This is a genomic window from Thalassotalea sp. PP2-459 (assembly GCF_001913705.1).
GTDB lineage: Bacteria > Pseudomonadota > Gammaproteobacteria > Enterobacterales > Alteromonadaceae > Thalassotalea_C > Thalassotalea_C hakodatensis.
Genome location: NZ_MKQD01000038.1, coordinates 1 through 57,671, shown reverse-complemented (window position 1 = coordinate 57,671; position 57,671 = coordinate 1). Strand labels below are relative to the sequence as shown.

Genomic DNA, 57,671 nt, shown 5'->3' with positions numbered 1-57,671 from the left:
TCACTATGGGGACGCGTGGTGAACTTTCAGATACGTTATCTTATGATATTAGTGGTTCAGTAGGGCGTAACGAATCAAGTTATGTTATTTATAACACGGTAAATGCATCATTAGGCCCAGATACACCGCGTGACTTTTCACCAGGTAAACACATTCAACTTGAAAAATTCTTTAACGTAGATTTAGTCAAAGAACTTGATGTAGGTTTATATTCACCACTTATTATTGCAGGTGGTTATGAATATCATCAAGAAACTTTTGAAGTAATTGCTGGTGATTTAGAGTCTTTTACGGCAGGTCCGTTAACGAGTCAAGGCTTTGGTATTGGTTCAAATGGTTTCCCTGGGTTTAAACCTTCAGCCGCCGGTGAATTTTCTCGTCAAAACTATGCGTTATATGTTGATGTTGAAGCACAATATACAGACAGTTTTTTAATGGGCTATGCATTACGCTATGAAGATTATAGTACGTTTGGAGACACCACAAACTATAAAGTCACCGCGCAATATGATATCTCTGACGATTTTTCATTACGTGGCTCTATCAGCTCAGGCTTTCGTGCGCCTACTGTAGGACAAGCTAATTATGCAAACGTACAAACGAACTTAGATGGCGGTGTATTGGTTGATTCTGCGTTATTGCCACCTTCTAACCCAGTTGCAACCCAATTAGGGGCTACTGAGCTCACACCTGAAGAGTCTCAAAGTATGGCATTTGGTGCGGTTTGGACAATTGATGAATTTCATTTCACGCTTGATTATTACAACATTGAGGTAACAGATCGTGTATCTCAATCCGCTAAATATAATTTAAGTGATAGTGACAAAGCCAAGTTAAAAGCTGATGGTGTGCCAAACGTAGATTCAATTCAGCAAGTAAGTTTCTTTACCAATGATTTTGATACCACAACAGAGGGTATTGATTTTATTGCGAATTATACAACTGATTTACTAGACGGTAGCTCAGTGTTTAGTCTTGCTTATAACTGGAATGAAACGACGGTAGACAAATACACAGCTGTCACCGGTGAAGGTAAAGTTTCTCGTTTAGAAAATGACCTACCAAATCATCGTGCTACTTTTACCTGGGGTCAAAGTTGGGATGATATCAATATGTTTACGCGTGTAAATTATTTTGGTGAATTCCAAGGTGTTCATGTTGATTGGATCGGAACTCCGGATGCACCCGGAACCGAAATTAATGCTGATGCTGAAGTGACTGTAGATGTAGAAGTGACATATCATGCGACAGAATCGTTCAGTGTGAGTATTGGAGCGCAAAATATCTTTGACGTTTACCCAAGCGAACTAGATTTTGAAAAGCAAACGGGGTCGCCAAATAATAGTTGGGGCGGTAAGTATTATGAAACGTCACCATTTGGTTTTAATGGTGGGTTCTACTACGCAAAAGCAACGTATAAGTTCTAATCGTCATGTATTAGTTCTATATCGATAAAAATCTCAGCGTTTGCTGAGATTTTTTTTGCAAAGTAAAAAGTACAGACCGATAAAATCAACCTGTTCTCGACTATGGTCGAAAGTCTAATGTAGTGCTAATATGATTAACCAAGGTTCAAGGTAAAGTTTGCAATTTAGTGAAATTAGTAAAAAGTTAGTTTCTTCATGGTGCTAAATAAAACAATAAAACAGGGCACTAGCCTTTATTTTCCCAAAAACGTTAACCTTAATATGGTTGTTTAATTGCGTGAGTACTGTTCAATGCAGCTAAATAAAACACGTTATGTGGGCAATAATCGACATCGAGTTGGCGTATAAGTGATTAGTTGTCGTTTAAATCATCACAAGCGAATACGCTTTTCGTTGTATTTTTTGGTGGCACTATTTTTAAATGTAGCGGGGATCAAAAGCGTTCAAGCTACTGATAAAAAATATCAATTTAACATTCCTGCTATGCAAGCATCAGAAGCGTTAGATAAGCTAGCAGAAGTCTCAGGGTATTCACTTCTTTATCCCTTTAGTGATTCCGTTGTTATTATGACTAACCCATTGATAGGTAGTTATTCCATCAAAGAAGCGTTAGTGACATTATTGCTTAATACGCCGTTAAATGCTGTTGTCACCGATAAACAAGTTATTGCGGTATCAGCTAGCTTAGATTATCGCAAAACAAACACTACGCAAACTTCGTCAATAGATGCTTTAGCAAATATTCATTCTAAAGACTCCAAACAAAACAAAACCACAAAAAAAACCAAAGCAGAGCGTATTCAAATTATCGGCTCTCGGCGTAATAATCGCTCTCCTGGCGGAGCTCTTGCGCCACTTGATGTAATTTCTAACCAAGCACTCGCAACAAAAGGTAGTAATGATATTATTACGACGCTATCAAATATAATTCCTTCCTATAATGCGAGACAAGAAGCGATTAGCGATGCTGGTACTATGGTTAGGCCTGCGAACCTAAGAGGACTTCCTACTGATAGCATGTTAGTGCTGGTAAACGGTAAACGACGTCATCGTAGCGGTGTGATTTATGAGTTCATTTCAGGGTTAAATGTAGGTGCGCATGGCGTTGATTTAGAACCAATTCCTAGTATTGCCCTTCGAAGTGTTGAAATATTAAGAGATGGTGCAACGGCGCAATACGGCTCTGATGCAATTGCTGGCGTGATAAATTTTCGTTTAGAAGATAGTGCAACGATACGAAAAATTGAAATGCGAACAGGTCAATATTATGCAGGCGACGGTGTTAAAGTTGAATTAGCTGGTATTTTAGGCACAAGCATTGGTGATGAGGGGAGCGCCAATTTCTCATTTGAGCTTTCTGACAGTGAAGCAACTTCACGTGGCATTCAGGACCCTGCCGTTCAACAGTTAATTGAGAGTGGTGTTAACCCTGATGACATTCGAAACCCTGTTGTTGACTGGGGAGCTCCTGAAATAATGGATAATATAAAATTATTTACCAATATGGCCTTTGATGTAAGCGAAAGTGAAAATTACAAACAACTTTATATCTTTGGTAATTGGGCACAACGCGATATCGATGGTAGTTTTTTTTACCGAAATCCTAACACTCGAGCGAATGTTTACACTAACCCCCAAAGTGGAGCTCGCTTGTTTTATGATATGACAGATAACAATACTGGTAATTGTCCAACGCCGACAATTCCAGGGGCGGCAGGAGATGCAGAGGCTTTAACTGCTGTTGCTGAAAATAATAACTGTTTCGCGTTTAACGAATTGTTTCCGGGCGGCTTTACCCCAAGGTTTGGTGGTAGAGTAACAGATGCGAGCTTAGCTGCTGGTATTCGTGGAGCAGAAGTTATCAATGACGTTGAATTGACCTATGACATGAGTATGGTGTTAGGAAAAAATGAAATTAACTACCAGCTGCGAAATAGTGTTAATGCATCATTAGGAGAGCTTTCTCCTACATCATTTGAATTAGGCTCGCAAATTCAAACAGAAGCAGTGTTAAATGCAGATTTCACTTACCCTATTGATTTAGGTTTTGAATCTGAACTAAATGTTGCATTTGGTTATCAGCATCATTTGGAGCAATTTGAAGTGGTTGCCGGTGATCGTGCTTCATATCAAACGGGCCCATTTACTAGTGAAGGAGAGGCGATTGGTGCAAATGGCTTTCCCGGCTTTTCCCCTGAGACTGCTGAAATAAACGATAGAAACTCGAATGCATTTTATTTAGATGTGGAAGGGGATATCACCGAAGCATTGTCAATTTCGCTAGCGATGAGATATGAAGATATTGGCGAAATAGGCGATACCCTTGATGGCAAATTGTCGGCACGGTTACAAATTGACGATAGCATAGCATTGCGCTCAACTATCAGTAATGGTTTTAGAGCGCCTACGGTAGGACAATCAACACTGCAACGTATATCAACATCAAATTCAATTATTAATGATGTGGTTGTTCAACAACGCTCTCAACTTGTGAGTGCGTTGAGTCCAATTGCTTCAGCTCGCTCTGGCGGAGAACTTGAACCAGAGAAAGCCACTAGTTTCGGTGTCGGTCTATTATCTGAGATAAGCGGCATCAATATTACTATTGACTACTTTTATATAGATATTGATGATCGAATTTCACTTTTTACTAGTAAAATAGTCGCTGCAGATGCACCTTTGTTAGTCGCTTCAGAAGTACAACCTAACGTCACTAATATTCAGTATTATGCAAATGACTTTAACTCAATTACTCAAGGAGTTGATTTGGTTGCAAGCCTGCCTTTTGAATTTGAACACGCCCAACACCTACTGTCGCTTGCCTATAACTATACTGATACTCAACTAGAAGTGACGAACTCAAAAAGCCCAATTGCTAACGGAAATGTACGTAAAGAACGTGAACATGGTGTACCAAAAACTCGCGGTATTTTCACCTATTCTGTATCAAAGGGCGGCATAAAAGCCATGGCGCGTATTAACTATTATGGTAGCTTTTATAATGCGCAATTTAACGATGTGACTCTGCTTGAAAAAGTTGACGCAAGCGTGATCACTGACGTTGAAGTCTCTTATAACATTTCTGATAATCTTAATATTGCGATAGGCGCTAAAAATATTTTTGACGTGTACCCTGAAGAATACAGTGAGGGTCGTAAAGCTGGCTTCCTAGGCGCAATTTATCCGGTAAACTCTCCTGCAGGTTTTAATGGTGGTCAATATTACTTGCATGTTGGTTGGAAGTTTTAATTTCCTGTTAGCAGTTAAAACATCCAGAGTACCAGTTACAATGACTGGCACTTGAGAAATTAGAAGACGGTTCATGTTGTTTATGATGTTGGCATTAATCGGTATAAAACGTATGTTTAAATGACAGTTGTTGCTGTTCTTTGCCGTTATCAATAGTTAGATTGAAACGTATCGTCTCTTCATTACGGTGCATAACTTGTGCTAAGTAATAAACTGCATCACCTTCAACAACTTCTACAAAGCTAAGATCTTTATCTTGCCCAAGTAAGTTAACCGCTTTACCTGTTATTTTTACTTTTTGTGCAGGGTTGCCTTTAATCGTGTTATCCATCACAGCAATATTGATCAAACCGTTGTAATTACTACGTTCAATACCATAAGCTTTTGCTACTTCAGGCGTTAGAAATGTTGCACTAATAGCCATGTAGTGTACATTCATGTAACCGAGTTTCTTCATGTTTTCAGCGTTAGCATTAGTTAAAAGTAAGAAGGCAAAGGGTAAAGCGAATGATAAATGACGAAAGAATTTTTTTAGCGAAAGTTGCATTGTAAACTCCTTGGTAAAAGTGATTATGCGCTAAGTATAGCCATAACCACTTATAAACCAATATTGTTTTGTTATTAAAGCATTGCCCAATAAGGGATAGCTCCAGAAAGCACTATATTAATCACGTTTAACAGTAAAAAGGCGGCTAAAACCGATAAATCTAAACCACCAATAGCGGGGATCACTTTTCTTATTGGTCTTAAAAAAGGATCAGTTAATTGATGTAATATCACATGGGTAGGGTTGTAACCTTGCACCACCCAACTCATTACGGCCATAACTAACATTAGCACGAATAGCAAAAAGCCGGTTTGTTTAATCAGGTACAAAACGCCGATAAACAAGGCAGTTATTAAATCAAAAGGGCCACCGTTTAGTAACGGTATGATAATGAATTTCAACACGGCAACTAAGTATGCGATCACAAGTGTTGCCATATCGATACCACCTACGCTTGGAATGATACGGCGAAATGGAATAACCAGTGGGTTTGTTACTTTCACTACAAATTGACTTAACGGGTTGTAAAAATCAGCCCTGACAAGTTGTAACCACACCCTAATTACCAATAACATTAACAAGGCGTCGAAAAAGAAGCCAAGTAAGTAATTAATTGCTGCCATTAATAGTTCTCCAAAACCTTATTAACATTAAAGATGGTAACAAACCAAAAGAATTTCAATGTTTAAAGGGTTAATTAATATGTATTGTCGTTAGGTTAAGCGTTGTTTTCTGCCATTTCTTTGGCTCTGACTTTTGCCGATTGCATTGCATTACTGACCAGTTTATCTAGGCCACCATCAATTAATGTGGTTAATGCTGCTTGTGTTGTGCCACCTTTTGACGTGACGTTCTCACGTAATGTACTAATAGCTTCTTCGTTCTGTACAACCATTTCAGCAGCACCTAAGGCTGTTTGTTGAATGAGCTGTCGGCTATCTTGCGCTGAAAAACCTAAACGTATTGCTTCTTTTTCCATTGCTTCCATAAACAAGAAAAAATAGGCAGGAGCAGAGCCTGAAACGGCAATAATGTTGTCAATTTCACTCTCATCTGTTAGCCATTTAGTGATACCAACAGATTTCATTAATGAATCAGCTTGTTCTTTTTGTTGCTTGGATACTTGTGGTGAAGGAAACAACCCCGTAACGCCTAAGCCTAATTGTGAAGGGGTATTAGGCATGGTACGAATAATAGGGCAAGGCTTACCTAATGCTTGCTCCATAGTCGACATAGTGCAACCAGCGGCAACTGAGATAAAACACTTTTCTTCAACATTGACCGCCGCACTAATTTGCTGACAAACATCGGCAATAAAATAAGGTTTTACACCTAATACAATAAAGTCAGCAAAGGTAGCCGCTTCAATATTGTCACTGGTGTGTAAGATATTATAATTATTGGCTAATTTTTCACGTTTGTCAGCCGAAGGGTTTGAAACAATAACATCGCTTGGTGTAAAACCATTGCTAATAAGGCCTGTGATAATGGCGCTATTCATGTTGCCCGCGCCAATAAAAGCTATTTTACTCATTTAAATTTCCTAATTTTTTGGACCAATTCTTATTGGTGTTATGCTCTAGCGCCAAAGATGGCAGTGCCAATTCTGACCATAGTTGAGCCATTAGATATCGCCTCACTTAAATCGCCAGACATACCCATTGATAATGTATCAACGGTATTAAACCGTTGTTGAAGGGATTGAAACAGCGCAGACATTTTAGCAAAACTTTCTGCAGCGTTGTGTTTTTCGGGAATCGCCATTAAACCGCGTAATGTTAAGTTATCTGCTGAGTCAACCATTTGTGCTAGCTCATCTAACTCATTGACTTCAATGCCAGATTTAGAAGCCTCACCACTAATATTTACTTGTAAACAGACATTGAGCGGAGTATCTTGACTACAACGCTGTTCGTTTAATCGTGTGATAATTTTTTTGCGATCAACACTTTGTACCCAAGAAAAGTGTTCAGCGATTAAGCGAGTTTTATTTGACTGAATAGGGCCAATAAAGTGCCAGCAAATACGCTCAAGATCAGAAAGCTGCTGTATTTTTTCAACGGCTTCTTGCAAATAGTTTTCACCAAAAGCTATTTGACCAGCATCGTAAGTTTCTTGCACCTGAGCGGCCGGCTTGGTTTTACTCACTGCCAACAGTTGAATATCATTTCTGTGTCGTTTCGCTTGCTGACAAGCTGCTGTAATTTGCAGTTCTACTTGAGCAAGTTTATCTTTAATATGACTCATTACTTAAATTTTTTGCCATCTATGTGTTGCCACATAAATGCCGTTGTTAACTATAAAAGAGGTTTTCATGGATATTACCGAATTACTCGCATTTAGCGTAGAAAATAATGCTTCGGATCTACATCTTTCTACGGGTGTTCCACCTTTAATTCGCGTGGATGGCGATGTACGTAAACTTAACATACCTGCCTTTGAAGCCAAAGACGTAAATGCTCTTGTTTATGACATTATGAACGATCGTCAACGAAAAGAATACGAAGAAAACATGGAAGTGGATTTTTCTTTTGAAGTTCCTAACTTAGCACGTTTTAGGGTTAATGCCTTTAATCAAAACAGAGGTCCCGCAGCAGTATTCCGTACTATTCCTAGTAAAGTATTGTCGTTGGATGATTTAGGATGTCCTGATATTTTCCGTACCATTTCAGAAAACCCGCGCGGCTTAGTGTTAGTGACAGGGCCAACGGGGTCGGGTAAGTCAACCACGTTAGCGGCGATGATCGACTACATTAATAACATGAAACATGATCATATTCTTACCATTGAAGATCCAATCGAATTTGTTCATGAGAACAAAATGTGTTTGATCAACCAACGTGAAGTACATCGCGATACCTTAAGTTTTAACAATGCGTTGCGTTCAGCACTTCGTGAAGATCCTGATGTGATTTTGGTTGGTGAGATGCGTGATTTAGAAACCATACGTTTAGCAATGACCGCTGCAGAAACGGGTCATTTAGTATTTGGTACCTTACATACCACCTCAGCACCTAAAACGATTGACCGTATTATTGATGTATTCCCTGCAGAAGAAAAATCAATGGTGCGTTCAATGCTTTCAGAGTCGTTGCGTGCGGTTATTTCTCAAACGCTAGTGAAGAAAGTTGGTGGCGGTCGTGTTGCTTCACATGAGATTATGATCGGCGTACCGGCGATACGTAACCTTATTCGTGAAGATAAAGTGGCGCAAATGTACTCTGCTATTCAAACGGGGATGCAGCATGGTATGCAAACCATGGATCAATGCTTACAGAACTTAGTAAATCGCGGCTTGATCACTAGACAAGATGCGATGGAAAAAGCGTCAGATAAAAATCAATTTCAAGGGTATTAGGAGTTAACCATGTTGAGATTTCATCAATACCTCGAAAAAATGGTGCAGCATGATGCATCCGATATGTTTGTTACTGCGAAATTGCCGGTCAGCGCAAAGATCAATGGTGAATTAACGCCTATTGATGAAACCGCGTTAAGCCCAGAAGCGGCGTTAGAACTTGTTCATAATGCTATGAATGAAAAGCAAAAAGAGCAATTTGACCAAGAAAAGGAATGTAACTTTGCTATTTCAATCGATGATATAGGCCGATTTCGTGTTTCAGCATTTTGGCAACGTGATATGGCCGGTATGGTAATACGTCGTATTGTGACTGAAATACCAGATTCTGATGACTTAGGTTTACCGTCGGTGTTAAAAGATGTCGTGATGTCTAAACGTGGGTTAGTGTTATTTGTTGGTGGTACAGGTACGGGTAAGTCAACCTCAATGGCTGCCTTGATTGGTTATCGAAACCGTAACTCTCGTGGCCATATACTGACCATTGAAGATCCGGTGGAATTTGTCCACGAACACGGAAAATCGATGGTTACACAGCGTGAAGTAGGTTTAGACACGGAAAGCTTTGATGCGGCATTAAAAAGCTCTTTACGCCAAGCACCTGATGTTATTCTAATTGGTGAGATCAGAAGCCAAGAAATCATGGAACATGCGCTGGCGTTCGCGGAGACAGGGCACTTATGTATTGCAACTCTTCATGCGAATAATGCGAACCAAGCAATTGACCGTATCATGCATTTAGTGCCTGCGGATCAACATGGTAAATTACTGTTTGATTTGGCGTTAAATCTTCGCGGCATCATTGCTCAGCAATTAATTCCTACTCGAGATGGCAATGGCCGAGTTGCTGCAATCGAAATATTGCTTAACTCTCCTTATATCGCTGAATTAATAAAAAAAGGTGAAGTTGGCGATATTAAAGAAGTGATGGAAAAATCTACCGAGCAAGGTATGCAAACCTTTGATCAAGCACTGTTTAATTTGTATCAACGTGGCTTAATTAATTACGCGGATGCGATACACCATGCTGATTCACCAAATGACCTACGCTTAATGATTAAACTACGCAGCAATGATCAAGGTGGCAGTGGTTCATTGTCGGGCGTGACAATCGACGGTTTAGATCCAAAAGATTAGCTTAAAAAATAAAAGTGCTGTTAAGTGAGGTATCAGCGCTTTACTTTCTATTTGAATAGTTCATCTAAGGTGTATATTTCAAACGGCTCTTTTTGGGCTTTACTAACGTTTAGCATTTTTGTCGCGACTTGAGCACCCTCAATAGGGCGGTAACGTTTTAAACCTGGCAGCTTACATATAATGGGTAATAGATAACTGCTAAGCTCCTCGCCAAGCCTAAAATGATCCCGTTCACCGAGCAATAATGAAGGTTGTAAAATACTTATCCGCTGAAAACTTAACGGCTTAACTTTATCTTCTAGTTCACCTTTCATTTTGAAGTAAGCGCTGTTGGCGTTTTTATTTGCACCACTTGAAGAGACTAATACATAGTGTGCTACGCCATTTTCTGCGGCCATTTTTGCAGCTTGATACTGATAGTCGACATCAACCATTCGCTGGTTTTCTATTGAGCCTGCTTGTTTTTTCGTAGTACCTAAGCAAGAGAACAGTATGTCGCCAATAAAGTAGTCTTGGTATTTGTTTAGGTTATTAAAATCGATGACGTGATTGACGAGCTTTTCATGGTTGTATTCGATTGGCTTGCGTGTGAGTGCGACTATTTTGCTATAGGTAGAATCAGCTAATAGTTGAGTGAGTAAATGATGACCGATTAACCCTGTTGCGCCAATAACAATTGCTGTTTTCATGGTTATTCGCCGTAGGTACTTTCAAAGTAGCTTTCAACAATTAAACGGGCAGATTCGGCATCAATGTTATCTTTCGATAAATTACGGTAACCACCGTGCTCAAATAAGTGCTGTTTAGCATCAGCGGTGGTTAACCGTTCATCAACAAATTTAATCGGTGTTTTATAGTCGTGCGCTAAGCGATTACCAAATTTTTTTGCGTCAAAGGTAACCTGTTGAGGGGTACCATCCATATTAAGCGGCAAACCTACCACAATTAAATCTGGCTGCCATTCATCGAAATAGCTTTTCAGTTGTTGTTGATTTGGAATACCGTCTTTGGCTTTCACTGAGCCTAAAGGGGTAGCAGTGCCGGTAATTGCTTGACCAACGGCAACGCCAATGTATTTCTTGCCAAAATCAAAGCCAAGAATGGTTTTATATGTGTTTTCGACCACTATGCATGGCCTATATCGGTTGAAAGGTGAGCGATATCAATACCAAGTTTTTCAGTGGCTTTTTGCCAACGTTGCTCTATCGGGGTATCAAAGAGTATTTGACTGTCTGCTGGGGTAATTAACCAAGAATTTGCTTTGATTTCTTGCTCTAGCTGGCCAGGGCCCCAGCCAGCGTAACCTAATGTCACCATAAATTTATCAGGCGCATCATCGCTGCCAAGTGCTTGTAATATATCTTTAGAGGTAGTGATCATTACATCATCACTTAACGCTAAGGAACTACTCCACCCCGATTGAGGACTATGTAGAACAAAACCTCTATCACGAGATACTGGCCCGCCGGTTAATACTTGTTGCGCAAGCTCGGGTAGCTTTTCATCGCCGTCTTCTTCAATTTGTGCCAGTAATTCATTTAACGTGATGTTAATGGGTAAGTTGATAATAATACCCATTGCACCGTCATCGTTATGTTCGCATATGTAAGTCACCGTTTTATTAAAATACGGATCATCTAAGCTTGGCATAGCAATTAATAAATGATTCTCTAAACTGTCCACTGGCCTACCTTCTTATTTAACGCTGTTCTATTAATGATTCAATGGCATCCATTAATTTACCACTGATATTAATAGGATATGCGGCTTCAATTTCACGAATACAAGTTGGACTGGTAACATTTATTTCAGTGACTTTGTCACCAATAACGTCTAATCCTACAAAGTATAGACCACGTTTTTTAAGTTCAGGTGCAATTGTTTCTGCAATAAGTTTATCACTGGCTGATAATGGCCTTGCTTCACCTGTACCACCAGCCGCTAAATTACCACGAGTTTCACCTTTTGCAGGAATGCGTGCAAGACAATAAGGCATTGGCTCGCCATTAACAATTAGAATACGTTTATCACCGTCTTTAATTTCCGGCATGTATTCTTGCACCATAGTATATTGCTCACCGTGGTTTGTCAGCGTTTCAATGATCACGCCCACATTTGCCTCATGTTCTTTCATACGAAAGATAGAAGAGCCACCCATACCGTCGAGGGGTTTGATGATCACGTCTTTTTCTTGTTGATGAAAGACACGAATCTGTTGGCTATTGCGTGTCACCAGTGTTTTAGCGGTTAACTCAGGAAACCACGCAGTAAATAGCTTTTCATTGCAATCACGTAGGCTTTGAGGTTTGTTAATGATTAACGTACCTTGTTGTTCAGCGCGTTCAAGCATGTAGGTCGCGTAAATATATTCGGTATCAAAAGGGGGATCTTTACGCATGATAACCGCATCTAGCTCTGTCAAAGCAATATCTTGAGATTCGGCTAAGTCATACCAGTGTTCGGCGTTATCATACACAGTAACTTTACGGGCAAAGGCACGGCTTTCACCTTGCAGCATGTAAAGATCATTCATTTCAATATAAAAAAGTTCATACCCTCTAGCTTGCGCTTCAAACATCATTGCCATTGATGAGTCTTTATGCACTTTAACTTGAGAAATAGGGTCCATAACGACGCCTAGTTTAATAGCCATGATGTATTCCTGTTTAATTATTTAATATCGCCGAGGCGACATTGCAGTGCAGTAATTGCGGTTAACGCTGCGGTTTCTGTTCTTAATACTCTAGGACCGAGTAACACGTCATTAAATTCATGTTTTTTTGATTGTGCAATTTCTTCGTCACTTAAGCCACCTTCGGGTCCTATCAGTAATCTAATCCGATTATGCGATAAGGGTAACGCCATAATAGACTGTTCAGCTTTCGGGTGTAAGTTTAGTTTTAGTGCAGAAGTAGATTGCATAAGCCATTCTTCAAGCGAGATTGCCGGTTTAACCATCGGTATCGTGCATCGACCACTTTGTTCACAGGCACTGATAACAATTTTCTGCCACTGGTCACATTTTTTTTGTAACCGTTCACCTTTTAATTTAACGCCACAACGGTCAGTAAATAGTGGGGTTATGGTATTTACGCCAAGCTCAACTGACTTTTGCAACGTAAAGTCCATACGCTCACCGCGAGAAATACCTTGTCCTAGATGAATATTTAACGGTGATTCATTGTCTACCTCTGTAAATTCGCCAATTATCGCATTGGCCGACTTTTTACCTACATCAGTTAAAACGGCTTGGAATTCACCATAACTGTTATTAATCAATTGTCCGTTAAATAGGGTGATAGTATCACCGCTTTTTAGTCGTAACACTCTGATCGCATGACCAAATGCGTCATCAGATAACGTAACCGTATCGCCGGTTGAAAAAGGTTGGTTTTCGAATATTCTCGGATTGCGCATGTCGTGTTTCGATCATTTACTCAATACAGCCAAGATAGGGGTTAAGTTGATCTATTTCAATAAGTTCAATAAATTAATTCGTTATTATGGTCAGCGAAATGAAGTTAATCTGTTCGCTAATATTGCTTTACACGATACATGCTATTTCTAATATTATTTGTTAGAATGCGCGCCGATAATTGCTGCGTCGTTTATTCACTCAGCAATGTATACCCAAATTAGTGCCAGATTTGCGTTCTGGTCAAACTTAAATAGGTAGAAATTAAATGCAAAATATTACCGTTTGCGCATTATACAAATTTGTGCGCCTTAACGATTTCGAATTGATCAAACAACCGTTATTAACTGTGATGCAAGCGAATGATGTCAAAGGTACATTGTTGCTCGCGAATGAAGGCATTAATGGTACCATTGCAGGTTCGCAAAAAGGTGTTGATGCGGTGTTAGACTTTTTAGCACAAGATGAACGATTAGGTCTCGTTGATCATAAATTTTCTTATGCAGATGAAAACCCATTTCAACGCTCTAAAGTAAAACTGAAAAAAGAAATTGTTACCATGGGCGTTGAAGGCATAGATCCTACGCTTACTGTAGGTACGTATGTTAAGCCTGATGAATGGAATGCCTTAATATCTGATCCTGAAGTGTTGCTTATTGATACCCGTAATGACTATGAAGTAGAAATTGGTACCTTTGAAAATGCCATTAATCCCAATACCGAAACCTTCCGTGAATTTCCCGACTATGTTGAAAAACATCTAGATAAAACTAAACATAAGAAAGTAGCAATGTTTTGTACCGGCGGCATTCGTTGTGAAAAATCTACCGCTTATCTTAAAGAGCAAGGCTTTGATGATGTATATCATTTAGAAGGCGGTATTTTAAAATATTTAGAAGAAGTACCAGAACAAGAGTCTAAATGGCAAGGTGACTGCTTTGTTTTTGATGGCCGAGTAGCGGTCACTCATGGCTTAGGACAAGGTCAATATGACCAATGTTTTGCTTGTCGTTACCCGATCACAGATGAAGAAAAACAAAGCGAACACTATGTTAAAGGTGTAAGTTGCCCGAAATGTATTGATAAATATACAGCCGACCAACGTGAACGATTTGCTGAGCGAGAAAAACAAATTAATTTAGCGAAAGCGCGAGGCGAAACACATATCGGTGGTGAGATAAAAGACGTGATAGAACAGCGTCGTAAAGAGAAACTTGCTGCTAAAAAGGCGCAAGCCCAAAGTAAGTAAAAACATAAAAGGGGTCAGGTACAATTATTTAATTAAATAATTGTACCTGACCCCTTTTATTGTGTTTGTTAAATGCCGGCAGCGGCTTTTAAAGCTTCAGCTTTATCTGTTTTTTCCCATGTAAAAGCAGTAAACGTTTCACCGTCAACCGTCATTTCATAAGGCTCTCGGCCAAAGTGACCGTATGCCGCTGTTTGTTTGTACATAGGATGTAGCAAATCTAACATTTTGGTAATGCCGTATGGGCGTAAGTCAAAGTGTTCGCGAACAAGCTTAATTAACGTTTCTTCAGAAACTTTGCCAGTACCAAAGGTTTCAATTGATATAGACGTAGGCTCAGCAACTCCTATTGCATACGACACCTGAATTTCACAACGTTCAGCAAGACCCGCTGCAACAATATTCTTAGCAACATAACGACCAGCATAAGCGGCACTGCGATCAACTTTTGATGGATCTTTACCTGAAAATGCACCACCGCCATGGCGGGCCATACCACCATAGGTATCAACAATAATTTTACGTCCGGTTAAACCACAATCGCCTACAGGACCACCAATAACGAAACGACCTGTTGGATTGATGAAATACTTCGTTTCATCAGTTAACCATTCGGCAGGTAAAACGGCTTTAATGATATTTTCCATTACTGCTTCGTGTAAGTCTTCTTGTGATATTTCAGGGTTATGTTGCGTGGATAAAACCACGGCATCAATGGCAACCGGTTTATCATTTTCATACACAAAGGTAACTTGTGACTTTGCATCGGGGCGCAACCAAGGTAATACACCTGATTTTCTTAATTCCGCTTGGCGTTCAACTAAGCGGTGTGAATAATAAAGTGGGGCAGGCATTAACGTTTCGGTTTCATTGGTTGCATAACCAAACATCAGGCCTTGGTCACCCGCACCTTGATCTTCAGGTTTTACACGATCAACACCTTGCGCAATTTCAGTTGATTGTTGCCCGATTAAATTCATAATGCCACATGTTTCGCCATCAAAGCCAACATCTGATGAGGTATAACCAATATCGCAGATTACCTTACGGGTAAGGTCTTCTAAATCTACCCAAGCAGAGGTAGAAATTTCACCAGAAATTATTGCAACACCTGTTTTTACCATCGTTTCACAAGCAACGCGTGCATATTTATCTTTGGCTATTATGGCATCTAATACAGCATCTGAAATTTGATCAGCAATTTTATCAGGATGACCTTCTGAAACAGATTCAGACGTAAAATAATGTCTAGACATAAACCCTCAACAATTCAATTAATGGACAAACAGTCAATTTATAGGCGCATTGTAACCCCAGTGAAAATTATTTTCTACTTTTTTACGCCTAGACGTCTAAATGGCTTAAATTATTTGGTTATATAAATGAAGCAAAGCGCAGTTGTGTGGACCAAAGTGAGGATAAAAGTTGGTTATGATTCGCTTTATGCTGATTACTATAAAATAAAATTTTTCCACAACTATCTGATAAATTTACTATTTCATGTTGTTTTAACTGTCTTGATAATTGTTCTGTTACCGGCTGTGCTGTTTCTAGTAGATTAACGTTGTTACCTACAATGTGCTTAATTTGTTTACTGACAAAAGGGTAATGTGTGCAGCCGAGAACGAGTTGATCAATGTTACTAGCTAATAATGGTGATAGGAATTGTGTTAATAAAGCAAAACATTCGTGACTACCTTGTTGGCCAGTTTCTATCATGTTGACCAAACCTGGACAGGGTTGAACAAAAACGCTAGAGCCATTTTTGTGTTGATTAATCAATAATATAAATCGTGGATTTTCAGCCGTAGCACTGGTTACCAGCACGCCAATTTTTTTATTCTTACTTAATGCGACTGCCGGCTTAATGGCTGGTTCTACACCAATAATGGGGATGGACACTTGTGCTCGTAGTTGATCAATCGCATTCACTGTCGCGGTATTACAAGCAACAACAATAGCTTTACATTGTTGCTCGATAAACCACTGTGCAATGGTATTAACGCGTTCAATAATAGTTTCAAATGATTGTTCGCCATAAGGAGCATATTTTGAATCAGCCACGTAAATAATATTTTCGCGTGGTAACTGTTCAGTAATGCATTTAGCAATCGATAATCCACCGATGCCAGAGTCGAATATACCAATAGGGGAGTTATTTGATTGAGTTTGCAATTTGAACACTTAAAACAATGACTAACAGTGCTGTTATAGGGATTTTTTCGTGAAATGTAAAGAATAACAGTAATAAGAATAAAGCTTCCAGAATGCAGTGGCCAACATTAGTCCTGAACACCGTGTGTTCAGGGCGGGAATCGTGCAATATCCGTAGGCTTCCCAATACGCGTTGGGCTTGCACAATAGATACTACTTAACTCCCTTAGGTAAAACTTATCGGCTCAGGGACATAGTTCGCACACTAACACCCCAGAAGACTTAAGCCTTAGTATAGCGAAAATAGCCAACAGCTTTAAGTTTTTTCGACGGGAATTGGTTTAATTGGTTAGTGAGTAAGCTAACTGCTTATCAGTTAAGCAATTTCTATTATTGTTAAGTTGGACAAGGATCGTAGTCAGGGTTTTTAGACAGTAAAATGGCGTCTTTAACAAGTTGTTCATTGGCAAATTGCTCAGAGTTGTACATCTTAGCGTTGAACCATTCGCGAAGTAGGTTTTCATCAAAAAAAGTAAGTATTGACGCTAATTGCTCTGATTCATTAATCACTGATTGGTTGGCTGGCATTTTATTTATTAACAAATTTACCATTTCGTCATTTTTCCAATATCTATACGCTAAAACTTGCATGTTTAAACCAATCAACTTAGTAATAACTTCTTTAGCGGTATCCTCTATTAACTTTCCTAGCGTTAAACACGTTTCAATGAATTCTTCATCATTCGTTTCTTTGCATAGTTGATTTAAATGGCCGAGCTGTTCAACTTTCGCTGCTCCATAGCCGATTGTCATAACAATTTGCTCTCTTTCAGACAAATCACTATATTTCGTTAAACTATGTTTAATTAACAGTAAAGCTTTATTTGACTCGTCTTGGTAGATGACTTTTTTACTTGCTTCATGTAAAAGTACTTTAGTTTCTTCTAGCATTCCTTGCTTCATTTTGACTAACGCTAGCTTTACTAACAAATCAGCGCTATTTGTAACGGTTTGTTTTATATTTTTTAAAATATCATCACTACATAATGAGTCGTGTTTGTGGCTAATGCATAAATCTAAAATTTCTGAGTTAATAATGGGAGAAGATGGTTGTTGATAATAAAGTTGTTGTAATGTCTTTGATTGTTCATCAATACTTTGCGGCTTTCGAACCAATAAATAACTCAGTTGATCTTCAAAGGTGTTACTTTTTTTTAATCGGTACAAGTACTGTGTTACTAAATTATCAGGAATTAATCCTGAGTGGTTTCCTAATGCATGTCTACAATCTTTTATATAATCATCAGGAAAACTTTCATCAGCTTGAATAACTTCTTTATCAACTTTTGCTTGCGAAGGTTGTAATTTATTACTTGGTTTATCGAGGGGAGCTGGTAATGCGTTCGCGAAGTTTATTTCTGGTATTTTACTTTTTGCCGTAGCTGGCGAGTCGGGTATTGATGATATTGAGGATGAAATCGAACTAAAATAGACTAAAAGCAAAATGGCAGCGATAGCAAACAACAAGAAGAGAGTTTTTCGTTTATGCATATCCTTTGCATCTCCTTGGGTTAGGCTTGTTTTTCTTGTCGATGAACCGCTTGTTCAATGGTTTGTTGTAACAAGTCTATTTTACTTTCAAGCTGCTGCTTTTCTGCTTTAAAGGCTTGTTGCTGCTCTAGGTAGTCGTTTGCTAAGTTTAACGACGCCATTAACATGGCTTGTTCGGCGTTTTTAATAACTTTAACTTTGCTTTTATCAGCTTCCAACCGACTATTTAACTCATTTGCTGCCTGCAACAACGCAGACTCTTGACCTTGCGGGCAAGCAATCTTTAAACGGCGTCCTGCCACTTCAATGGTGACGTTATGTTGACTCATTAAGGCACTTCTATTAATTATTGTCGGTAAAACTAGCTAGTTGTTTGTTTAATAAACAATTTAAACAACAACGCGATTGCAAACTATAACGGTCGGCGATCATAGATGCAAGCAGTTATCTGCGCTTTATTTCACTCAGTCAAAAAAATTTTTACACTGGAAGGTTGATGAATAATTCCAAGCTGAAAATGAACGCTATAACGAGGAAAAAACATCACACAATCGCATGCCCATGCTAGCTTACAAGCCGCGGCAATGTTACGATATTAAGCAATTAGTTTTGGAAGTTTTTATATGTCACTCAATAACTCTTTGGATTTTGCTAGCACGCAAGCCACTATCACTGCAGAAAGTGCAGAACTTCATGCCTCTGAACTGCATGGAATGCTAACCGGCCTTATTTGTGGTGGTTATTCTTTTGAAAGTAATGATTACACGACATTAATCGAAGATATGTATAACAATGGTGAAGCATTATCAGGCGCTATTCGCATTACCTTAAAACTTATTTTTAGTAATGTGTGGCAAAGTTTACTCGATGATTCTTACGGCTTTACGCCTATGTTACCTGACGATGATGACTCCATGCGAGAGCGTGGTTTTGCATTAAGTGCATGGGTACAAGGGTATAATTTGGGTTTTGGTTTACAGCAAAAAAGCAATGCAGTGTTATCTGACGATGTTAAAGAAGTGCTCAATGATTTTGCTGAAATTGCCAATTTATCTGACGATATAGATGAAGATGAAGCGACAGAGCAAGCCTATTTTGAAATATCAGAATACGTGCGAATTTCTGCTCTTTTATGTTTTACTGAATTAGGTACACCGCCCGAACCTAAAGAAACCTCAGAAACTGTACATTAATCATGAATCACACCTTAATGCCTATGAGCGAATTTAAGGCACGTAGAGCTTTATTCGCTAAGCAACTTCCTGATAACTCAGTTACTTTATTGTTTGCTGGTCAAGAAGTCACCCGCAGTAATGATACAGAATATTTATTTTGCCAAGATAAATCATTTTACTATTTAACCGGTTTTACTGAGCCTGATGCAGTATTAATGATTGAAAAAATGAACGGTAATGTAACAACTACCTTATTTTGTTTAGCAAAAGATCCTTTTGCCGAAGTATGGCATGGCAAGCGTATTGGTTGTGAAAAAGCAAAAGATCAATACGCATTTGATGCCGCATATAGTTTAGATGAGATAGACTGTGTTGTTGAAGAGGCTATAGCAAACAAACAATCGCTTTGTTTTTTTCAGGGGCATAATCCTCATCATGATGACCAAGTGTATACATGGTTAGATCAAGTAAAAGGCAAAGTGCGACAAGGCATTAGTGCCCCCAATATGCTTATTAATTGTCACCCCATCGTTGATGAGTTACGACTGATAAAAACTGATGCAGAACTTGAAGTTATGCGTAAAGTTAATGAAATCAGTGGTCGTGCGCATCAACGTGCCATGGAAAAAACTCAGGTAGGTATGTTTGAATACCAAATAGAAGCTGAACTATTACATGAGTTTGCCCGTCATGGCGCTAGAGAAGCAGCCTATAATTCAATTGTTGCTGGTGGTAATAACGCAAATATTTTGCACTACACCAATAACAGCGATGTGTTAACTAACGGCGATTTGTTATTAATTGATGCTGGTGGTGAATTAGCTGGTTATGCTGCAGATATTACGCGCACCTTTCCTGTTAATGGAAAGTTCACCTCTGAACAGAAAGCACTGTATCAACTGGTGCTTGATGCACAAATTGCGGCAATTAATGCCATTAAACCAGGTGCTGATTTTGGCCAGTTAAATGATATATGTCAGCAAATTCTCACTGAAGGCTTGCTCAATTTAGGCATACTGGAAGGTGACATAACCCAATTAATTACAGATAAAGCCTGTAAACAATATTTTATTCATGGATTAGGGCACTGGCTAGGTTTAGATGTGCACGATGTGGGTGATTATCACATGAAAGACAAACGTCAAACACGGGCCTTTCAGTCTGGTATGGTGATGACGATTGAACCTGGTCTGTATATTCCTGCTGATGATGAAAACGTTGAAGCAAAGTGGCGTGGTATAGGTATACGTATCGAAGACAATATTGTGGTGACGGATCAAGGTCATGAAAATTTAACTGAACATGTGCCAAAATTTGTTGATGACATTGAACGTATAATGCAAGACGCTAAACGTTAAGCAAAAACACAATATTCAGCAAGCAAACTCGTAACGGAAATATGCGTGGTAAATAAGAAGCAACAAGTTGATGTGATAATTATAGGCGGTGGTCTTTCTGGCTGTTTGTCTGCGTTAGCATTGTCAACGCTAACAACATCGTCAGGAACACCACTTACGATTGCTATTGTTGAAGCAAGTGATATACACGCGAATTCAAACCAAGAAACGTCGGCGTTACATTTTGATTCTCGAGTACTGGCTTTATCGCACGGCAGCGCTAATTATTTAAAAACCTTGAATGTCTGGCAAGCAATACATTCGAAGGCTGCAGCTATAAATACCATCCATATTTCTGATCAAGGCAATTATGGAAAAGCGCGTATGTATGCGCACGAACACCACGTTAACGCACTAGGTTATGTAATTGAAATGGCAACATTGGGTGATGCGTTAGTTCAAGCGTTACAAAAAGCACCGAATGTTTCGTGGTTTGCACCTAATCAAGTCGCTAATATTGATTGGCATTCAACACACGTAGATATTCAACTAGATGATCAGCAATTATTGCAGGCTGCATTAATATTAGGCTGTGATGGTAGTCAATCAAAATGCCGACAGTTTGCTAACATTGATGTTGTCACTAAAAGTTATCAGCAAACAGCTATTATCGCGAATGTTCGGTTTGAAAAACCACATCAGCATATTGCCTATGAACGATTTACTGAACATGGACCTTTAGCAATTCTCCCTTTGACTGACCAAGATAATAGCGGTCAAAAATGTTCACTTGTTTGGACCACAACACCCGAGCATGCAGATTATTTATCGCAATTACCAAATGAAGGTTTTGCTGAGCAATTAAACCAAACGTTTGGTTATTGGTTAGGAGTCGTTGAAAAAGTAGGAAAGCGCGCCAGCTACCCACTTGATTTAGTCAAAGCGAATGAGCAAGTGTTTCACCGTATGGTGTTAATAGGTAATGCGTCACACACTATTCATCCTATCGCAGGCCAAGGGTTTAATTTAGGTTTACGTGATGTTAGTGAATTGGCCGCTGTAATGGCTAAGCAATTATCGAAAAATGAAGATATCGCTTCTTTTGCTCAATTAAGTCGTTATGCGGCAACACGTGCAAAAGATCATCAGCAAATTATCGGTTTAACAGACTCGTTGGTGGCACTTTTTTCCAATAAACACACACCACTTATCGTTGGGCGCAATGTTGGTCTTAAAGTATTAAATTATTGTCAAAGCTTAAAAAGTAGCTTTGTTAACAAAACAATGGGCTATTAGCTATCACACTGATAGACAATGAGTAATGGTTAACGGTTAATCATTCAAAGGTTGATAAAATGATGCAAAAATTTGATGTGTTAATTGTTGGTGGCGGTATGGTCGGATTATCGACCGCACTTGCAATACGCCATTTAACTGAATTTACCGTCGCGATTGTTGATACGCAAAGCATACCCAATATCACCGAGCAACCTGACATTCGAGTGAGTGCAATAAATGCAGCAAGTAAACAGTTATTCGAACATTTAGGTGTGTGGCAACAAATTACTGCGTGTAGACATCAACCTTATCAAGGGATGCATATTTGGGATAGTAGTGGTATTGGCCAGCTTGATTTTACCTTACAAGATATTGGTGCTCGTGATCATAACGGGCAATTAGGCTGGATCATTGAAAACAATATTGTACGCGCTGCATTATGGCAAAAAGCCCAGCAAGACAGTGGCATTGCCTTTTTTACCGAAGAAAAACTTACCCATATTACGCAAGGTGAAAGTGAAGTGTTTGCTTCGTTTGCTAGCAAACCACCGATTATGGCCAATTTAGTTGTTGGCGCAGATGGTGCGAATTCTTGGGTGAGAGCACAAGCCAACATCCCTTTGACGTTTCGAGATTACGACCACCATGCCATAGTCGCTACTGTTGCATGTGAGCAAGGTCATCAAAATACGGCATGGCAAGTTTTTTTACCGACGGGCCCGCTCGCGTTTTTACCTCTTAACAGTAGCAGTAATAACCTTTGCTCTATTGTATGGTCAACCAGCCCAGAAGAAGCTAACCGGTTGCTACAATTAGATGAGCTTGCGTTTAATCAAGCGCTTACTGCCGCAAGTGACGGTAAATTAGGACTTGTTTCTTTGCAAAGTGAACGCCAAGCATTTCCGTTACGTATGCGGTATGCGCAACAATTTGTCAGTGAACGCTTTGTGCTAGTAGGGGATGCTGCTCATACAATACATCCACTCGCTGGCCAAGGGGTGAACTTAGGCTTGAAAGATGCCGCAGTATTAGCACAGTTGTTGGCTGAAAGTTCAACATCTGTTTATTCGACTAAGTTACTCAACCAGTATCAGCGCTGGCGAAAAGCTGACGCAATAGAGATGATCGCCGCTATGGAAGGTATTAAACAAGCATTTACGCCACAACAGGCCCCCATAGCTTTTGCTCGCGGTGTAGGCCTTTCTATGCTAAATAAGCTTAAACCGATGAAAGCCCCCATGATTAAACAAGCGCTTGGTATTAATGGACATTTACCTACGTTATTAAAGCATTAGGAACTTAGCGTTAACGGGCATTTACGGTATTAACTAAAAATGAAGAAGAGCTTTGTTTGATCACACTGCGAATGAACTCGGGCAAATAATCACTTTGTCTAATGTATTCGTCAATATCGAATATTTCGTCATTGACTTGCTTGGTAAACTGTATCTCGCTGGCATTTACGATATTTTCAATAATATGTTCAGGTATGGCTAATCGTGTTGCTAGCATGATCAAATTAGTTGCTCTATTTGCGTGAATATCTCTTAGAAAAAAAATATCGTAAGTCACGCCAGTGTCATTTACTCTGGCACTATTAATTAAATATTCAGCAGCCGAAATCGCCACAAAAGTAAACTTTGTGCGTTTATCGATATTCTCATTTAGTTGAATAACCACCTTTTGTTCTTTATTTACGCTGATTCTACATAGATCGGTTAATTCACTAGAAATTTGTAGGGTTAATTGTAGCGAACGACATATTTGTTTTAAATCAACGGTATCGCCTTTTGTTGCATCTGTGATTAGTTGTTGTGGATTATATAGACTCAATTTTTACTCTTTATTTCATACAGTTGTTGCTAGAATTTATCATAGCAGATGAATAGAATTTTGTTTGATAAGAATACGGATGAATTTAAATCAGAACAATCCTGTTTTTATCGCTATGTTCAGAATTTAATTTTCATCAACCCGTAAAATAAAAATTTAATGTTGATTATGTTGATAAAGTGGTTTTTTATTTGATTTGGCTTCCTTTATTTGTTGAATACCTGCTAACCGATCGCTATAATTGCGCGCAAATTTTGATAAAACACCTATGCTATTTTTTAAGCATAATGGTTATACAGCAAGCAACAATTGGAAGAAAAACATGACCAATAAAACGGTATTACATGCTAAGCACCTCGAAGCGGGCGCAAAAATGGTTGATTTTCACGGTTGGGAAATGCCAATCAACTATGGTTCTCAAATTGAAGAACACCACGCAGTACGAAAAGACGCGGGTATGTTTGATGTGTCTCACATGACAATTGTTGATATTCAAGGTGCTGATGCAAAAGCTTACTTACAGCGTTTAGTCATAAACGATGTTGCTAAACTTGAAGTGGCGGGTAAAGCGCTTTATACCGGCATGTGTAACGATGAAGGTGGCGTAATTGATGATTTGATCATATATCACTTTTCTACAACAGATTACCGTTTAGTGGTGAATTCAGCGACACGCGAAAAAGATTTAGCGTGGATGACAAAACAAGCACATGGTTTTGATATTACTATTACTGAGCGCCCTGAATACGGCATGATAGCGGTTCAAGGCCCTGAAGCAAAAGCTAAAGTAGCGTCAATTTTATCTGCTGAGCAAAACCAAGCGATTGAAGGGATGAAGCCTTTCTTTGGTGTTCAGGCGGGTGATTTATTCATTGCGACGACAGGTTACACCGGTGAAAGCGGTTACGAAATTGTTGTACCAGAAGCAGCAACGGCTGACTTATGGCAACAACTTGTTGACGCTGGCGTAGCACCTTGTGGTTTAGGCGCACGCGATACATTGCGTTTAGAAGCTGGCATGAACCTTTATGGTTTAGATATGGACGAAACAGTTTCGCCACTCGCAGCAAACATGGCATGGACAATTTCATGGGAACCATCAGAGCGAAACTTTATTGGTCGCGATGTTATAGCAGCACAACGTGAAGCTGGCGATCAACCAAAATTAGTTGGTTTAGTGATGACAGAAAAAGGCGTGTTACGTACAGGCCTTAAAGTCGTTACCGACGCTGGTGAAGGTGTGATTACTTCTGGTACATTTTCTCCAACATTACAACATTCTATTGCCATGGCGCGCGTTCCTCGTAGCGTAAAAGTTGGTGATGTTGTTGAAGTAGAGATGCGCAAAAAGTTAGTGAGCGTAAAAGTGGTTAAACCAAGTTTTGTTCGTAATGGCAAAAGCCAATTAGACTAAATTTTCATGCTACTCTATAGTCTTAAATAGACTGAGTAGTCGAACAGATATATAACAATTACAGACATATTAGGAACTAAAAAAATGAGCAACATTCCTTCAGAATTAAAATATGCAACGTCGCATGAATGGGTACGTAATGAAGGTGACGGTACTGTTACTATTGGTATTACTGAGCATGCGCAAGAATTACTTGGCGACATGGTATTTGTTGAATTGCCTGAAGTAGGCGAAAGCGTTAGCACTGGTGATGATGTTGCGGTAGCAGAATCAGTAAAAGCTGCATCAGATATTTATGCACCTGTGTCAGGTGAAGTGATCGCGGTAAACGAAGAGTTAGAAGATTCTCCTGAGCTTGTGAACTCTGACGCGTTTGGTGACGGTTGGATGTTTAAAATTAAACTTGATGATACAAGTGAACTAGAAAACCTTCTTGATGCAGAAGGTTATGAAAATTCAATCGACGAAGATTAATTTAGTAGCGGCAACCCTATCTAAGCGATTTCGTTTAAATATAGGTTGTGTTAACTAAATGCTTGTTGTTGCAAAAAGCAATAACAGTCTTTTCGCTATTTTAATGGTTTAAAATAGACAACAGATGAAGCCTCTCACTGACAATAAGTTTGGGGCTTTCCTTATTTTTTACTTACTTTTCTTATTTAGGTAAGCCGTTTTATGACTACTCAATCTCAAAACAACATTACGTTGAACGAACTAGAACAAACGCAAGACTTTATTCGTCGCCATATTGGCCCAGACGAAGCACAAGCACAGGCGATGTTAAACGAAATTGGTGCAGAATCAGTTGATGCATTAATTGACGAAATTGTTCCTAGCGATATTCGCTTAGCTGACTTACCAGCTATTGAAGAAAGTAAAACGGAAGTAAAAGCGCTTAGCGATTTAAAAACCGTTGCTAATAAAAATAAAGTGAACAAAACCTATATCGGTTTAGGGTATTACGGCACACTAACGCCAAACGTTATTTTACGTAATGTATTAGAAAATCCAGGCTGGTATACAGCTTACACACCTTATCAACCTGAAATTGCCCAAGGTCGTTTAGAGTCATTATTAAACTACCAACAAATGTGTTTGGACCTTACCGGGTTAGATCTGGCGTCAGCGTCATTACTTGACGAAGGTACTGCTGCCGCTGAAGCTATGGCATTGGCTAAACGTGTATCGAAAAACAAAAAGTCAAACCTATTTTTTGTCGCAGAAGAAGTATACCCACAAACAATTGACGTAGTGAAACAACGAGCAGAAATGTTTGGTTTTGACATTGTTGTTGCACCTGCAGACAGCGTAAGTGAACACGATGTATTTGGCGCGCTTTTACAATACCCAAGTGCAACGGGCGAAGTACGTGATATTTCAACCCTTATTGACAGCGTTCACGAGAAAAAAGGTATTGTAGCAGTTGCGGCTGATATTATGAGCTTAGTGCTACTTAAAGCGCCAGGTGAATTAGGCGCTGATGTAGTGATTGGTTCAAGCCAACGTTTTGGTGTGCCAATGGGTTACGGTGGCCCTCATGCAGCATTTTTCACCACCAGTGAAAAATACAAGCGTTCTATGCCTGGTCGTATTATTGGTGTTTCAAAAGATACGCGTGGCAACAACGCACTTCGTATGGCAATGCAAACACGTGAACAACATATTCGTCGTGAAAAAGCCAATTCAAACATTTGTACCGCACAGGTGCTACTTGCCAACATGGCCGCTTTTTATGCGGTATATCATGGCCCTAAAGGTTTAAAAACCATTGCTAGCCGTATTCATCGTTTTGCTGATATTTTAAATGTAGGTACTACTAGTAAAGGTTTGCAAGCTGTTCACGACAATTATTTCGACACGTTAACGTTTAAGCTTGATAATAAAGAAGATGTTGTAGCGCGTGCGCTAGCAGCTGATCTTAACTTACGCACAGATGTTGCTGGACAAGTCAGTGTTTCACTTGATGAAACAACAACGCGTGAAGACATTTCTACCTTATTTGATGTGCTACTTGGCGAAGGTCACGGTTTAGATGTAGCTGCATTAGACGCACAAGTGTTAAGTACTGGTCATCAATCAATTCCTGCTGAACTAGTGCGCGAGTCAGACATTTTAACGCACCCTGTTTTTAACTCGCACCATAGTGAAACTGAAATGCTTCGCTATATTAAAAAACTAGAAAATAAAGATTTAGCGCTTAATCATTCAATGATTTCATTAGGTTCTTGTACCATGAAATTAAACGCAACAGCGCAAATGATACCTGTTTCATGGCCTGAATTTGCCAACATGCATCCGTTTGCACCCGTAGATCAAGCGCAAGGCTATGCTGAAATGATCAACGAACTAGGCGACTGGTTAGTTGAATTAACAGGTTACGATAACATTTCAATGCAACCAAACTCTGGCGCACAAGGTGAATATGCAGGTCTTATTGCTATTCATAAATACCATGAAAGTCGTGGTGATGCGCACAGAAACATTTGTTTAATTCCATCTTCTGCACACGGAACTAACCCAGCGTCAGCGCAAATGGTTGGTATGAAGGTTGTTGTTGTTGATTGTGATAAAAACGGTAATGTTGACATGGCTGACTTAACAGCTAAAGCAACTGAACTGCGTGATAATTTATCGTGTATCATGATCACTTACCCATCAACGCATGGTGTATATGAAACCACGATACGTGAAATTTGTAACATTGTTCATGACAATGGCGGTCAAGTGTACTTAGATGGCGCTAATATGAACGCACAAGTTGGCTTAACTTCACCTGGCTTTATTGGCGCTGATGTTTCTCACTTAAACTTACATAAAACCTTCGCTATTCCGCACGGCGGTGGTGGCCCAGGTATGGGACCTATTGGTGTTAAATCACACCTTGCGCCGTTCTTACCTGACCACGCACTTATCACCGTAAATGAAACAACCAAAGGTAATGGCGCGGTTTCAGCGGCACCATTTGGTAGCGCAGGCATTTTATGTATCTCTTACCTTTACATTGCCTTATTAGGTAAAAAAGGCGTAACAGATTCAACAAAATTTGCTATCACCAACGCGAATTATTTAGCGAAAAAGTTAAGCGAGCATTACCCAATTCTTTATACTGGCGCTAATGGCCGTGTAGCACACGAATGTATCGTTGATTTACGTCCGTTAAAAGATTCTTCTGGCATCACAGAAATGGACATTGCTAAACGTCTACAAGACTATGGTTTTCATTCACCAACCATGTCGTTTCCTGTGGCAGGCACGTTAATGATCGAGCCAACAGAATCAGAAGCAAAACCTGAATTAGACCGCTTTATTGAAGCCATGGTATGTATTCGAGATGAAATACGCAAAGTAGAACAAGGCGAGTGGACACTAGAAAACAACCCACTTCATAATGCACCACATACGCTAGCAGACATTACTGACGCTTCATGGGATAGAGCTTATACAACCGCAGAAGCGGTATTCCCAGTACCGGCGGCAGCTGCCAATAAATTCTGGCCAACGGTAAATCGTATTGATGATGTGTACGGCGACAGAAACTTAATTTGTTCATGCCCGAGCGTTGATACGTATAAAGACTAAATAATAGTTGTCGATGCTTAATTAAGTTTGTGAATTGAATTAAGTTTGTGACTAGAGTGAATTTGAAAAGGCGAGCCGAGTGCTCGCCTTTTCTTGTTCATGATTCAAAATAATTGGTTTTATCTTTTTTTGCTAGTTGATGTATGTCAGGATGATTAATTAATGGATCTAGTTAGGTAAGAGGGAAAAAGAAATGCCGATTACTATTAATGATGAACGAAATTTATACGAAGCTTTAACGCGTCGAAATTATTTTCCCAACCAAAAAGACTTTATTGGAGAATTACCTCCATGCCTAGACACTCGGCAGTTTACCCCTGAAGTTTGTGAAGCGTTAGCTGCTTTGGAAGATGATGCAGAGCGTCGACGTAGCGGGTATGATCTAGTGGAATATAAAGCTACAAGGTACAACAATGTTCCTAGAGTACTTTCCCTTGTTCATCCCAAAGCATATTCATTCTTGGCTAAGCACATTCATGACAACTGGAATTTTATTAAGTTTATTGAAGAAGGGGTTAATAGCAAAATTAAGCCTGAACAAAGACAAGATGGACGAATCATGGTGATGAACTATGAAGATCCTATGTCTCAGAAGCGTCGATACAATGATGCTAGCTTTTCAAGTAAATTTAGAGTGTCCGCTGATATTTCTAATTGTTTTAATAGTATATATTCACATGCAATTCCTTGGGCTGCCGTTGGTATAGCAACAGCAAAACAAAACAGAGGAAATACCCTCTGGTATAACAAATTGGATCTTTTTCAAAGAAAATCTAAGAGGGGCGAAACTCAAGGAATACCTATCGGTCCAGCGACTTCTAGTTTTGTTGTTGAAATGATTCTTCAAAGAGTAGATGAAATACTAGAAAATGCTGGTTATGTTTTCGAGCGGTATGTTGATGACTATTTATGTTTTTGTAAAACCTATGAAAAAGCTCAAGATTTTATACTCATACTTGGGCAAGCTCTCGCTAAATATAAATTAACTCTTAACCTAAATAAAACAAATATTAAAGAGCTTCCTTCTCCTAGTGAAGATGATTGGATATTAGAGCTTTTAGGTGCTATTCCCAATAGGTATGCAAAACCTGAAGGACAAGATCATAAGTTTTTTTCAACTGAAGCGATTACCTTTATAAATAGAGCGATAATTGTTAATGAAGCTACTCCTGACGGGAGTGTTCTAAAGTATGCCATTCAATTGATGGTTGCCCATTTAGATGAGTCAGCCGTTATAGATGTTCTAGGGGCTGTTATTAATTTGGCTTGGCATTATCCGATATTAATTCCATACATTTCTCTTTTGATAGATTTAGCAAATGTACCTCATGAACAATATGAGCAACAAATAGATCAAATCATACAGGAAAACGCTAAACAAAAAAGGTCAGATGGAATGGCTTGGCCTCTTTATATTCTAAAAAAGCAAAACTTAATTCCTTCGGCAAATGCAATTAGGTCAATAATAGAAAGTGAAGATTGCGTTGCGATTACGATTCTTTCTTCAATGGTAGAGAACAAACAGCCAATAATTGAATTCATAGATCCTATATTAACAAGTGATTTATATACAAAAGATAGCTATTGGCTATTGCTATACCAATTATATTTTTCAGGTGATATAGCCAACAACCCTTATGATGACGAGGTTTTTAATGTTTTAAGAGCTTTTCAAGTTAATTTTTTACCGGGGGAAACTATTAGTGAAGCTGAACAGGAGTGCGACCGAATAGCCTTTGGCTTTGTTAGCGAAGCGTTCAGACAGTCGCCACCAGAGCCTGATTTTTAATTGTTCTAATTAAATTACTAAAAATAGTTGAAGTAAAATCTGAAAATTATAGTGCGCAACTTGCGGAAAGATTGTATTACGGCAAGATGATAAAAAGGGGAGCTATTGCTTAGGTGTTGTTAGTTTAGGAAATATTTATTTGTTTAAATATATAGAGGTTTGATTTTGCAAATATCTTCATGAAAAGGTGGCTTTGCCACCTTTTTTAGTGGATGACTACTATATGAGAATTACTTTAAATGTATTTAAGAGTAATTCAAGTAAACACATTGTACGAACAGTACAAAAAATATGATAATTTACAATCATAAATAAAGACTTAAAAGGAATTAAATTGGATAGAAGTGCAGTAGATACTATTAGGGGGTATTGTTATCAGTTTGATAAGTCAATTTTTGAAATCTTATCTCTAAAATGTGACACCGATTCAATAGAAGTTGAAGGGATTGAAGATGTTGATGTTTCTCAAGGAGGAGAATTAAGTGCGATTCAGTGCAAATATTACGAAAAAACCTCTTATAATCATTCGGTTATAGCTAAGCCAATAAGGTTTATGCTCCAGCATTTTTCAGATAACAGAAAAGAAAAAGTTAAATACTTTTTGTATGGTCATTATAAAGATGGACATGAAAAGTTGCCTGATGGGTTTTCGGTTCAATTTTTAAAGGAAAAATTCTTATCCTACACCAAAGATAGAGTTCAATATGAAAAGCATGTCGATTTAGATTTGTCAGATCAAGATTTGAGTAACTTTATTGAAAATTTAAGAGTTGATATTCATGCAAAGAGCTTTAATGAACAAAATGACAGTGTCATCCTGAAAATAACTGAACTATTTGATTGCACAAAAGAAGAGGCATTGCATTATTACTATAATTCGGCTTTTTCTATAGTGGCAAAATTAGCTTGTGAACAACACAATCGAGTTATAACTAAGGCAGAATTCCTTAATAGATTAGACAATAAAAAAGCGCTTTTTAATTCTTGGTTATATAAGTTTAAAGGTCGTCAAAGCTACCTTAGAAAAATAAAGTCTGACCTCTTCCCACGATGCCTCAATACGCAAGCTTATGATCGGTTTTTTATAATTGATGTCAGCAGCGCGGCTAGCATGGCAGATATAAAAGAATGCATTTATATGATTCAAAAAAATTGGGCAAACCTTTCTAAAAGGAGTTCAAGTCCGTACTCTCCTTTTATCTATATCTATAATCAGGAGCAGTGTTTTCTACACTCTTTAAAAAGAGAGCTATATAGCGAAGGGCTAAACTTTGTTGATGGTTACAACTATTTTGGGAGTGCGTTTTGTCCAGAAACGCTTGGCCGAGCAAAATTGGATACAGATATAAAATTTCAATATATAGAAACTGAGGAGGATCTAATTCAAGCTATAGATTCGGCTAAATCAAGAGTTGAGGTTTATCAGTTCTATGCAGGAGATAATGAGTTATCTATTGAGTTTGACGAAGGAATAAAAAATATAAAGCTTCAAGTTTGTGAATTTTCAGATATAAAGGAACTAATCTAATGAAAAGTAATGTAGAAGTTAATGCAGAAGTAATATCAGTTAGCCCCAACAAAATTAAGATTTCAGTAGATAAGCTTGAGGAGTTTAAAATTGCTGAAGAAAAATTAAAAGTTGGTTCATATCTTCGCGTATCTGATAACGATAATGTTGCACTGCTTGCGATTATTGAAAATTTTTCAATTGTTGCTGATGAAAATGGAGGAGAGCCTAACTACGTTATTGATGCAAGCCCTATTGGTCTAGTCAAAGGAGATAAGTTTTATAGGGGAGGTGATTCTCTTGCTTTACCCCCTAAAAAAGTAGAGCCTGCTAGGTTAGAGGATATAAAAACTATTTATGAAAGCAGTGTATCTGAGAGCGAAAGGTTTACATTCTCTTCATTGTCTCTAAATAGCGATATTTTAGTCCCTGTGAATGGTAATCGATTTTTTAATAAGCATATTGCTATAGTGGGTTCTAGCGGATCTGGTAAGTCTCATACAGTGGCTAAAATTCTTCAAAAAGCAACAGAAGTTAAAAGCGCAGGGTATGACGGACTGAATAATTCCCATATCGCAATTTTTGATATTCATTCTGAGTATAGTTCAGCTTTTCCGCAAGCAAATTTACTAGGCGTAGAGCAGTTAATACTCCCTTATTGGCTGTTGAATAGTGAAGAGTTGGAAGAATTGTTCTTAGATACAGAAGCCAATGATCACAATCAGAGAAATGTATTCAGAGAGGCTATCGTTTTGAATAAAAAACATAACTTTTCTGGAGATCCAAATGCGAAGGAACGGATTCACTATGATTCACCATTATATTTTGATGTTGAAGAAGTCTTGAACTATATAAAAAATCGAAATAATGAAAAGAAAGATAAAGAGAACAATATAAACTGGATTGATGGAGATGAGTTCGTATTTAGAGAGGAAACAGCTCACCGCTTGTTTAAAAGAGAGCTTACTCCTAAAGGGAGTTCTGCTACTGGCACGTTAAACGGAAAATTGATTAATTTCATAAACCGATTAGAAAACAAAATATATGATAAACGACTAGATTTTTTAGTAGGTACTAAAACTAAAAGTGTCACATTTGAAGATACTTTACAGTCTATAACTGGTTACAAAGGTACGTCTAGAGCAAACGTTACTATCTTCGATGTTAGTGGAATTCCATTTGAAGTATTAAGTATTTGTGTTTCTCTTATTTCAAGGCTGATATTTGAAGTTGGATACTACAATAGGAAATTTAGACAAAAAGCTGGGAAGGAGCAGAATGCTCCGATTTTGGTAGTATATGAGGAAGCTCATAAATATGCTCCAAAAAGTGGGTTAAGTAAATACAGGGCTTCCAAAGAGGCGATAGAAAGAATAGCAAAAGAAGGACGAAAGTATGGTGTAACTTTGCTACTAGCTAGCCAGAGGCCCTCAGAAATTTCTGAAACTATCTTTTCTCAATGTAGTAGCTTCATATCCATGAGACTGACAAATAAAGATGATCAAAACTTTGTTAAACGTTTACTGCCAGACACTGTTGGTGATATCACCAATATATTACCTTCCTTGACTGAAGGTGAGGCATTACTCATCGGGGATGCTGTTTCTGTACCGTCTCTCATTAAAGTAGACAAGTGTGACTTACCACCGTCTTCAACTGATATTAAGTATCTTGATGAATGGCGTGACGAGTGGAAAGATGTTGCTTTTGAATCTCTGATAAAGACATGGGGCATATAGCATTATAAAGTTCAAAAGCAGTTACCAGTTCTGGTCAATTTTATGTAAGAGTAACTGCTTTCGGTTCATTTTAAATGACACAATTCCGTTAACTCGTAAAAGTAACATTGAACCATATTTCTTTTTGTTATAAGTGGTTTTTGTTAACTATATGAAAAATAAATAATAAACAGTAAATTAATGTTTAATTAGCAAAAATTTATTTTCAATTTTTTCAGCCAATTACAAATCAATAATTTTCGACAAAATATCTCTATTTTTAATTTTTGCGAAAATATATATTTATTATTCACAAAATTAAATCCTTTAAATTCAAAGGTATATATCAAATTGTTATTTGATTAACTTTCTTTGTCGAGCTATTTATCTTTCGATTGGGAGGATAAATGAAACAACGCGTCATAACTAAAGAAATCATCACCAGCATCAATAAATGGAATGCAGAGATTGAGCGACTTGGTGATCACCATCCTTGGGTTACAGTAAGAAAAGTTAACAAAGTTGGCAGACGTCATTTACATAAATGCCAAAAGCAAAAACGAATAGTTCACTTGCTAAGTGATGGAGAAAAACGTGCTTACAAGATACTTATTTGGAGACCAGATACGTTAAAGGTAGAAGAGCAGTACCCTTTGGATATCAACGAAACCTTGAGAATTGCTAATGAGCTTGGTTATTTACACTCAGGTGACTATAAAAAAAACGCTGCCCACGTGATGTCTACTGATTTTTATAGCGAACACATTGATTTTGTCACGGGCGAAATTGAGAAGCGGGCTTATAACTTTAAGTATTGGAACCAATTATGGGAGTTTGATTCATACGGCAAGCTCCAGAAAAAACACTACCGTGTCTGGCAAAAAATTGAGATTGAAAGGCGTTATTGGAATGAAAGAGGTGTTGAGTTATTTCTTATCTCAGAACGGGATGCCACCAAACAAATCTGCTGGAACCTAGATTGGTTTTCGACTGAAGCTAACGCCTATGTGTGTGATAACGAAAGGTTTGATTTCACTCAGGCGTTTTACGACTCTTGGTACGATAATAAGTTCTTAACTACAAGAGAGCATATTGTTAACGCTGGTTCTAAGCTGTCCTTAAACTTTCAGCGCAGTCAAACGATATTCAAGGTAGTCGCTCTAAATCGCATTTTAAAGTTAGACCTAACCCAACGGATTTTTCTTCGCCACCCTGTAAAGGTGCAGGCATGATTCGTTTAAATATGCATCTATCTGATAAAGCTGAAAATGTTTCGCTGCGTGTTTGTGCGGTTAACTACAAACGTTCGTTAGCTGCGGTATCAGACATGACTTGGGCTATCGAAAATAACAACGCCAGAAAGCCCCAAAAGTATCATTTTGATGAGTTAGAAAAACTAATTGCTGATAAATGGATAAAAGGGGTCAGGTACAATTAATGTAAAAGAGGTGATTTTAATGTTGCTCAACTATTGGTGCTATTGTCAGCCAGTAATATTAACAAGTAGGCGTAAACCATGAAATTTCATTTTTCGATCTCAGTATTTTGTTGACTTCTTTATCACCGTTAATGCCTGCAACAGTAAATTTCATCAGGTCAGAGCACAATGCCAGACATGACCCGGCTTTTATTGTACTTAGATGATTTACTTGTAGTAGGTTCTATATAAAATCATACATTGTTAACAATAAGGAAATTTATGAATACAAAAATGAAATTAATGGCGCTATTCGCTGCTTCTATTATGAGTAGTCAAACGCTAGCGTCATATAATAACTTAACGTTAAAGTATGAGGTAATAAAAGAAGCTGAGCATTTTGCTGATATAACCATTAGGGTTAACGACACCTACTTACGAACAGATTATCAGCTAAAAAATGAAAAACTTACTGAGATGACTGTAAAGTGGAAAGGTCAATACGTTATTAAACATAATGAACAGCGTGCTTATTTACTTGATTATAAGGTAACTCATAAAAGGGCTGAAAAAGCTTTTAAAGCAATGGCGGCAAAGGTACCTAATATAACTGCTGAGAAAATATTTGAAATGAGTATTGATCCTATCAACGACGAAAGCGAATTTATTCGCTATGAAAAAGTAGGTAATAATAAGCTTGTCGGCAAGCATGATGGGGATGCTGAGCATGAAGTTCAATACCTTAAATTACCAAATAAATATATAAATAGAAAGCAATACGATTGGTTGATGGCCAGAGCAGAAGAAGATCGTAAGTTCGGTCAGGGTTTTGTGGCTATTTTAGATCAACCCCTTACTGAGATGATGCGTAGGTTAAACTATCAACATGCTGTTTTTCCTGTTTACTTAAAAACTTATCACTATGAAATAAATTTGAAGTCTGTTGATTCTTCATTTATTGATGAAAGTGAGCTACGCATTGAACAGGGTATTATTCACTCTGACATTACTCACTCGTCTATTCAATTTTTAAAAAGTTTATCGCAACACTCTTCGCAATGAAAATAGAGTAAGGTAGTTACCTATTTAGTTGTTAATTACTTTACTTTGTCAGCTTTTCTGACTTATAGGTTGGGCTTAAGAACGATTTTAAGTAATTTATTTTAATGATCAAATAGTTTTGCCAATCAAAACATAACCCAACCGTTAAGAGCAAAAAAGCAAAAGCCGGGGCAGATCTTGTAATGTGTATTGAAATGAACTGAAAACGCTAGCGAGTAAACGTTAAATAGTTAAATACCTTCTACGTTATTTTTTACTTCGAATTTCATTGGCACGGTGGCGACTAGATCCAAAGAGAGGCTTTTTTCTGAGTTAAACAATATTTAATTAAGGCGTAGCGATTCAAATATAGTCATTCCATATTGAAAAACCACAACAAAAGTAAATCACGTTTAAACGTACTCAAGCACAGCGCCCATTAGGGGTAAACATTTAAGCTTAATCTTGTTTTTCTTCATCAAGAATCGTGGCTCTTATTATGGTGACCATTTTTTTTGGCACGGTTGGATAACCTAATTTATCGCTGTAACCAACGTCTACTTGCGATATTGCTTCAACAATGTCGTAACCTTTGATTACTTCACCAAAAACAGCGTAACCCCATGAATTCCCTGGGTCTAAATTGGTGTTTTCGTTGAGGTTGATAAAGAATTGGTTGGTTGCTGAGTGTGCATCGTTCAGTTGTTTTGCCATGGCAATAGTGCCTTCTTTATTTTTTAGCCCATTGCCAGATTCGTTGAATATCGGATCATTGGGTATAACTTCAGAGTAATCAGTATTAAAACCACCGGCTTGGATCAGGTAGCCTTCTTCGACACGGTGAATCAACGTTTTATCATATTTCCCTTGCGCCACATATCCTAAAAAATTATCCACGGTAATTTTAGCTTTAATACGGTCAAGCTCAATAATGATATTACCCATAGAGGTTTCTATTCTCACTTTAGGGGAGTAATTATTCGGTTGAATATATTGCCCTTTAGTATTTGCTGCGTGCAATTGAAGCGATATTAATACGGTAAAAATAAGTAGTGAAACTCTAATCACGTTAGTACCTTTTGTTAAAGTAAATTGACTTGAAATATGTCAGTTAGTTTAACAATTATATATTTTATTGTTAACTCAAAACCATGATCTATAGAGCTAATGAACGTAAAGTCAAAGCTTTGTTCGTAAACTAAATAAAAGGGGTCAGGTACATTTATTAATTGTACCTGACCCCTTTTATTCGTCAGAGCTATGTACAATAAGGCATGAGGAAATGAAATGAAATAAGAAAAGGCGCCAAAAAGGCGCCTAAATGTTTGCTTGCGAGCATTTTGAGGAGTTAATTCCTCGTGTTGAAAATAGCTAGAGATCTATGTTCAACGTGCGCCAGAAGGTTGGGAGGTTCCAGCAATTTGTATTCAATAAGCTAACGGTGCTTAATGTTGTTTATTCAGCAATTACTTCGTTTTTTGCAAGTAACTCTGACTTAGTCGATTTTTTAGCTGTTTTGATAACAGTCATTGGTTTTACTAAGTTTGTTTCAAAAGCGGTTACTAATGTTTGCATTGATATTTTTACATCTTCATGCGCTTGTGAAGTAATTTCAACAGTGTTAACGGGTTGTGCTTTTTCAAACGCAATATTTGTTGCTGTTGCATTGCCTGCTACTAAGAGCAGTGCTGCTGTGAATATGTTGATAGTTTTCATGATTTGTCACCTAATATAAATTAATAAACATCCAAATAGATGATTAGGGACCTTTTCTTTGCTCGGTGAATGTGTTGGGAGTACATTCATTGCCTGCTACACTCATTGGTCTGGGCTGTAGTAAAAAGATGTAGTCCGTCATCTATGGTGTGTATATTAAGTAAAAACTGGTCAAATGAAAAATGACAAATTATAATGTTATCCATTAGAAAAACTAATGATAAATTGTTTTTTGATAGTAGTAGAGTATTTATTCAAAAAACGATCATTTTTATTTATTTAAATAGTGAGAGTTAATGGCTACAAGAATCCCTCCGCTCAATGCTCTTAGGGCTTTTGAGGCATCGGCAAGACAATTGAGTTTTACTCGAGCTGCTGAGGAATTATTCGTTACTCAGGCAGCGATTAGTCATCAAATAAAATCTCTAGAAGAGCATCTTGGATTAAAACTTTTTATGCGAAAAAATCGTGCTTTGTTATTAACAGAGGAAGGGCAAGCCTATTATCAAGACATAAAAGATGTGTTTACTTCTCTGCAAGACGCAACAGAACGGTTACTCGTTAGGGGGGCTAAAGGAGCGATTACGGTTAGTTTACAACCAAGCTTCGCCATTCAATGGTTAGTTCCAAGACTAAACACGTTTAATTTACTCAATACTGATATAGATGTCCGTATAAAAGCGGTAGATCAACCTGATGGCTTATTAACAGAAGATGTTGATGTAGCGATTTATTACGGAAGAGGCCGCTGGCCAGGTGTACATGCTGATAAATTGCACACGGAATATTTAATACCTGTTTGTTCACCATTGCTACTTGATGGGCCAAAACCACTGAGTACTATTCAAGATCTTACTAACCACACTTTATTGCATGATACCTCAAGGCGAGATTGGAAACGCTGGTTCAAAGAAGCCGGGATAAGGGGGACTAATGTTAATCATGGCCCTATTTTTAGCCATTCAGCCATGGTTGTGCAAGGGGCTGTACATGGTCAGGGTATCGCCTTAGCTCAACGTATTTTAGCGCAACCCGAGTTAGATGCTGGTCGACTTGTGATACCAGTTGAGCATAGCTTGATCAGTAAAAATGCATTTTACATAGTGTGTCGTGAGCACCAATTAGAATTAGGCAAAATAGCTGCCTTTAGGGATTGGGTACTTGAAACTGTAGCCGAAGAAGAAGAGTTAGATGAAGAGTTTTAATTATCATGAAAGTTTAGTAGAACAGCCTATAGCGCACTTTCTATTCGCTCATGGTGCGGGTGCTGATATGAATTCAACGTTTATGGAAAATATGACGACTGCGTTAAATAAACGAAATATTAATGTCACGCGTTTTAATTTTTACTATATGGATAAACGATTATCTGATGGTAAAAAGTATCCACCTGATAGAATGCCCAAATTGTTGGAGAGGTTTGAGGAAGTTATCAACACACTAAATATAACGGCGCCCTTATTTTTGGTGGGTAAATCGATGGGTTCACGCGTGGCAGCTACGCTGACGAATGAAATAGAAAGCCTTAAAGTTACTCCTGAAATACGAGGTGTTATTTGCCTTGGTTACCCATTTCATCCTATTAATAAAGTAGAAAAGTTGCGGTTAGAACCGTTAATAAAGAATCATTATTCAATGCTTATTTTACAAGGTGAGCGTGACAAACTTGGTAATAAAGAAGAAATAATAGGTTATGGTTTACCGGATAGCATCAAAACGGTATTTCTGCCAGATGGAGATCACGACTTGAAACCACGGGTAAAGTCAGGGTATACACATGAGCAAAATCTACAGTCTGCTGCAGACCACATTGAGAGCTTTGTTTATGAAAATAGATAATATGCGTAAACTATTTATCGTGTTTGTTAGCCTTAGTGGTGCTTATTCTGTATTATTCGGCGCTTGGTTGTCTCATCAGGGCGATTTATTGCCAATAGAGAGTGTCGCAACCTTAAAGATTGCGCATTTTTATCAGTTTTTGCATACTATCGCGTTATTGGCTGTTTGTTTTTACTGGCAATTTACACAATCGAAAGCGGCTTTTTTAACCGCAACATTATTATCACTTGGTATTTTGCTTTTTAGTGGGAGCTTATACGTGAAAGTGTTGTTTGCCTGTGAATTAATAGGCAAACTAACACCCACCGGTGGCATTTTATTATCATTGGCATGGTTGTCAGTGCTCATTCACCTTAATATTCGAAAACATTAATATGACTGCAATTGTGCTTTATTGTCGACCAGGCTTTGAAAAAGAGTGTGGCGCAGAGATCCAAGAGAAAGCTGCTTGGAATGAAATTTATGGTTATCTTCAATTAAAGAAAAATCAAGGTATTGTATTTTTTCATCTTAATAATGCTGATGAAGGTGAAAGACTCATTGCTAAACTCCCTTTGAAGCGTCTTATCTTTGCTCGGCAGTGGTTCGTGTCATTAACTGATACTATAGAGTTGCCTGAGTATAATCGTGTAGAAGCGATTATTGAGCATTTAGGTCATGAATGGCAATACGCTGACCTTAGAATGGAAACACCAGATACCAACGACGGAAAAGCATTATCTAAATTTTGTAGAAAGCTTGGTGTGCCTTTAAGGCAAGGGCTAAGAGCTAAAAAAATGTTAGCGCCAAAAGGTCAACATGACGGGGCGGTATTACACGCGTTATTTTTTAGTGGTAGTGAAGTTATCCTTGGCTACTCGCTTGGCACAAACACTTCACCACATTTAATGGGTATACCTAGGTTAAAGTTTCCATCTCAAGCGCCAAGCCGCTCAACACTTAAACTTGACGAAGCCTTTTTGTACTTCATTCCAAAAGATGAATGGCCAACACGGTTAACGTCTGGCATGAATGCCGTTGATTTAGGCGCTGCTCCGGGAGGCTGGACATATCAACTTGTTCGACGCGGTATGATGGTAACATCAATAGATAATGGGCCGATGGCAGAATCATTGATGGATACTGGTCAAGTCAAACATCGAATGATTGACGGCTTCAAATTTACACCCGCTAAACAAAATGTTTACTGGCTTGTCTGTGACATGATAGAAAAACCGCAACGAGTGGCTAAATTAATGGCTGAATGGTTATTACGCGGCGATTGTAAAGAAGCAATGTTTAATTTAAAGCTACCCATGAAAGGGCGGTATCAACAAGTACAGGATGATTTACAGCTGATAAAAGACATGTTTTCTGAGCATCAAGTAAAATATGAGCTTTACGCAAAGCATTTATACTACGATCGTGAAGAAATAACGGTACATGCGAGATTACTTTCACCGCCACTGTAAACATATAAAAGTAAAAAAGGGGTCAGGTACAATTAGTAATTGTACCTGACCCCTTTTTTTGCCTCTTTTTTATAATCGCTCTAACAGCGCTTCTGTGAAATCTGTTGTGCCATGAGTACCACCTAAATCACGTGTTGTACGATCGCCCGTTTCAATAACCTCAGTGATCGCTTTACGGATAGCTTCTGCTTTATCGCTCATTTCTAGGTATTCTAACATTTGAATTGCTGCCAGAATTACAGACGTTGGGTTTGCTAGATTTTTACCTGCTATATCAGGGGCACTGCCGTGTACAGCTTCAAAAATAGCGCAATCTTTACCAATGTTAGCGCCTGGTGCCATACCTAAGCCGCCCACAAGCCCAGCACATAAATCTGATAAAATATCACCAAACAAGTTTGTTGTTACAATAACGTCAAACTGTTCGGGATTCATCACTAATTGCATGCAACAATTATCAACGATCATTTCAGTTGATTCAATATCAGGGTAGCGCTCGCTAACTTCACGGGCAACTTTTAAAAATAAACCTGAAGTTGATTTTAAAATATTGGCTTTATGCACAGCTGTAACTTTTTTACGACCTTCCTTGCGTGCCGTTTCATAGGCAAACTCAACGATGCGCTCTGCACCTTCACGTGTGATCAAGCTCATTGCTTCTGCATGCGCACCATCTTCAGAGACTGTTTGACCTAAGCCAGAATACATTCCTTCAGTATTTTCACGGATGGTAATAATATCAATGTCTTCGTAACGCGCTTTAGTGCCTTTAAAAGACAGAACCGGGCGTACATTTGCGTATAATTGAAATTGTTTTCTTAATGTTACGTTAATTGAAGTGAAACCTTCACCGACAGGTGTGGTAAGAGGGCCTTTTAAACTGATTTTGTTTTTCTTGATTAATGCTAATGTTTCTTCTGGAACAAGTTCGCCATGCTTTTCTAACGCGACTAAGCCTGCGTCAGCGTATTCATAGTTAAAATCACAGCCTGCTTTGTCTAACACTTTGATGGTTGCATCGATAATATCTGGGCCAATACCGTCGCCTGGAATGACTGTGATGGTTTGTTTAGCCATGTGTTTATCCTTTAAAAAATTAAAATTGTTTATTCAAAGTGAAATTTACCTTGTCACTTTAAAAGTGTGCAGGTTTATACCACGCTTACTTAATGTAATCCACACTGAAACCTTTTATAGTGCCTTGTATTTTGCGGAGTCGTATTAGTAAGTTTTTGTGTAACTAAGTTTAGTATAAAAATGACAGGTTATCGGATGTGCATGACTTAACAATAAGACATTAGTCGCAACATGCACGAATAAAATAGGTAACAGGTTTATTGAATGGAAATACTTACGGTTAACTTAATTAGTGTTAGGGAATGAAAGCTCTGATAATTCATCAAGTGGAGTTCCATATTCATTGATCACATTATCAAGTCCTTTATATCTATCAGCCTTAGCTATTTCCATCAATTTATTATCAACAAAAACTAGATATGAACATTCATCTTGGGTGGTAATACCATCTGATTTAACATGCTGTGTGCGATAAAATAATACTTGAAAATTTTGATCATTTGCTTTTTTGGCTTCGGTAATGTCTGGACTACCAAGCTTTTCTATTGCTTGTTCAAAGGTAAACTCGCCCAATCTAAGTTTACTAATAAATTGACGATTATAGGCTTCTCGATCTTCCCATTGCATATTTGCAGGGCTATCGTCGTAAAAGTTTACAACCAATAGTACAAAAACCCCATAAGCAGCCAACGCTAGGAAAATTCTAAAAATGATCTTTTTATTCATTTGATAACTGATAAATCGTGTGTGATTTTATTTTTATATAGGATAACGATAAGTAGCTTTTATTGAAAGAGTTTAACGAGCAAATCTATCACAAAATATGTAAATAACGATGATAAAACTAATTTATCCATCTGTGATGGTTAAAGGGAGGCGAATATCCTTTAAATTAAATCCTAAGGGAATATCTTGTTTTAATTGTAATAGCTTTTTAGCTAACGTGATGTCGTCGTGATGCGCTGTTAATTTATCGCGAATGCTCGCTTTAATAACATTGCTATTTAAAATAACCTGTAACGAACCATGTTGATTAAGTAAGCCGGCCGCGGTTACTTGCCCAATCCCTGGCACGCCAGGAATTTTATTGGTGTTGTCTCCGGTAAGCGTCCACAGATCCATTAACTGGCCAGGTGCAACATTAAATTTCTCACGTACGTATGGTTCGTCAAGCGAGCGTCGATTAAAGTAGTCGTAGACATGAATATGATTACTTAATAACGATAAAAAGCACTTGTCTGTTGAAATAATAGTGACTTTTTGCCCTCTCAAGGCCACCTTAATGGCTAGAGTGGCAATTAAATCGTCAGCCTCATCTGATTCTGATATTAAAGAATCAACATGTTGCAGTAAAAAGGCGTCTTGAATCTGCGGTAGGGTGTCAGCAAGGTGCTGCGGCATTTTTTTTCTACCTACTTTATAGTCTGGATAAAGCTGGTAGCGCCAACCAGGTGATTGGCTGTCAAAAACGGCTAATGCATGAGTTGGCGAGGTTTGTTCGATAATGTTACTAAGCGCAGTAGCACATGCTTGTTTAGTGTTATGTAACACTTGTTGCTTGGTATTTTCAGCAAGTTCATTATTGAGTAAAAATGGGCGCTCTTGCACCGCATAAATTCGTCTAATTAAATTCATTGCATCAATAAGTACAACATTGACTGACATTTAGGTTTTTCCAACTACGTTATAACAAGGCGTATATGTGCTACCTGGCAGTTTCATTCGTTGCTGTTTCACAAAAGAATTCAGTAAATTGTCCATTAGCGTCATGATTTCGTTGTCACCGGTAACGGTAAAGGGACCGTGTTTACGGATTTCTTTAATACCCTCTGATTTTACATTGCCTGACACAATACCTGAAAATACGCGGCGTAAGTTTGCCGCTAAATTAGCAACATCCATATCATAGCTAATTTGTGTTTTTTCCATGTTTTCATGCGTTGGAATAAAGGGTTGCTGGAAATCTTGCTCTATCACTAACGACCAATTAAAGTGGTAAGCGTCGCCTGTTTGTTTGCGATAGGTTAGCACGTCTTGTAGGCCAACTTTCATTTTTTTTGCGACAAGCTCTGCATCATCTACAATAATTTCATATAGTTTTTGAGCTTCTTTGCCTAACGTTGCAGCAATAAACGTATCTATTTGTTCAAAGTATTCACTACTTGCTGCTGGCCCTGTTAAAATAATTGGCAGCTTTTGCGCTTGATTTTTTGGGTTGAGTAAAATTCCTAAAATATAAAGTAACTCTTCGGCAGTACCTGCGCCACCAGGAAAAATAATGATGCCATGAGACATTCGCACAAAGGCTTCTAAACGCTTTTCGATATCAGGCATGATAACAAGTTCAGATACCATAGGGTTTGGAGGTTCTGCAGCGATGATACTTGGTTCTGTAAGGCCAATATAGCGTCCGTTGTAATTTCGTTGTTTTGCATGACCAATAGTGGCGCCTTTCATTGGGCCTTTCATCGCTCCGGGGCCACAACCGGTACAGATATTAAAGGCTCTTAGCCCTAATTGATAGCCGACTTCTTTCGTGTATTGATATTCAATATCGTTAATAGAGTGACCGCCCCAACAAGTGACTAAATTAGGTTCGCTGTCAGGCAAAATAGCATTGGCATTTCGTAATATATCAAAAGTGGTATGTGTGATGTTAGCGCCATCAGTAACATGGTGATCGTAGCGGGTATTGGTAAATAAAATATCTCGAAGTACGGCTGATAAATGCTCTTGTATGCCACGAATAATTTTACCGTCAACAAATGCATGCTTAGGTGGGTTTTCTAACGCGAGCTTAACACCACGTTCTCTTCTTAATACTTGAATATTGAAATCTTGGTATTGTTGATATATCACTTCTGCATCATCAGTATGACTACCCGAATTAAGCACTGCGAGTGAACAGTTGCGATACAGTTGGTGTAAATTACTGGAGGCAGATTGCTGTAATTTACCTACTTCTATTGGTGAAAGTAGGTTCATATTTCCTAAAGGGTTAAATTGTACATGCATTGGCGACTCCTTAACTGCTAATCAATATAGATGACTTGGTTTTTTCCTTTTTCTTTGGCTTCATATAAAGCTTTATCTGCTCGTTCAAAGGCTATGTGAACATTGTCATCTTGTTTTATGTGCGTAACGCCTATCGACATACTCATATTTACTTTATCATTTCTGAACTTAAAGGGTAGTTTAGCTATTGTTTTCCGCAATAAATTTAAGGTATGAATTAGGTTATCTTTTTTAATGTCATTGAAAACAAACACGAACTCTTCACCACCATAGCGAGCAACAAAGGCATGTTTATCTAAATGCTTTTTCAGCGTCCCTGCAATAACTTGTAATGTTTTGTCACCTGCGGTATGCCCATATGTGTCATTAATTTTTTTAAAGTTATCTAAATCGGCAACAACAATCGCTAAAGGCTTATTATTATGTTGACAGCGAGCAATTTCTTTATGGAAATGCTCATCAAAAGCTGCACGGTTATATAGTTTAGTTAAAGCATCTTCTAAACTTTTAGCTTGTTGTTCTTTAATTTGTTTTTCAAAGGCGCGACTTTGCTTTTCAAGCTGTTGGACTTTTTCCGACATGCTTTCAAGTTGTTCCGTAAATCTTTGTTGTTGATTTTTTTCATATGCTGTTTTTCTTTCAAGCGTAGCAGCAATAACTTGTAATTTGCTGTTTATTTCAACCTTAATATCAACTAGCGAATTAGCTTTGTCTAATTCTTCTGACATTTCACTAAGTTGGCTTTGCATGCGCTCATTCAACTTTTGAAGTTTTACGCTTGATTCTTTATGAGTATCAATAGTTGTGGTAACAGCGTTTTGTACGGTTGCTAACGTGTCACTTAACGTAGAAAGGAATACCTTTGCGGTATTTCGTTCACGGATTAAATCTTGACTGATCACATCAAAAGTCGCTAAGAAGGTATCGAACAACTGATCACTTGGCATGGTGTCGGAAAGCTGTGAGCGGATGCGATTTAATTGATCTTGGAACTTTTTAGAAATACTAATTTTATTGAGAAATTCATTAAACTTTTGTACAACTATTTTATTGTTGATTTGGCTATCAAGGGACTTATTCGCAGGTTTATTCAGTAAGCCATTTGCTGAGTTTGCAATATTACCTTGTTTCAGCGCTGCTTGATAAAAAAGAACAAGTTCACTTAGCAAGGGGATATATTGCGATAATGCATCTTTGCTATTTTCGTTGTCCTTAAGCAATGCGCGAAGTTGCCGGCGTAAATGTTCAGGTAAACCATTTACTTTTTGTAGTGATTGACCCGCAGACTGAAAAGTGTCTTGTAGCTGGCGAATTTCCACATCAGCTTTTGCTGAATAATGATATAACAACGTGGATGATTCATTGATCAGCTTTTCTATATCATTAATAGACGCAGAGCTAGTAAAAAGCTGACGCAATTTGGCTAATTTATTATCAAGCGATACGTCGACTCCTTTAGCGACTTTACTGAGCTTGATAATAAACTCAGAAAGCAAGGCGGATTGATGCTTTAAGTCACTTTCTACACTAGCTCTAGCGGTTATTGCTGAGTCAAGTTTACGTTTCAATACTAAAAGCTCTTTATCGACAGCTGTGTTACCCGTCATGGATATGTTACGTCCTTTTGATAGAAAATGTTTACCCTTGCGGTAAAATCAAATACATTTCGATGATCTATAGATTATAAGAACAACAGAATATAAGAATATATTTCGTATAATTAATAATATACGTAAGTTTCAAAATTGTCAGTATGGAAATGCGACTATTATGCGAATAGTCATGATTTACATCAAATAACGGATACTTTATTGGCGTAATGTTCTGGTTTTCGGAGCAACGCTTTCGTGGGTTGAGCGAAATGGATTGATATCTAACCCTCCTCGTCGAGTGTATCTAGCATACACAGTTAACGCTTCTGGTTGGCATATTGTCATTAAGTCGCAAAAGATGCGTTCTACACACTGTTCGTGAAACTCATTATGCTCTCTAAAAGAAATGATGTATTTTAACAGTGCTGAGTGGTTTATTTTCTTTCCTTTATAGCTAATGAATAATGATGCCCAGTCAGGCTGGTTAGTGATTAAACAATTAGATTTAAGAAGGTGTGAAACTAACACTTCGCTTACCACAGTGTCACTTTCTGTGTTTAATAATGCGGAAGATAATTGGTAATCATGCATTTCAATATCTAATTCATCTAAACACCTTGCATTTGGTGTGTTAATTTCAAGGGCAGGGCACTTATCTACGGGGAATAGAATGACATTAGCCTGGGCGCCGCATACCGCTGATAAGTCATTTTTCATCGCTGTTATAACCTCTTGTTCACTTGAAAATGTGGTTTGGTTAAAACTGTTCAGATAAAGCTTAAATGATTTTGATTCGATAATATTTTCACTGGTACAAGGAAAGCTAAATTCTGCCACTCTAACAATCGGCTTCCCTTTTGCATTTAGCCACGAAATTTCATAGCCATACCAAACATCTTCTCCCATAAATGGTAGAGTATTTTCATCGAGTGATAATGAATCTCTGTTTAAACGTCTTGGTACGCCTTGAAGTAAAGCTGCATTGTATTGGCTCGCATATTCAGTGTTTTTGCCTAACGTTAGCTTTTCAAGTGCGTTGGCGTTTTTATATTGGCTCATAGAAATATTATCAAGTAAGATCAGTTTGCATATTAGCTCGTATTGTAATGAAAAGTAGAGATAGATGGAAACGAAACAATTGCCAAAATTAACTGAATTAATACTTAACTTTGGACAGCAGTACCTAAGTGAGTTCAAAAGTAAACTTGGACATTATCCTGTTATTGAAGCGGACGAAGAATGGCCTTCACCCTGCGAATTAACACCATTTGATGAGCAATTGGTTACTTGGCAGCCTATAAAGATTGAAGACAATTTAAGCTTCGATAATGTTGAAGAAGCACTTTCTATTACGCTTCATCCGAGCATCAAAACATATTTTACAACGCAATATAGCGAGAGCATTCCTGCTAATTGCCAGGAAGGGAACCTTCAATTACTTTTTGCATGGAGTAAAAAAGATTTTGAGCGACTACAACAAAATATGATCGGGCATATTTTGATGAAAAAAAAGCTTAAACAAAATATCACGTTATTTTTCGCATTAACCGATAAAGACGATATTATTTTAACGGTTGATAACGAATCTGGTGAAGTGTGGGTAGAAAAAGTAGGTGCTAAACCACACAAAAAAGTCGCTGATAGTCTTGCTTCTTTTATTGCCTCGTTATCTCCAGATATCTATTTAGCAGAATAAATAGATATCACACTTTACCCTTTCATCTTTTTATTTGTTTAGTTGATTTTTTAGCTCTTGTATTTCTTTTTTTAGCGCTGATATTTCTTCCTGTAGAGGGGTTAGCGCTTTGGTAATGGCTAATGAAATTGTATTAGTAAGGTCATCTGTTTGCTTTGGTGTGCTGCCCTGATTGATAGTTGAATGAGGCTTAATAAAATTAGGATCATGTTGCCAGGATTTCAAAACCGATATAATCGTGGGTAACGGAACTGGTTGTGCTAGTTTGGTTTTAATACGGGCTACGGTGGGTTTAATTCCTTGATTAGCAAGTGTATTAGCAGCGGTTAATATCTCATCATTGATGGTCATATTACTCATTCAGCATTGTTGAAAAAACAATATTTTAGCCAATTTTACACATGAAGTCTTGCTGTAATTTTAATGTTTTAGTACAAAGTTTAATTATTACAAAAGGTTACAATTGTTGGTTTAACTTTTGCTATATCGTTGGCATTGACATAAACAATAACAATGAGAGTTAACTATGAAAAAATCACTTATCGCATTACTTGTTGCTGCACCATTAACGTTTTCTTTAACAGGGTGTGTTGTTGCCGTTGGTGGTGATGATGATCATGCATTTACTTCTGGCTTTACTGATCGTGAATATAACAACCGTAAAAAAATTGCACGTATTAACTTAGGGGCTAGCTACGGTGATGTTTCTAGAGATCTGGGTGTTGCTGACTTTAATGAAAATTATCGAAAAGATGATAAAAACATTCAAGTGTTATTCTATCGCACAAATCGCGTACACAAAGATGATTTAACCACGAAAGATGAATGTACCTATCTATACTTTGTAAATGGGGAATTAAAAGAGACGGGTCAGGGTGGTGACTTTTCCCGAAATACAGGTTTATAGTAAATAAAAATGCCGCTAAAGTTTGGCGGCATTTCTTATGGTTACTTGTTGTATTTAAAGCTTAGGAATGTGAATTTTTTTCTCTTCACTTTGACGAAATACGACCAAGGTTTTACCAATTAATTGCACTTTCACTGCATTTGTTTCTTTACATATAGCATCAACAATTAACCCTTTCACTTCTCTATCATCGGTTGGAATTTTGACTTTAATCAATTCGTGATGATTAAGCGCGTAATCGATTTCTGCGATCACGGCTTCTGTTAAGCCATTACTACCTAAAAGTACTACAGGTTTTAACGAATGCGCTTTACCTTTTAGATACTGAATTTGTTTTTTATTTAAACTCATTAAAAATTTCGTTACATGTTAGCTTGAATTATCACTATTTTAACTCCATCTTGTTTGTAATACTAATAAAACCTGTTTTGCTTAGTGACATTCGCTAGCCAAAACCTAATCTATACTGGTTATGAGTAAAAAAAAATTATCAAACAGTAGTCAACGTTGGATGCAAGAGCATTTTGATGACGAATACGTTAAAAAGGCGCAGAAGCTTGGTTTGCGTTCACGCGCGGTATTTAAAATTGAAGAAATTAACGAGAAAGACAAGTTAATTAAATCAGGCATGAAAGTGGTAGACTTAGGTGCCGCGCCAGGTGGTTGGTCTGAATACGCAGTAAAAGCGGTGGGAGATACAGGCCAAGTTGTTGCTTGTGATATTTTATCGATGGATCCAATCGCCGGTGTTGATTTTTTACAAGGTGACTTTCGTGAAGACGCGGTACTTGATGCACTATTAACGCGAATTGATGGCAAAAATATTGATGTAGTACTGTCAGATATGGCAGCAAATTTTACTGGGAATGATGCCGCTGACTCAGCAAGAAGTATGTATTTAGTAGAATTAGCGTTAGATATGTGTAATCAAGTACTCAAGAAAAACGGTGCTTTTGTGGTTAAAGTGTTTCAAGGCGCTGGCTTTGATCAATTCATGCAAGAAGTAAAACAAATTTTTAAAGTGGTCAAGGTGAGGAAGCCACAATCTTCACGCGCAAGATCAAGAGAAGTATATCTTGTGGCGACAGGCTTTAAATTGTAGTAAATTATACAGAATTATTTAAGCACTACGTAAACGGATATAGTAGTGTTAATGAACTAAAGAGGTCATTAAGTTGAGCGATATGGCAAAAAATCTGATTTTATGGTTAGTAATAGCCGTGGTATTAATGTCGGTTTTCCAGAGTTTTACTCCGGGAAGCAGTAACGAACAGACAATGAATTACACGCGTTTCATCCAAGATGTTCGTCAAGGGCAAGTGCGTGAAGTTGTTGTTGATCGTAATGGTGTTATTAAAGGCACTAAGCGCAGTGGTGAACAGTTTACAGCTGTAATACCTGGTGGTTACGATCGTGACTTAATTAATGACCTTGTTAAGCAAGGTGTTACTGCATCTGGTGAGAAGCCAGAAGAAACAAGTTTCTTAACCTCAGTATTTATTTCTTGGTTCCCAATGATATTACTGATTGGTGTTTGGATTTTCTTCATGCGCCAAATGCAAGGCGGTGGTGGTAAAGGCGCTATGTCTTTTGGTAAATCAAAAGCGCGTTTATTAAGTGAAGATCAAATTAAAACGACCTTTGCTGATGTAGCCGGTTGTGATGAAGCAAAAGAAGAGGTTGCTGAATTAGTTGATTACTTAAAAGATCCATCAAGATTTCAAAAGCTTGGTGGTCGTATTCCATCAGGTGTATTGATGGTAGGTCAGCCGGGTACTGGTAAAACATTACTTGCTAAAGCGATTGCTGGTGAAGCAAAGGTACCTTTCTTTACTATTTCAGGTTCAGACTTTGTTGAAATGTTTGTTGGTGTTGGTGCTTCACGTGTTCGTGATATGTTTGAACAAGCGAAAAAATCAGCGCCATGTATTATCTTCATCGATGAAATTGACGCAGTAGGTCGCCAACGTGGTGCAGGTTTAGGCGGTGGTCATGATGAACGTGAACAAACGTTAAACCAAATGTTAGTTGAAATGGACGGTTTTGAAGGTAATGAAGGCGTAATTGTTATTGCTGCAACCAACAGACCGGACGTACTTGACCCTGCATTGTTACGTCCAGGTCGATTTGACCGTCAAGTAACGGTAGGTTTGCCTGATATTCGTGGTCGTGAACAAATTCTTAAAGTGCATATGCGCAAAGTGCCAATTGGTGATGATGTAAAAGCTTCTGTCATTGCTCGTGGTACACCTGGTTTTTCAGGTGCTGATTTAGCAAACCTAGTTAACGAAGCAGCTTTATTTGCAGCGCGTTCTTCTCGTCGATTAGTGTCGATGGAAGAGTTCGAAAAAGCGAAAGATAAAATATTGATGGGTGCAGAGCGCAAATCAATGGTAATGAGCGAAGACGAAAAAGCTATGACGGCTTACCATGAAGCCGGACATGCCATTGTTGGTCGCTTGGTCCCAGAACATGATCCTGTTTATAAAGTAAGTATTATTCCTCGGGGTCGTGCACTAGGTGTAACCATGTACTTACCAGAGCAGGATAGATTTAGTCATAGTAAACAGCACTTAGAAAGTAATATTTCATCATTATACGGTGGCCGTATTGCAGAAGAAATTATTTATGGTGCTGATAAAGTATCAACGGGTGCATCAAATGATATTGAACGTGCGACTAACTTAGCACGTAAAATGGTGACTCAATGGGGCTTATCTGAAAAGATGGGGCCAATGTTGTTTGCTGAGGAAGAAGGTGAAGTATTCTTAGGAAGAACTTCAGCGAAATCGTTACATATGTCTGATGATACTGCGAAGTCTATCGATGGTGAAATCAAACGTATTATCAATGATAATTATCAACGTGCTGAACAGATCTTAAAAGACAACATGGATATATTGCATGCGATGAAAGATGCGCTAATGCATTATGAAACTATTGATGCAAATCAAATTGATGATTTAATGAATCGTCGTGAAGTTAGACCACCATCAGACTTCCATGGTGATAACTCATCTGGCTCAGATAATCCACCTAAAGCCCCAACAGGTGAGAAAAAGACCGAGCCTGATCTTAATAAGCCGAGTGACATACCCGCTAAATAAATTTAGAAAGCCTCGATATTCGAGGCTTTCTTTTTTATAATATTCGTGTTTTCTAACGCTACGAGTACATGTTGTGAAACTACTTCCCCCTGGCAGCCCTTTATCATTAAATGTTGAAGATATCCAAGTAATGGGTATTTTAAATGTTACCCCTGATTCTTTCTCTGATGGTGGCAATTACACTGCCGTTGACAGCGCTATTTTACAAGCTAAACGTATGATAGATGAAGGTGCATCAATTATTGATATAGGCGGTGAATCTACACGCCCTGGTGCTGCTGAAGTTTCAGTTGAAGAAGAGTTGCAACGCACGATTCCGGTAATAGAAGCAATAAAAGCGCGCTTTGATATAGTTGTTTCCATAGACACAAGTAAAGCTAGGGTGATGGCTGAAGCGATATCCGCAGGCGTCGATTTAATTAACGATGTAAGAGCTCTGCAAGAAGAAGGCTGTATTGATGTCGTTGCTAAATCAAAAGTGCCCGTGTGTTTAATGCATATGCAAGGTCAACCTCGTACCATGCAAACCAAACCGCAATATAATGACGTTGTTAACGATATTATGCAGTTCTTCGTTCAACGCATTTCAACTTGCGAACGGGCAGGTATTGCAAAGGATAGAATTATTGTCGATCCTGGTTTTGGTTTTGGGAAAACACTTGAACAAAATTATCATTTATTGGCAAACTTAGCGGAATTTAAGCGCCTTAATTTACCGATATTGTCAGGAACTTCACGAAAATCGATGATCGGTAATTTACTAAAACGTGATGTATCACAAAGGCTTGCTGGCAGTTTAACAACAGCAGTGTTAGCTGTAGAAGCAGGCGCTTCAATAATTAGAGTACATGATGTACAAGAAACTGTAGATTCAATAAAAATATTACAATATATGCACCAACAGCAAGCCTTAGCTTGTTAATAAAAATTTAAAACAAGGATTTATTCATGTCTGAAAGAAAATATTTTGGTACTGATGGCGTAAGAGGCTTAGTAGGCAAATACCCAATCACCCCAGACTTTGTCATGAAATTAGGATATGCAGCCGGTAAGGTGTTAGCAGCACAAGGCACGAAAAAAGTATTAATAGGTAAAGATACAAGGATTTCTGGTTATATGCTTGAATCAGCACTTGAAGCTGGTTTTTCGGCAGCAGGTGTTGATATTGGTTTGTTAGGTCCAATGCCTACTCCAGGTATTGCTTATTTAACAAAAACATTTCGTGCGGAAGCTGGTATTGTTATCAGCGCGTCCCATAACCCTTTTTACGACAACGGTATTAAATTTTTCTCACAAGACGGACAAAAGCTACCTGACGAAGTGGAACTGGCTATTGAAGCCGAACTGGATAAAGAGATTACTTGCGTAGATTCAGCAGCACTCGGTAAAGCAACGCGTATTGCTGATGCATCTGGACGGTATATTGAATTTTGTAAAAGTAATTTTCCGAGTCAATATTCATTAAAAGATTTGAAAATTGTGGTTGATTGCGCTCACGGTGCAACCTATCACATTGCTCCTAATGTTTTCAGAGAATTAGGAGCGAATGTTGTTGAAATAGGCACAAAGCCAAACGGTACGAATATTAATGATGAATGTGGTGCAACTTCAATGGCCGCTATTAGCGCTGCTGTTGTTGAACATCAAGCTGATTTAGGTATCGCTTTAGATGGTGATGGAGATCGACTGATGATGGTTGATCATACTGGCTATGTGCTTGATGGTGATGAATGCGTCTTTGTGATTGCTTGTAATGATTTGAAATCAGGTAATATACGTGGTGGTGTCGTTGGTACGTTAATGAGTAATATGGGCTTAGAATTAGCGTTAGCTGACATGGGCGTACCTTTTGCTCGAAGTAATGTAGGTGATCGCTACGTAATGGAAATGCTTAACGAAAATGGCTGGCAACTTGGCGCTGAAAATTCAGGTCATATTATCAATTTAAATCATACATCAACAGGCGATGGTATTATTGCCGCGCTTAATGTACTTACAGCTATGTGTGCGTCAACTAAAACATTATTTGAGTTACGACAAGGCATGAAAAAGTTACCGCAAGTGCTAGTTAATGTAAGGTTCTCTGGCGAAACTGATCCGTTAACTGAAGATAGCGTTGTAGCATCTGTGCATCAAGTAAATGAGACCTTGAAAGGTCGAGGTCGCGTATTACTGAGAAAGTCTGGTACAGAACCTCTTATTCGAGTGATGGTGGAAGGGCCGGATCATGATGAAGTGACCTCTCTTGCGAATGAAATTGCTGATGCAGTAAAAAAAGCTTGTTAGACGGTTGAAATATGAGCAAATGAGCAAGATATTAAGTGAAAGACTTGTATCTTGCCCAGAGGTTAGTTAATATCTCGCCGCTTTGATTTAGGAAAGACTTATGAACAGATCAGTGATAGTTGCCGCGAATTGGAAAATGAACGGTAATTTAGCATTAATCAAAGAAATGACCTCTGCACTAGCGAATGTGTCACTTTCTTCTAATACCCGTGTGGTAGTTTGTCCTAGTTTTCCATATCTATCAGCGTTTGCACAAGCGCGAGTAGATAAAGCTCTTGATAAAAAAATAATGCTAGGTAGTCAGAACGCAAGTGAACATCAACAAGGTGCATTCACAGGTGAAGTGTCTAATAGTATGTTACAAGAGTTTGGCGTTAATTACGTGATCTTAGGTCACTCAGAACGCAGAAGTATTAATAAAGAAACAAGTACATTAGTTGCCCATAAAGTCCGTTCTGTACTTGACGCTGGTATGACACCAATATTGTGTATTGGCGAAAGTGAACAAGAACGAGAAACAGGACAAACGAATGTAGTGCTAGCCGCACAAATACAGCCTGTTATTGATGAAATAGGTATAGAGAAATTTGCCGATGTTGTTATTGCTTACGAGCCTGTTTGGGCGATAGGTACAGGAAAAACAGCATCACCAGAACTGGCGCAAGAAACGCACCAGTATATTCGTCAGTTTATTGCGGATATAAATCAGCCAATCGCTGAAAAACTTTCAATTTTATATGGTGGTAGTGTTAACGCTGCCAATTGCCAGCAATTATTTGCACAGTCTGACATAGACGGTGGTTTAATTGGTGGTGCTAGCTTAAAAGTTGATGAATTTACTAAAATTTGTTCAACGGTATAAAGGATATAGTAATGTTGTATCAAGTATTAATTGTTGTCTATTTAATTGTTGCTATCTGCCTCATTGGCCTTGTGTTACTTCAGCAAGGTAAAGGTGCAGATATGGGGGCATCGTTTGGTGCAGGCTCATCGGGTACCATTTTTGGTTCAAGTGGCTCTGGTAACTTTCTTACGCGTGCAACAACATGGTTAGCAATTGCTTTTTTCGCCATTAGTTTAGTGTTAGGTAACTTAACGGCTAATCGTGTTAAATCTGGTGACGAATGGAATGACTTAGCAGCGCCAACAGAGCAAACTGCTATTGAATCAAGCGTTGAATCAGCAGCTGATGCTAATGATGAAGTACCTACTGCGACTGAAGCTAAGAAAAACAACGATAGCGAAATACCAGATTAAACAGAATTTGCGGAAGTGGTGGAATTGGTAGACACGCCATCTTGAGGGGGTGGTGGCTTCGGCCGTGCGGGTTCAAGTCCCGCTTTCCGCACCATATTATGAATAAAGGGCTGTAGCGATGCAGCCCTTTTTTATTTGTCTAAATACAATATAAGCGCAACCTTTCCACAACCTAATACAGTAGTTAATAATCACAGGATTTAGGTAACAAGAAAAGTATTTGTTCGTTATGGGGTATTAATAAAGATATGTCTAGGTTAACAGAGTAAACATTTCTAACCCTTGAAGTATGAAAAAATAAGCCCATATTGAAATTAACGATTAAGTTTTTTTAATATTGACCGATAAAGAGATTAAGAAGCTTGCTATTGCAGAATAAACGAGTATAGTTTCTAGCGCAATTAAGCATAATTATCACTTTATGCTATACTTTTTAAGCTATATTTAAGGCGGCCAAGTTGCCTGCCAAGGTTAAAATAATGTTATACAGTGAAGGTCGCGGCGCCTAATAAGCCGAGCACTTTTTTGATATGGACATTGATAAAGTTAAAGAAAACTACTGGAAAGTTACTGATGAATACCGATCCGCATGGCGGTTTTTCAAAGCAGTTTTCTTCGTTACCATAGTCTTTTATGTCTATGCAAAATTAGATTCTATGTTTGCTATTTATGGTCAAATTAGACTAGTAGCAGGCTTTTTTGCACATCTAATAGAACAACTTCCCTCTAAATATGTTTCAGCAGGAGCAATAATGCTTTCTGCCCTTGTGGCAATCTGCATGGGGGTTTATACAACAAACATGAACAGAAAGATTGCTCGAAAAAGGGCAACAGCAGACATCCTTACTACGATAGAAACAGATAAAGATATAATTGCCGCAGAAAATACTTTCAAAACATTAAAAACACAAAAGTTCGCACCTTTAATGGCTGCTGCTTATAAAGGTGTTGCAATAGATCCCATAAATGATCGCAAACGCGTTAGGCTTGAGCTTCAAATAATTACTTTTTTGAATATGTATGAAAATTTATTTTTGGGCGTCATGATGGATGTTTACGATGAACTCTTATTATTTAAATACAAAAGAGGCGCTGTATTAGCCCATTGGAAAGAAGTAGAGCCGCTAATTAAAGAATGGCGAGAAGTAGATGAAAACCCCGCACTTTATGAAGTATTTGAACGTTTTGCAAATGATTGGCATCAAAATAAATTTGTATGTAGAGGAAGACCGTTCCCGTTTTATTACCAACATAATTTAGACAATGTTATTGTTCAACATGATAGTATTTTAATGAAACATTAAACTAGAGCGTGTTGATCTTTGCTGTTTAAGTTTTGTTCAAATTAAACGCCTTCTGATCGCGGCACTTGGATTATTGCATAGTCATTCTATGGTTATTTCAAGTAACAAAGAGCAGGAGGCGCTTAGTTGAACCCTTCGGGCTGACGGATCCCCACTTTTATATAACTGAACATATTTGATAATAAGCTAAAAAGTTTTCTCGACTTTTCTGTAGATAGTGATTTTTAATTTTGTGGAGTCTATGCCGAA

55 protein-coding genes, 1 tRNA gene and 1 other RNA gene (1 of these 57 running past the window's edge) are annotated in these 57,671 nt (G+C 38.1%); 32 read left to right on the top strand and 25 right to left on the bottom strand.

The genetic code is table 11. The features are described 5' to 3' along the window. Both BI291_RS08860 and BI291_RS08855 read left to right on the top strand, forming a co-directional pair. Positions 1 to 1,427, top strand: partial view of a TonB-dependent siderophore receptor gene (locus BI291_RS08860; protein ID WP_074498392.1) — the 3' portion only. The gene continues 1,159 nt to the left of window position 1, outside the view; 1,427 of the gene's 2,586 nt are visible here — the last part of the coding sequence; the start codon falls outside the window, past its left edge; the stop codon is at positions 1,425 to 1,427. 348 nt (positions 1,428 to 1,775) lie between these two features. Then, positions 1,776 to 4,676, top strand: a complete 2,901-nt coding sequence (locus BI291_RS08855; RefSeq protein ID WP_083601981.1) for a TonB-dependent siderophore receptor — start codon at positions 1,776 to 1,778, stop codon at positions 4,674 to 4,676. 94 nt (positions 4,677 to 4,770) lie between these two features. Here BI291_RS08855 and BI291_RS08850 read toward each other — a convergent pair whose 3' ends face one another. From BI291_RS08850 to BI291_RS08835, 4 genes are all read right to left on the bottom strand, one after another. Then, complete coding sequence (locus tag BI291_RS08850; RefSeq protein WP_074498391.1) at positions 4,771 to 5,223, bottom strand: DUF4426 domain-containing protein; 453 nt, start codon at positions 5,221 to 5,223, stop codon at positions 4,771 to 4,773. 74 nt (positions 5,224 to 5,297) lie between these two features. Then, positions 5,298 to 5,846, bottom strand: a complete 549-nt coding sequence (locus tag BI291_RS08845) for a YggT family protein (protein ID WP_074498390.1) — start codon at positions 5,844 to 5,846, stop codon at positions 5,298 to 5,300. Positions 5,847 to 5,941: 95 nt separating this feature from the next. After that, positions 5,942 to 6,757, bottom strand: a complete 816-nt coding sequence (gene proC / locus BI291_RS08840; RefSeq protein WP_074498389.1) for a pyrroline-5-carboxylate reductase — start codon at positions 6,755 to 6,757, stop codon at positions 5,942 to 5,944. Positions 6,758 to 6,795: 38 nt separating this feature from the next. Next, the gene (locus BI291_RS08835) at positions 6,796 to 7,470 is read right to left on the bottom strand and encodes a YggS family pyridoxal phosphate-dependent enzyme (RefSeq protein ID WP_074498388.1); all 675 of its coding nucleotides are present in this window, start codon (positions 7,468 to 7,470) and stop codon (positions 6,796 to 6,798) included. Positions 7,471 to 7,537: 67 nt separating this feature from the next. Here BI291_RS08835 and BI291_RS08830 point away from each other — a divergent pair, with 67 nt between their 5' ends. Further along, complete coding sequence (locus BI291_RS08830; RefSeq protein WP_074498387.1) at positions 7,538 to 8,581, top strand: type IV pilus twitching motility protein PilT; 1,044 nt, start codon at positions 7,538 to 7,540, stop codon at positions 8,579 to 8,581. 9 nt (positions 8,582 to 8,590) lie between these two features. Next, complete coding sequence (locus BI291_RS08825; RefSeq protein ID WP_175573100.1) at positions 8,591 to 9,718, top strand: PilT/PilU family type 4a pilus ATPase; 1,128 nt, start codon at positions 8,591 to 8,593, stop codon at positions 9,716 to 9,718. 47 nt (positions 9,719 to 9,765) lie between these two features. Here the strand turns inward: BI291_RS08825 and BI291_RS08820 are convergent, their stop codons facing one another. Genes BI291_RS08820 through rsmE form a run of 5 tightly spaced genes read right to left on the bottom strand, consistent with a single transcriptional unit; the run spans position 9,766 to position 13,135 of the window. Further along, positions 9,766 to 10,407 (bottom strand): NAD(P)H-binding protein, encoded by a 642-nt coding sequence (locus tag BI291_RS08820; protein ID WP_074498386.1) that lies wholly within the window; start codon positions 10,405 to 10,407, stop codon positions 9,766 to 9,768. 2 nt (positions 10,408 to 10,409) lie between these two features. Further along, complete coding sequence (ruvX, locus tag BI291_RS08815) at positions 10,410 to 10,844, bottom strand: Holliday junction resolvase RuvX (protein ID WP_074498385.1); 435 nt, start codon at positions 10,842 to 10,844, stop codon at positions 10,410 to 10,412. After that, positions 10,844 to 11,401, bottom strand: coding sequence for a YqgE/AlgH family protein (locus tag BI291_RS08810; protein ID WP_074498384.1), 558 nt, complete (start codon positions 11,399 to 11,401; stop codon positions 10,844 to 10,846). Before BI291_RS08810 ends, ruvX begins: the two co-directional genes overlap by 1 nt. A 16-nt stretch (positions 11,402 to 11,417) precedes the next feature. After that, complete coding sequence (gene gshB / locus BI291_RS08805; protein ID WP_074498383.1) at positions 11,418 to 12,371, bottom strand: glutathione synthase; 954 nt, start codon at positions 12,369 to 12,371, stop codon at positions 11,418 to 11,420. Between the two features lie 17 nt (positions 12,372 to 12,388). Further along, on the bottom strand, positions 12,389 to 13,135 hold the full coding sequence (gene rsmE, locus BI291_RS08800) for a 16S rRNA (uracil(1498)-N(3))-methyltransferase (protein ID WP_074498382.1): 747 nt from the start codon (positions 13,133 to 13,135) through the stop codon (positions 12,389 to 12,391). Positions 13,136 to 13,401: 266 nt separating this feature from the next. Between rsmE and BI291_RS08795 the strand changes: the two genes are divergently transcribed. Continuing rightward, on the top strand, positions 13,402 to 14,382 hold the full coding sequence (locus tag BI291_RS08795; RefSeq protein WP_074498381.1) for a rhodanese-related sulfurtransferase: 981 nt from the start codon (positions 13,402 to 13,404) through the stop codon (positions 14,380 to 14,382). Positions 14,383 to 14,450: 68 nt separating this feature from the next. On the opposite strand, the gene metK is transcribed toward BI291_RS08795, so the two are convergent. The 5 genes from metK to BI291_RS08770 all read right to left on the bottom strand — a co-directional run bounded on the left by metK (position 14,451) and on the right by BI291_RS08770 (position 18,416). Then, positions 14,451 to 15,638, bottom strand: a complete 1,188-nt coding sequence (gene metK, locus BI291_RS08790; RefSeq protein WP_074498380.1) for a methionine adenosyltransferase — start codon at positions 15,636 to 15,638, stop codon at positions 14,451 to 14,453. Positions 15,639 to 15,756: 118 nt separating this feature from the next. Continuing rightward, complete coding sequence (murI, locus tag BI291_RS08785; protein WP_074498379.1) at positions 15,757 to 16,557, bottom strand: glutamate racemase; 801 nt, start codon at positions 16,555 to 16,557, stop codon at positions 15,757 to 15,759. A gap of 80 nt (positions 16,558 to 16,637) precedes the next feature. Next, positions 16,638 to 16,819: non-coding RNA, 6S RNA (ssrS, locus tag BI291_RS08780), on the bottom strand. 113 nt (positions 16,820 to 16,932) lie between these two features. After that, complete coding sequence (locus BI291_RS08775) at positions 16,933 to 18,087, bottom strand: hypothetical protein (protein ID WP_074498378.1); 1,155 nt, start codon at positions 18,085 to 18,087, stop codon at positions 16,933 to 16,935. A 20-nt stretch (positions 18,088 to 18,107) separates the two neighbouring features. After that, entirely contained in the window at positions 18,108 to 18,416 is a 309-nt protein-coding gene (locus BI291_RS08770) for a cell division protein ZapA (protein ID WP_074498377.1), read from the bottom strand. A gap of 294 nt (positions 18,417 to 18,710) precedes the next feature. On the opposite strand from BI291_RS08770, the gene BI291_RS08765 reads away from it, so the two are divergent. Genes BI291_RS08765 through BI291_RS08750 form a run of 4 tightly spaced genes read left to right on the top strand, consistent with a single transcriptional unit; the run spans position 18,711 to position 23,172 of the window. Continuing rightward, the gene (locus BI291_RS08765; RefSeq protein WP_074498376.1) at positions 18,711 to 19,280 is read left to right on the top strand and encodes a UPF0149 family protein; all 570 of its coding nucleotides are present in this window, start codon (positions 18,711 to 18,713) and stop codon (positions 19,278 to 19,280) included. Between the two features lie 2 nt (positions 19,281 to 19,282). Continuing rightward, positions 19,283 to 20,620 (top strand): Xaa-Pro aminopeptidase, encoded by a 1,338-nt coding sequence (gene pepP, locus BI291_RS08760; RefSeq protein ID WP_083601980.1) that lies wholly within the window; start codon positions 19,283 to 19,285, stop codon positions 20,618 to 20,620. A 45-nt stretch (positions 20,621 to 20,665) separates the two neighbouring features. Then, on the top strand, positions 20,666 to 21,895 hold the full coding sequence (gene ubiH, locus BI291_RS08755; RefSeq protein ID WP_074498375.1) for a 2-octaprenyl-6-methoxyphenyl hydroxylase: 1,230 nt from the start codon (positions 20,666 to 20,668) through the stop codon (positions 21,893 to 21,895). 59 nt (positions 21,896 to 21,954) lie between these two features. Then, positions 21,955 to 23,172, top strand: coding sequence for an FAD-dependent monooxygenase (locus tag BI291_RS08750; protein ID WP_254849552.1), 1,218 nt, complete (start codon positions 21,955 to 21,957; stop codon positions 23,170 to 23,172). Between the two features lie 10 nt (positions 23,173 to 23,182). Here BI291_RS08750 and BI291_RS08745 read toward each other — a convergent pair whose 3' ends face one another. Beyond that, a complete protein-coding gene (locus BI291_RS08745; protein WP_074498374.1) occupies positions 23,183 to 23,710 on the bottom strand; it encodes a hypothetical protein in 528 nt (175 codons plus the stop codon). 322 nt (positions 23,711 to 24,032) lie between these two features. Between BI291_RS08745 and gcvT the strand changes: the two genes are divergently transcribed. The 9 genes from gcvT (at position 24,033) to BI291_RS08700 (ending at position 36,196) form a co-directional block, all read left to right on the top strand. Continuing rightward, the gene (gcvT, locus tag BI291_RS08740) at positions 24,033 to 25,124 is read left to right on the top strand and encodes a glycine cleavage system aminomethyltransferase GcvT (protein ID WP_074498373.1); all 1,092 of its coding nucleotides are present in this window, start codon (positions 24,033 to 24,035) and stop codon (positions 25,122 to 25,124) included. An 84-nt stretch (positions 25,125 to 25,208) separates the two neighbouring features. Then, positions 25,209 to 25,598, top strand: a complete 390-nt coding sequence (gcvH, locus tag BI291_RS08735; protein ID WP_074498372.1) for a glycine cleavage system protein GcvH — start codon at positions 25,209 to 25,211, stop codon at positions 25,596 to 25,598. 201 nt (positions 25,599 to 25,799) lie between these two features. Further along, a complete protein-coding gene (gcvP, locus tag BI291_RS08730; protein WP_074498371.1) occupies positions 25,800 to 28,703 on the top strand; it encodes an aminomethyl-transferring glycine dehydrogenase in 2,904 nt (967 codons plus the stop codon). 193 nt (positions 28,704 to 28,896) lie between these two features. Further along, positions 28,897 to 30,492, top strand: coding sequence for an antiviral reverse transcriptase Drt4 (gene drt4 / locus BI291_RS08725; RefSeq protein ID WP_074498370.1), 1,596 nt, complete (start codon positions 28,897 to 28,899; stop codon positions 30,490 to 30,492). A 334-nt stretch (positions 30,493 to 30,826) separates the two neighbouring features. Beyond that, a complete protein-coding gene (locus BI291_RS08720) occupies positions 30,827 to 32,020 on the top strand; it encodes a DUF4297 family anti-phage-associated protein (RefSeq protein WP_074498369.1) in 1,194 nt (397 codons plus the stop codon). Next, positions 32,020 to 33,738 carry an anti-phage-associated helicase HerA gene (gene herA / locus BI291_RS08715; protein ID WP_074498368.1) on the top strand — a complete coding sequence of 573 codons (1,719 nt, stop codon included), beginning with the start codon at positions 32,020 to 32,022 and terminating at the stop codon, positions 33,736 to 33,738. Before BI291_RS08720 ends, herA begins: the two co-directional genes overlap by 1 nt. Positions 33,739 to 34,124: 386 nt before the next feature. Continuing rightward, a complete protein-coding gene (locus BI291_RS08710) occupies positions 34,125 to 34,949 on the top strand; it encodes a TnsA endonuclease N-terminal domain-containing protein (protein ID WP_074498367.1) in 825 nt (274 codons plus the stop codon). Next, positions 34,946 to 35,155: a hypothetical protein gene (locus BI291_RS08705; protein ID WP_074498366.1), complete on the top strand. Its 210-nt coding sequence runs from the start codon at positions 34,946 to 34,948 to the stop codon at positions 35,153 to 35,155. Before BI291_RS08710 ends, BI291_RS08705 begins: the two co-directional genes overlap by 4 nt. Positions 35,156 to 35,416: 261 nt before the next feature. After that, the gene (locus BI291_RS08700) at positions 35,417 to 36,196 is read left to right on the top strand and encodes a hypothetical protein (protein WP_074498365.1); all 780 of its coding nucleotides are present in this window, start codon (positions 35,417 to 35,419) and stop codon (positions 36,194 to 36,196) included. Positions 36,197 to 36,634: 438 nt separating this feature from the next. On the opposite strand, the gene BI291_RS08695 is transcribed toward BI291_RS08700, so the two are convergent. Then, entirely contained in the window at positions 36,635 to 37,243 is a 609-nt protein-coding gene (locus BI291_RS08695) for a peptidylprolyl isomerase (RefSeq protein WP_074498364.1), read from the bottom strand. Between the two features lie 387 nt (positions 37,244 to 37,630). Next, positions 37,631 to 37,891 carry a hypothetical protein gene (locus tag BI291_RS08690; RefSeq protein WP_074498363.1) on the bottom strand — a complete coding sequence of 87 codons (261 nt, stop codon included), beginning with the start codon at positions 37,889 to 37,891 and terminating at the stop codon, positions 37,631 to 37,633. A 296-nt stretch (positions 37,892 to 38,187) separates the two neighbouring features. Here BI291_RS08690 and BI291_RS08685 point away from each other — a divergent pair, with 296 nt between their 5' ends. Genes BI291_RS08685 through rlmM form a run of 4 tightly spaced genes read left to right on the top strand, consistent with a single transcriptional unit; the run spans position 38,188 to position 41,181 of the window. Beyond that, positions 38,188 to 39,096, top strand: a complete 909-nt coding sequence (locus BI291_RS08685) for a transcriptional regulator GcvA (protein ID WP_074498362.1) — start codon at positions 38,188 to 38,190, stop codon at positions 39,094 to 39,096. Further along, the gene (locus tag BI291_RS08680; RefSeq protein WP_074498361.1) at positions 39,083 to 39,730 is read left to right on the top strand and encodes an alpha/beta family hydrolase; all 648 of its coding nucleotides are present in this window, start codon (positions 39,083 to 39,085) and stop codon (positions 39,728 to 39,730) included. The genes BI291_RS08685 and BI291_RS08680 overlap by 14 nt, the downstream gene beginning before the upstream one ends. Next, positions 39,717 to 40,103, top strand: a complete 387-nt coding sequence (locus BI291_RS08675; RefSeq protein ID WP_175573099.1) for a DUF423 domain-containing protein — start codon at positions 39,717 to 39,719, stop codon at positions 40,101 to 40,103. The genes BI291_RS08680 and BI291_RS08675 overlap by 14 nt, the downstream gene beginning before the upstream one ends. Position 40,104: 1 nt before the next feature. Continuing rightward, positions 40,105 to 41,181 carry a 23S rRNA (cytidine(2498)-2'-O)-methyltransferase RlmM gene (gene rlmM, locus BI291_RS08670; protein ID WP_074498360.1) on the top strand — a complete coding sequence of 359 codons (1,077 nt, stop codon included), beginning with the start codon at positions 40,105 to 40,107 and terminating at the stop codon, positions 41,179 to 41,181. Between the two features lie 69 nt (positions 41,182 to 41,250). On the opposite strand, the gene BI291_RS08665 is transcribed toward rlmM, so the two are convergent. The 6 genes from BI291_RS08665 to queF all read right to left on the bottom strand — a co-directional run bounded on the left by BI291_RS08665 (position 41,251) and on the right by queF (position 47,924). Beyond that, entirely contained in the window at positions 41,251 to 42,258 is a 1,008-nt protein-coding gene (locus BI291_RS08665; RefSeq protein WP_074498359.1) for an isocitrate dehydrogenase, read from the bottom strand. Between the two features lie 285 nt (positions 42,259 to 42,543). Beyond that, positions 42,544 to 42,984 (bottom strand): DUF3192 domain-containing protein, encoded by a 441-nt coding sequence (locus BI291_RS08660; protein ID WP_074498358.1) that lies wholly within the window; start codon positions 42,982 to 42,984, stop codon positions 42,544 to 42,546. Positions 42,985 to 43,107: 123 nt separating this feature from the next. Continuing rightward, on the bottom strand, positions 43,108 to 43,923 hold the full coding sequence (gene xni / locus BI291_RS08655) for a flap endonuclease Xni (protein WP_074498357.1): 816 nt from the start codon (positions 43,921 to 43,923) through the stop codon (positions 43,108 to 43,110). Then, complete coding sequence (ppnN, locus tag BI291_RS08650) at positions 43,924 to 45,273, bottom strand: nucleotide 5'-monophosphate nucleosidase PpnN (protein WP_074498356.1); 1,350 nt, start codon at positions 45,271 to 45,273, stop codon at positions 43,924 to 43,926. Between the two features lie 17 nt (positions 45,274 to 45,290). Then, complete coding sequence (locus BI291_RS08645) at positions 45,291 to 46,880, bottom strand: diguanylate cyclase (RefSeq protein WP_074498355.1); 1,590 nt, start codon at positions 46,878 to 46,880, stop codon at positions 45,291 to 45,293. 201 nt (positions 46,881 to 47,081) lie between these two features. Continuing rightward, positions 47,082 to 47,924, bottom strand: a complete 843-nt coding sequence (gene queF, locus BI291_RS08640) for an NADPH-dependent 7-cyano-7-deazaguanine reductase QueF (protein WP_074498354.1) — start codon at positions 47,922 to 47,924, stop codon at positions 47,082 to 47,084. 64 nt (positions 47,925 to 47,988) lie between these two features. Between queF and syd the strand changes: the two genes are divergently transcribed. Continuing rightward, positions 47,989 to 48,561: a SecY-interacting protein gene (syd, locus tag BI291_RS08635; RefSeq protein ID WP_074498353.1), complete on the top strand. Its 573-nt coding sequence runs from the start codon at positions 47,989 to 47,991 to the stop codon at positions 48,559 to 48,561. A 30-nt stretch (positions 48,562 to 48,591) separates the two neighbouring features. Here the strand turns inward: syd and BI291_RS08630 are convergent, their stop codons facing one another. Next, positions 48,592 to 48,912: a hypothetical protein gene (locus BI291_RS08630; protein WP_074498352.1), complete on the bottom strand. Its 321-nt coding sequence runs from the start codon at positions 48,910 to 48,912 to the stop codon at positions 48,592 to 48,594. 175 nt (positions 48,913 to 49,087) lie between these two features. Between BI291_RS08630 and BI291_RS08625 the strand changes: the two genes are divergently transcribed. Continuing rightward, positions 49,088 to 49,468 (top strand): DUF3192 domain-containing protein, encoded by a 381-nt coding sequence (locus BI291_RS08625; RefSeq protein ID WP_074498351.1) that lies wholly within the window; start codon positions 49,088 to 49,090, stop codon positions 49,466 to 49,468. Between the two features lie 54 nt (positions 49,469 to 49,522). On the opposite strand, the gene yhbY is transcribed toward BI291_RS08625, so the two are convergent. Continuing rightward, a complete protein-coding gene (gene yhbY, locus BI291_RS08620) occupies positions 49,523 to 49,819 on the bottom strand; it encodes a ribosome assembly RNA-binding protein YhbY (protein WP_074498350.1) in 297 nt (98 codons plus the stop codon). 121 nt (positions 49,820 to 49,940) lie between these two features. Here yhbY and rlmE point away from each other — a divergent pair, with 121 nt between their 5' ends. The 8 genes from rlmE (at position 49,941) to BI291_RS08580 (ending at position 57,422) form a co-directional block, all read left to right on the top strand. Then, complete coding sequence (gene rlmE, locus BI291_RS08615; RefSeq protein ID WP_074498349.1) at positions 49,941 to 50,570, top strand: 23S rRNA (uridine(2552)-2'-O)-methyltransferase RlmE; 630 nt, start codon at positions 49,941 to 49,943, stop codon at positions 50,568 to 50,570. 73 nt (positions 50,571 to 50,643) lie between these two features. Further along, the gene (ftsH, locus tag BI291_RS08610; RefSeq protein ID WP_074498348.1) at positions 50,644 to 52,575 is read left to right on the top strand and encodes an ATP-dependent zinc metalloprotease FtsH; all 1,932 of its coding nucleotides are present in this window, start codon (positions 50,644 to 50,646) and stop codon (positions 52,573 to 52,575) included. A 130-nt stretch (positions 52,576 to 52,705) separates the two neighbouring features. Continuing rightward, positions 52,706 to 53,497: a dihydropteroate synthase gene (folP, locus tag BI291_RS08605; RefSeq protein WP_074498476.1), complete on the top strand. Its 792-nt coding sequence runs from the start codon at positions 52,706 to 52,708 to the stop codon at positions 53,495 to 53,497. A gap of 26 nt (positions 53,498 to 53,523) precedes the next feature. After that, on the top strand, positions 53,524 to 54,861 hold the full coding sequence (gene glmM / locus BI291_RS08600; RefSeq protein WP_074498347.1) for a phosphoglucosamine mutase: 1,338 nt from the start codon (positions 53,524 to 53,526) through the stop codon (positions 54,859 to 54,861). A 100-nt stretch (positions 54,862 to 54,961) separates the two neighbouring features. Further along, the gene (gene tpiA / locus BI291_RS08595) at positions 54,962 to 55,723 is read left to right on the top strand and encodes a triose-phosphate isomerase (protein ID WP_074498346.1); all 762 of its coding nucleotides are present in this window, start codon (positions 54,962 to 54,964) and stop codon (positions 55,721 to 55,723) included. A gap of 14 nt (positions 55,724 to 55,737) precedes the next feature. Further along, positions 55,738 to 56,118 carry a preprotein translocase subunit SecG gene (gene secG, locus BI291_RS08590; protein WP_175573102.1) on the top strand — a complete coding sequence of 127 codons (381 nt, stop codon included), beginning with the start codon at positions 55,738 to 55,740 and terminating at the stop codon, positions 56,116 to 56,118. 9 nt (positions 56,119 to 56,127) lie between these two features. Further along, a tRNA-Leu gene (locus BI291_RS08585) sits at positions 56,128 to 56,212 on the top strand. A gap of 436 nt (positions 56,213 to 56,648) precedes the next feature. After that, positions 56,649 to 57,422 carry a DUF4760 domain-containing protein gene (locus tag BI291_RS08580; protein ID WP_074498344.1) on the top strand — a complete coding sequence of 258 codons (774 nt, stop codon included), beginning with the start codon at positions 56,649 to 56,651 and terminating at the stop codon, positions 57,420 to 57,422. The last annotated feature ends 249 nt before the right edge of the window (positions 57,423 to 57,671 follow it).

Excerpts from the sequence above, each read along its gene's own strand:
- BI291_RS08700 (WP_074498365.1), top strand. The coding sequence starts at position 35,417 with ATGAATACAAAAATGAAATTAATGGCGCTATTCGCTGCTTCTATTATG.
- BI291_RS08775 (WP_074498378.1), bottom strand. The coding sequence starts at position 18,087 with ATGCATAAACGAAAAACTCTCTTCTTGTTGTTTGCTATCGCTGCCATT.
- BI291_RS08835 (WP_074498388.1), bottom strand. The coding sequence starts at position 7,470 with ATGAGTCATATTAAAGATAAACTTGCTCAAGTAGAACTGCAAATTACA.
- BI291_RS08645 (WP_074498355.1), bottom strand. The coding sequence starts at position 46,880 with ATGACGGGTAACACAGCTGTCGATAAAGAGCTTTTAGTATTGAAACGT.
- proC (WP_074498389.1), bottom strand. The coding sequence starts at position 6,757 with ATGAGTAAAATAGCTTTTATTGGCGCGGGCAACATGAATAGCGCCATT.
- BI291_RS08630 (WP_074498352.1), bottom strand. The coding sequence starts at position 48,912 with ATGACCATCAATGATGAGATATTAACCGCTGCTAATACACTTGCTAAT.
- syd (WP_074498353.1), top strand. The coding sequence starts at position 47,989 with ATGGAAACGAAACAATTGCCAAAATTAACTGAATTAATACTTAACTTT.
- BI291_RS08710 (WP_074498367.1), top strand. The coding sequence starts at position 34,125 with ATGAAACAACGCGTCATAACTAAAGAAATCATCACCAGCATCAATAAA.
- tpiA (WP_074498346.1), top strand. The coding sequence starts at position 54,962 with ATGAACAGATCAGTGATAGTTGCCGCGAATTGGAAAATGAACGGTAAT.
- rlmM (WP_074498360.1), top strand. The coding sequence starts at position 40,105 with ATGACTGCAATTGTGCTTTATTGTCGACCAGGCTTTGAAAAAGAGTGT.
- BI291_RS08795 (WP_074498381.1), top strand. The coding sequence starts at position 13,402 with ATGCAAAATATTACCGTTTGCGCATTATACAAATTTGTGCGCCTTAAC.
- BI291_RS08845 (WP_074498390.1), bottom strand. The coding sequence starts at position 5,846 with ATGGCAGCAATTAATTACTTACTTGGCTTCTTTTTCGACGCCTTGTTA.
- gcvT (WP_074498373.1), top strand. The coding sequence starts at position 24,033 with ATGACCAATAAAACGGTATTACATGCTAAGCACCTCGAAGCGGGCGCA.
- BI291_RS08675 (WP_175573099.1), top strand. The coding sequence starts at position 39,717 with ATGAAAATAGATAATATGCGTAAACTATTTATCGTGTTTGTTAGCCTT.
- BI291_RS08625 (WP_074498351.1), top strand. The coding sequence starts at position 49,088 with ATGAAAAAATCACTTATCGCATTACTTGTTGCTGCACCATTAACGTTT.
- yhbY (WP_074498350.1), bottom strand. The coding sequence starts at position 49,819 with ATGAGTTTAAATAAAAAACAAATTCAGTATCTAAAAGGTAAAGCGCAT.
- gshB (WP_074498383.1), bottom strand. The coding sequence starts at position 12,371 with ATGGCTATTAAACTAGGCGTCGTTATGGACCCTATTTCTCAAGTTAAA.
- BI291_RS08850 (WP_074498391.1), bottom strand. The coding sequence starts at position 5,223 with ATGCAACTTTCGCTAAAAAAATTCTTTCGTCATTTATCATTCGCTTTA.
- BI291_RS08690 (WP_074498363.1), bottom strand. The coding sequence starts at position 37,891 with ATGAAAACTATCAACATATTCACAGCAGCACTGCTCTTAGTAGCAGGC.
- BI291_RS08765 (WP_074498376.1), top strand. The coding sequence starts at position 18,711 with ATGTCACTCAATAACTCTTTGGATTTTGCTAGCACGCAAGCCACTATC.
- herA (WP_074498368.1), top strand. The coding sequence starts at position 32,020 with ATGAAAAGTAATGTAGAAGTTAATGCAGAAGTAATATCAGTTAGCCCC.
- BI291_RS08825 (WP_175573100.1), top strand. The coding sequence starts at position 8,591 with ATGTTGAGATTTCATCAATACCTCGAAAAAATGGTGCAGCATGATGCA.
- glmM (WP_074498347.1), top strand. The coding sequence starts at position 53,524 with ATGTCTGAAAGAAAATATTTTGGTACTGATGGCGTAAGAGGCTTAGTA.
- gcvP (WP_074498371.1), top strand. The coding sequence starts at position 25,800 with ATGACTACTCAATCTCAAAACAACATTACGTTGAACGAACTAGAACAA.
- BI291_RS08580 (WP_074498344.1), top strand. The coding sequence starts at position 56,649 with ATGGACATTGATAAAGTTAAAGAAAACTACTGGAAAGTTACTGATGAA.
- xni (WP_074498357.1), bottom strand. The coding sequence starts at position 43,923 with ATGTCAGTCAATGTTGTACTTATTGATGCAATGAATTTAATTAGACGA.
- BI291_RS08830 (WP_074498387.1), top strand. The coding sequence starts at position 7,538 with ATGGATATTACCGAATTACTCGCATTTAGCGTAGAAAATAATGCTTCG.
- BI291_RS08705 (WP_074498366.1), top strand. The coding sequence starts at position 34,946 with ATGATTCGTTTAAATATGCATCTATCTGATAAAGCTGAAAATGTTTCG.
- BI291_RS08770 (WP_074498377.1), bottom strand. The coding sequence starts at position 18,416 with ATGAGTCAACATAACGTCACCATTGAAGTGGCAGGACGCCGTTTAAAG.
- rsmE (WP_074498382.1), bottom strand. The coding sequence starts at position 13,135 with ATGCGCAATCCGAGAATATTCGAAAACCAACCTTTTTCAACCGGCGAT.
- BI291_RS08685 (WP_074498362.1), top strand. The coding sequence starts at position 38,188 with ATGGCTACAAGAATCCCTCCGCTCAATGCTCTTAGGGCTTTTGAGGCA.
- gcvH (WP_074498372.1), top strand. The coding sequence starts at position 25,209 with ATGAGCAACATTCCTTCAGAATTAAAATATGCAACGTCGCATGAATGG.
- BI291_RS08680 (WP_074498361.1), top strand. The coding sequence starts at position 39,083 with ATGAAGAGTTTTAATTATCATGAAAGTTTAGTAGAACAGCCTATAGCG.
- metK (WP_074498380.1), bottom strand. The coding sequence starts at position 15,638 with ATGTCTAGACATTATTTTACGTCTGAATCTGTTTCAGAAGGTCATCCT.
- BI291_RS08820 (WP_074498386.1), bottom strand. The coding sequence starts at position 10,407 with ATGAAAACAGCAATTGTTATTGGCGCAACAGGGTTAATCGGTCATCAT.
- rlmE (WP_074498349.1), top strand. The coding sequence starts at position 49,941 with ATGAGTAAAAAAAAATTATCAAACAGTAGTCAACGTTGGATGCAAGAG.
- pepP (WP_083601980.1), top strand. The coding sequence starts at position 19,283 with ATGAATCACACCTTAATGCCTATGAGCGAATTTAAGGCACGTAGAGCT.
- BI291_RS08665 (WP_074498359.1), bottom strand. The coding sequence starts at position 42,258 with ATGGCTAAACAAACCATCACAGTCATTCCAGGCGACGGTATTGGCCCA.
- folP (WP_074498476.1), top strand. The coding sequence starts at position 52,706 with ATGGGTATTTTAAATGTTACCCCTGATTCTTTCTCTGATGGTGGCAAT.
- queF (WP_074498354.1), bottom strand. The coding sequence starts at position 47,924 with ATGAGCCAATATAAAAACGCCAACGCACTTGAAAAGCTAACGTTAGGC.
- drt4 (WP_074498370.1), top strand. The coding sequence starts at position 28,897 with ATGCCGATTACTATTAATGATGAACGAAATTTATACGAAGCTTTAACG.
- BI291_RS08660 (WP_074498358.1), bottom strand. The coding sequence starts at position 42,984 with ATGAATAAAAAGATCATTTTTAGAATTTTCCTAGCGTTGGCTGCTTAT.
- BI291_RS08750 (WP_254849552.1), top strand. The coding sequence starts at position 21,955 with ATGATGCAAAAATTTGATGTGTTAATTGTTGGTGGCGGTATGGTCGGA.
- ppnN (WP_074498356.1), bottom strand. The coding sequence starts at position 45,273 with ATGCATGTACAATTTAACCCTTTAGGAAATATGAACCTACTTTCACCA.